This is a genomic window from Thiobacillus sp. SCUT-2 (genome assembly GCF_035621355.1).
GTDB classification, from domain to species: domain Bacteria; phylum Pseudomonadota; class Gammaproteobacteria; order Burkholderiales; family Thiobacillaceae; genus Thiobacillus; species Thiobacillus sedimenti.
Map to the genome: position 1 here is coordinate 2,417,512 of NZ_CP141769.1, position 55,184 is coordinate 2,472,695.

56 protein-coding genes (2 of these 56 only partly in view) are annotated in these 55,184 nt (G+C 68.6%); 31 read left to right on the forward strand and 25 right to left on the reverse strand.

Going from position 1 to position 55,184, the window contains the following annotated elements:
- The 5 genes in view from VA613_RS12080 to VA613_RS12100 are tightly spaced (at most 9 nt apart) and all read right to left on the reverse strand, a layout consistent with a single transcriptional unit that may run on beyond the window.
- A protein-coding gene (locus VA613_RS12080) for a GGDEF domain-containing protein (RefSeq protein WP_324779265.1) crosses the window boundary here: on the reverse strand, window positions 1-113 show its start. 1,393 nt of this gene lie to the left of the window's left edge; the window shows 113 of its 1,506 coding nt (coding positions 1-113); its start codon is at window positions 111-113; the stop codon falls past the left edge of the window.
- Between the two features lie 9 nt (window positions 114-122).
- On the reverse strand, window positions 123-698 hold the full coding sequence (gene ruvA / locus VA613_RS12085) for a Holliday junction branch migration protein RuvA (protein ID WP_324779266.1): 576 nt from the start codon (window positions 696-698) through the stop codon (window positions 123-125).
- Window positions 695-844, reverse strand: coding sequence for a hypothetical protein (locus VA613_RS12090; protein WP_324779267.1), 150 nt, complete (start codon window positions 842-844; stop codon window positions 695-697). The genes ruvA and VA613_RS12090 overlap by 4 nt, the downstream gene beginning before the upstream one ends.
- Window positions 841-1,356 carry a crossover junction endodeoxyribonuclease RuvC gene (gene ruvC, locus VA613_RS12095; protein WP_324779268.1) on the reverse strand — a complete coding sequence of 172 codons (516 nt, stop codon included), beginning with the start codon at window positions 1,354-1,356 and terminating at the stop codon, window positions 841-843. Before ruvC ends, VA613_RS12090 begins: the two co-directional genes overlap by 4 nt.
- 1 nt (window position 1,357) lies before the next feature.
- Window positions 1,358-2,089: a YebC/PmpR family DNA-binding transcriptional regulator gene (locus tag VA613_RS12100; protein WP_324779269.1), complete on the reverse strand. Its 732-nt coding sequence runs from the start codon at window positions 2,087-2,089 to the stop codon at window positions 1,358-1,360.
- Between the two features lie 25 nt (window positions 2,090-2,114).
- Here VA613_RS12100 and VA613_RS12105 point away from each other — a divergent pair, with 25 nt between their 5' ends.
- The gene (locus tag VA613_RS12105; RefSeq protein WP_324779270.1) at window positions 2,115-3,140 is read left to right on the forward strand and encodes an ROK family protein; all 1,026 of its coding nucleotides are present in this window, start codon (window positions 2,115-2,117) and stop codon (window positions 3,138-3,140) included.
- Window positions 3,141-3,158: 18 nt separating this feature from the next.
- Here VA613_RS12105 and VA613_RS12110 read toward each other — a convergent pair whose 3' ends face one another.
- Window positions 3,159-4,478, reverse strand: a complete 1,320-nt coding sequence (locus VA613_RS12110) for an NAD(P)/FAD-dependent oxidoreductase (protein ID WP_324779271.1) — start codon at window positions 4,476-4,478, stop codon at window positions 3,159-3,161.
- Between the two features lie 125 nt (window positions 4,479-4,603).
- Between VA613_RS12110 and VA613_RS12115 the strand changes: the two genes are divergently transcribed.
- Window positions 4,604-6,103 (forward strand): helicase HerA-like domain-containing protein, encoded by a 1,500-nt coding sequence (locus tag VA613_RS12115; protein WP_324779272.1) that lies wholly within the window; start codon window positions 4,604-4,606, stop codon window positions 6,101-6,103.
- A gap of 21 nt (window positions 6,104-6,124) precedes the next feature.
- Here VA613_RS12115 and trpC read toward each other — a convergent pair whose 3' ends face one another.
- The 3 genes from trpC to VA613_RS12130 are packed head-to-tail and all read right to left on the reverse strand — an operon-like array spanning window position 6,125 to window position 8,516.
- The gene (gene trpC / locus VA613_RS12120; RefSeq protein ID WP_324779273.1) at window positions 6,125-6,913 is read right to left on the reverse strand and encodes an indole-3-glycerol phosphate synthase TrpC; all 789 of its coding nucleotides are present in this window, start codon (window positions 6,911-6,913) and stop codon (window positions 6,125-6,127) included.
- 5 nt (window positions 6,914-6,918) lie between these two features.
- Window positions 6,919-7,950 (reverse strand): anthranilate phosphoribosyltransferase, encoded by a 1,032-nt coding sequence (gene trpD / locus VA613_RS12125; RefSeq protein WP_324779274.1) that lies wholly within the window; start codon window positions 7,948-7,950, stop codon window positions 6,919-6,921.
- On the reverse strand, window positions 7,947-8,516 hold the full coding sequence (locus VA613_RS12130; protein ID WP_324781248.1) for an anthranilate synthase component II: 570 nt from the start codon (window positions 8,514-8,516) through the stop codon (window positions 7,947-7,949). Before VA613_RS12130 ends, trpD begins: the two co-directional genes overlap by 4 nt.
- Before the next feature lie 259 nt (window positions 8,517-8,775).
- On the opposite strand from VA613_RS12130, the gene VA613_RS12135 reads away from it, so the two are divergent.
- Genes VA613_RS12135 through VA613_RS12150 form a run of 4 tightly spaced genes read left to right on the forward strand, consistent with a single transcriptional unit; the run spans window position 8,776 to window position 10,917 of the window.
- Window positions 8,776-9,096: a metal-sulfur cluster assembly factor gene (locus tag VA613_RS12135; RefSeq protein WP_324779275.1), complete on the forward strand. Its 321-nt coding sequence runs from the start codon at window positions 8,776-8,778 to the stop codon at window positions 9,094-9,096.
- 25 nt (window positions 9,097-9,121) lie between these two features.
- Window positions 9,122-9,373 carry a DUF2249 domain-containing protein gene (locus tag VA613_RS12140; protein WP_324779276.1) on the forward strand — a complete coding sequence of 84 codons (252 nt, stop codon included), beginning with the start codon at window positions 9,122-9,124 and terminating at the stop codon, window positions 9,371-9,373.
- A 12-nt stretch (window positions 9,374-9,385) separates the two neighbouring features.
- Window positions 9,386-10,519: a hypothetical protein gene (locus tag VA613_RS12145; protein WP_324779277.1), complete on the forward strand. Its 1,134-nt coding sequence runs from the start codon at window positions 9,386-9,388 to the stop codon at window positions 10,517-10,519.
- Window positions 10,520-10,530: 11 nt separating this feature from the next.
- On the forward strand, window positions 10,531-10,917 hold the full coding sequence (locus tag VA613_RS12150) for a hemerythrin domain-containing protein (RefSeq protein WP_324779278.1): 387 nt from the start codon (window positions 10,531-10,533) through the stop codon (window positions 10,915-10,917).
- 33 nt (window positions 10,918-10,950) lie between these two features.
- On the opposite strand, the gene VA613_RS12155 is transcribed toward VA613_RS12150, so the two are convergent.
- The 3 genes from VA613_RS12155 to VA613_RS12165 form a co-directional block, all read right to left on the reverse strand.
- Entirely contained in the window at window positions 10,951-11,595 is a 645-nt protein-coding gene (locus VA613_RS12155) for a c-type cytochrome (protein WP_324779279.1), read from the reverse strand.
- 51 nt (window positions 11,596-11,646) lie between these two features.
- On the reverse strand, window positions 11,647-13,041 hold the full coding sequence (locus VA613_RS12160; RefSeq protein WP_324779280.1) for a cytochrome C: 1,395 nt from the start codon (window positions 13,039-13,041) through the stop codon (window positions 11,647-11,649).
- 226 nt (window positions 13,042-13,267) lie between these two features.
- Window positions 13,268-14,536 (reverse strand): NAD(P)/FAD-dependent oxidoreductase, encoded by a 1,269-nt coding sequence (locus VA613_RS12165; protein WP_324779281.1) that lies wholly within the window; start codon window positions 14,534-14,536, stop codon window positions 13,268-13,270.
- 155 nt (window positions 14,537-14,691) lie between these two features.
- Between VA613_RS12165 and VA613_RS12170 the strand changes: the two genes are divergently transcribed.
- On the forward strand, window positions 14,692-15,987 hold the full coding sequence (locus VA613_RS12170; protein WP_324779282.1) for a sigma-54 interaction domain-containing protein: 1,296 nt from the start codon (window positions 14,692-14,694) through the stop codon (window positions 15,985-15,987).
- A 16-nt stretch (window positions 15,988-16,003) separates the two neighbouring features.
- On the opposite strand, the gene trpE is transcribed toward VA613_RS12170, so the two are convergent.
- The 3 genes from trpE to rpe all read right to left on the reverse strand — a co-directional run bounded on the left by trpE (window position 16,004) and on the right by rpe (window position 19,031).
- The gene (trpE, locus tag VA613_RS12175; RefSeq protein ID WP_324779283.1) at window positions 16,004-17,479 is read right to left on the reverse strand and encodes an anthranilate synthase component I; all 1,476 of its coding nucleotides are present in this window, start codon (window positions 17,477-17,479) and stop codon (window positions 16,004-16,006) included.
- A gap of 95 nt (window positions 17,480-17,574) precedes the next feature.
- Window positions 17,575-18,261: a phosphoglycolate phosphatase gene (locus VA613_RS12180; protein WP_324779284.1), complete on the reverse strand. Its 687-nt coding sequence runs from the start codon at window positions 18,259-18,261 to the stop codon at window positions 17,575-17,577.
- Window positions 18,262-18,347: 86 nt separating this feature from the next.
- The gene (gene rpe / locus VA613_RS12185) at window positions 18,348-19,031 is read right to left on the reverse strand and encodes a ribulose-phosphate 3-epimerase (protein WP_324779285.1); all 684 of its coding nucleotides are present in this window, start codon (window positions 19,029-19,031) and stop codon (window positions 18,348-18,350) included.
- 96 nt (window positions 19,032-19,127) lie between these two features.
- On the opposite strand from rpe, the gene apaG reads away from it, so the two are divergent.
- From apaG to cueR, 4 genes are all read left to right on the forward strand, one after another.
- The gene (gene apaG / locus VA613_RS12190) at window positions 19,128-19,511 is read left to right on the forward strand and encodes a Co2+/Mg2+ efflux protein ApaG (RefSeq protein ID WP_324779286.1); all 384 of its coding nucleotides are present in this window, start codon (window positions 19,128-19,130) and stop codon (window positions 19,509-19,511) included.
- A 219-nt stretch (window positions 19,512-19,730) separates the two neighbouring features.
- On the forward strand, window positions 19,731-20,957 hold the full coding sequence (mltA, locus tag VA613_RS12195; protein ID WP_324781249.1) for a murein transglycosylase A: 1,227 nt from the start codon (window positions 19,731-19,733) through the stop codon (window positions 20,955-20,957).
- 113 nt (window positions 20,958-21,070) lie between these two features.
- Window positions 21,071-23,437, forward strand: a complete 2,367-nt coding sequence (locus VA613_RS12200) for a heavy metal translocating P-type ATPase (RefSeq protein WP_324779287.1) — start codon at window positions 21,071-21,073, stop codon at window positions 23,435-23,437.
- Window positions 23,434-23,841 carry a Cu(I)-responsive transcriptional regulator gene (gene cueR, locus VA613_RS12205; RefSeq protein WP_324779288.1) on the forward strand — a complete coding sequence of 136 codons (408 nt, stop codon included), beginning with the start codon at window positions 23,434-23,436 and terminating at the stop codon, window positions 23,839-23,841. The genes VA613_RS12200 and cueR overlap by 4 nt, the downstream gene beginning before the upstream one ends.
- On the opposite strand, the gene VA613_RS12210 is transcribed toward cueR, so the two are convergent.
- Window positions 23,838-24,563 (reverse strand): energy transducer TonB, encoded by a 726-nt coding sequence (locus VA613_RS12210; RefSeq protein WP_324779289.1) that lies wholly within the window; start codon window positions 24,561-24,563, stop codon window positions 23,838-23,840. The genes cueR and VA613_RS12210 overlap by 4 nt on opposite strands.
- Before the next feature lie 93 nt (window positions 24,564-24,656).
- Between VA613_RS12210 and VA613_RS12215 the strand changes: the two genes are divergently transcribed.
- The 6 genes from VA613_RS12215 (at window position 24,657) to VA613_RS12240 (ending at window position 30,167) form a co-directional block, all read left to right on the forward strand.
- Window positions 24,657-25,466, forward strand: coding sequence for a dienelactone hydrolase family protein (locus tag VA613_RS12215; protein WP_324779290.1), 810 nt, complete (start codon window positions 24,657-24,659; stop codon window positions 25,464-25,466).
- Between the two features lie 26 nt (window positions 25,467-25,492).
- Window positions 25,493-25,900, forward strand: a complete 408-nt coding sequence (locus tag VA613_RS12220) for a DUF4124 domain-containing protein (protein WP_324779291.1) — start codon at window positions 25,493-25,495, stop codon at window positions 25,898-25,900.
- Between the two features lie 337 nt (window positions 25,901-26,237).
- Window positions 26,238-26,804, forward strand: coding sequence for an ANTAR domain-containing response regulator (locus tag VA613_RS12225; RefSeq protein WP_324779292.1), 567 nt, complete (start codon window positions 26,238-26,240; stop codon window positions 26,802-26,804).
- A gap of 328 nt (window positions 26,805-27,132) precedes the next feature.
- Window positions 27,133-28,350: a CmpA/NrtA family ABC transporter substrate-binding protein gene (locus VA613_RS12230; RefSeq protein WP_407702886.1), complete on the forward strand. Its 1,218-nt coding sequence runs from the start codon at window positions 27,133-27,135 to the stop codon at window positions 28,348-28,350.
- 44 nt (window positions 28,351-28,394) lie between these two features.
- Window positions 28,395-29,300 (forward strand): nitrate ABC transporter permease, encoded by a 906-nt coding sequence (ntrB, locus tag VA613_RS12235; protein ID WP_407702846.1) that lies wholly within the window; start codon window positions 28,395-28,397, stop codon window positions 29,298-29,300.
- 69 nt (window positions 29,301-29,369) lie between these two features.
- Window positions 29,370-30,167, forward strand: a complete 798-nt coding sequence (locus VA613_RS12240; protein WP_324779294.1) for an ABC transporter ATP-binding protein — start codon at window positions 29,370-29,372, stop codon at window positions 30,165-30,167.
- Window positions 30,168-30,191: 24 nt separating this feature from the next.
- Here VA613_RS12240 and VA613_RS12245 read toward each other — a convergent pair whose 3' ends face one another.
- Window positions 30,192-30,608 carry an AF1514 family protein gene (locus VA613_RS12245; RefSeq protein ID WP_324779295.1) on the reverse strand — a complete coding sequence of 139 codons (417 nt, stop codon included), beginning with the start codon at window positions 30,606-30,608 and terminating at the stop codon, window positions 30,192-30,194.
- A 225-nt stretch (window positions 30,609-30,833) separates the two neighbouring features.
- Here VA613_RS12245 and minC point away from each other — a divergent pair, with 225 nt between their 5' ends.
- The 4 genes from minC (at window position 30,834) to VA613_RS12265 (ending at window position 33,375) form a co-directional block, all read left to right on the forward strand.
- Window positions 30,834-31,610 (forward strand): septum site-determining protein MinC, encoded by a 777-nt coding sequence (minC, locus tag VA613_RS12250; RefSeq protein ID WP_324779296.1) that lies wholly within the window; start codon window positions 30,834-30,836, stop codon window positions 31,608-31,610.
- Between the two features lie 22 nt (window positions 31,611-31,632).
- Entirely contained in the window at window positions 31,633-32,448 is an 816-nt protein-coding gene (minD, locus tag VA613_RS12255; RefSeq protein WP_324779297.1) for a septum site-determining protein MinD, read from the forward strand.
- Between the two features lies 1 nt (window position 32,449).
- A complete protein-coding gene (minE, locus tag VA613_RS12260) occupies window positions 32,450-32,704 on the forward strand; it encodes a cell division topological specificity factor MinE (protein ID WP_324779298.1) in 255 nt (84 codons plus the stop codon).
- 101 nt (window positions 32,705-32,805) lie between these two features.
- Window positions 32,806-33,375, forward strand: coding sequence for an acyloxyacyl hydrolase (locus VA613_RS12265; RefSeq protein WP_324779299.1), 570 nt, complete (start codon window positions 32,806-32,808; stop codon window positions 33,373-33,375).
- Window positions 33,376-33,408: 33 nt separating this feature from the next.
- On the opposite strand, the gene nirD is transcribed toward VA613_RS12265, so the two are convergent.
- The 4 genes from nirD to VA613_RS12285 form a co-directional block, all read right to left on the reverse strand.
- Window positions 33,409-33,741 (reverse strand): nitrite reductase small subunit NirD, encoded by a 333-nt coding sequence (nirD, locus tag VA613_RS12270; RefSeq protein WP_324779300.1) that lies wholly within the window; start codon window positions 33,739-33,741, stop codon window positions 33,409-33,411.
- Window positions 33,742-33,752: 11 nt separating this feature from the next.
- Window positions 33,753-36,173 (reverse strand): nitrite reductase large subunit NirB, encoded by a 2,421-nt coding sequence (gene nirB, locus VA613_RS12275; protein WP_324779301.1) that lies wholly within the window; start codon window positions 36,171-36,173, stop codon window positions 33,753-33,755.
- Window positions 36,174-36,449: 276 nt separating this feature from the next.
- Window positions 36,450-39,131 carry a nitrate reductase gene (locus VA613_RS12280; protein WP_324779302.1) on the reverse strand — a complete coding sequence of 894 codons (2,682 nt, stop codon included), beginning with the start codon at window positions 39,129-39,131 and terminating at the stop codon, window positions 36,450-36,452.
- Window positions 39,132-39,267: 136 nt separating this feature from the next.
- Window positions 39,268-40,317: an AraC family transcriptional regulator gene (locus VA613_RS12285; RefSeq protein WP_324779303.1), complete on the reverse strand. Its 1,050-nt coding sequence runs from the start codon at window positions 40,315-40,317 to the stop codon at window positions 39,268-39,270.
- 115 nt (window positions 40,318-40,432) lie between these two features.
- Between VA613_RS12285 and VA613_RS12290 the strand changes: the two genes are divergently transcribed.
- From VA613_RS12290 to VA613_RS12300, 3 genes are all read left to right on the forward strand, one after another.
- Window positions 40,433-40,666: a hypothetical protein gene (locus VA613_RS12290; RefSeq protein WP_324779304.1), complete on the forward strand. Its 234-nt coding sequence runs from the start codon at window positions 40,433-40,435 to the stop codon at window positions 40,664-40,666.
- A 67-nt stretch (window positions 40,667-40,733) separates the two neighbouring features.
- Window positions 40,734-41,531: a methyltransferase domain-containing protein gene (locus VA613_RS12295; protein WP_324779305.1), complete on the forward strand. Its 798-nt coding sequence runs from the start codon at window positions 40,734-40,736 to the stop codon at window positions 41,529-41,531.
- 79 nt (window positions 41,532-41,610) lie between these two features.
- Window positions 41,611-42,825, forward strand: a complete 1,215-nt coding sequence (locus VA613_RS12300; RefSeq protein ID WP_324779306.1) for an HD-GYP domain-containing protein — start codon at window positions 41,611-41,613, stop codon at window positions 42,823-42,825.
- 24 nt (window positions 42,826-42,849) lie between these two features.
- On the opposite strand, the gene VA613_RS12305 is transcribed toward VA613_RS12300, so the two are convergent.
- Window positions 42,850-45,540: a cation-translocating P-type ATPase gene (locus VA613_RS12305; protein ID WP_324779307.1), complete on the reverse strand. Its 2,691-nt coding sequence runs from the start codon at window positions 45,538-45,540 to the stop codon at window positions 42,850-42,852.
- A gap of 127 nt (window positions 45,541-45,667) precedes the next feature.
- Between VA613_RS12305 and VA613_RS12310 the strand changes: the two genes are divergently transcribed.
- The 6 genes from VA613_RS12310 (at window position 45,668) to VA613_RS12335 (ending at window position 52,997) form a co-directional block, all read left to right on the forward strand.
- On the forward strand, window positions 45,668-46,111 hold the full coding sequence (locus tag VA613_RS12310) for an Hsp20/alpha crystallin family protein (protein WP_324779308.1): 444 nt from the start codon (window positions 45,668-45,670) through the stop codon (window positions 46,109-46,111).
- 84 nt (window positions 46,112-46,195) lie between these two features.
- A complete protein-coding gene (locus VA613_RS12315; protein WP_324779309.1) occupies window positions 46,196-47,521 on the forward strand; it encodes a hemolysin family protein in 1,326 nt (441 codons plus the stop codon).
- A gap of 209 nt (window positions 47,522-47,730) precedes the next feature.
- Window positions 47,731-48,432 (forward strand): Crp/Fnr family transcriptional regulator, encoded by a 702-nt coding sequence (locus tag VA613_RS12320; RefSeq protein ID WP_324779310.1) that lies wholly within the window; start codon window positions 47,731-47,733, stop codon window positions 48,430-48,432.
- 160 nt (window positions 48,433-48,592) lie between these two features.
- Window positions 48,593-51,295 (forward strand): outer membrane beta-barrel protein, encoded by a 2,703-nt coding sequence (locus VA613_RS12325; RefSeq protein ID WP_324779311.1) that lies wholly within the window; start codon window positions 48,593-48,595, stop codon window positions 51,293-51,295.
- Window positions 51,296-51,456: 161 nt separating this feature from the next.
- Window positions 51,457-52,599 carry a hypothetical protein gene (locus VA613_RS12330; RefSeq protein WP_324779312.1) on the forward strand — a complete coding sequence of 381 codons (1,143 nt, stop codon included), beginning with the start codon at window positions 51,457-51,459 and terminating at the stop codon, window positions 52,597-52,599.
- A gap of 56 nt (window positions 52,600-52,655) precedes the next feature.
- Complete coding sequence (locus VA613_RS12335) at window positions 52,656-52,997, forward strand: hypothetical protein (RefSeq protein WP_324779313.1); 342 nt, start codon at window positions 52,656-52,658, stop codon at window positions 52,995-52,997.
- Window positions 52,998-53,068: 71 nt separating this feature from the next.
- Here the strand turns inward: VA613_RS12335 and queD are convergent, their stop codons facing one another.
- Entirely contained in the window at window positions 53,069-53,422 is a 354-nt protein-coding gene (gene queD, locus VA613_RS12340; RefSeq protein WP_324779314.1) for a 6-carboxytetrahydropterin synthase QueD, read from the reverse strand.
- Window positions 53,423-53,525: 103 nt separating this feature from the next.
- Here queD and VA613_RS12345 point away from each other — a divergent pair, with 103 nt between their 5' ends.
- Window positions 53,526-53,972, forward strand: coding sequence for a rhodanese-like domain-containing protein (locus tag VA613_RS12345; RefSeq protein WP_324779315.1), 447 nt, complete (start codon window positions 53,526-53,528; stop codon window positions 53,970-53,972).
- A gap of 17 nt (window positions 53,973-53,989) precedes the next feature.
- On the opposite strand, the gene VA613_RS12350 is transcribed toward VA613_RS12345, so the two are convergent.
- Together VA613_RS12350 and VA613_RS12355 are read right to left on the reverse strand one after the other, a co-directional pair.
- On the reverse strand, window positions 53,990-54,235 hold the full coding sequence (locus VA613_RS12350) for a GDCCVxC domain-containing (seleno)protein (RefSeq protein WP_324779316.1): 246 nt from the start codon (window positions 54,233-54,235) through the stop codon (window positions 53,990-53,992).
- On the reverse strand, window positions 54,232-55,184 hold the 3' portion of the coding sequence (locus tag VA613_RS12355) for an FAD-dependent oxidoreductase (RefSeq protein ID WP_324779317.1). It continues 247 nt past the right edge of the window; the window shows 953 of its 1,200 coding nt (coding positions 248-1,200); its start codon lies off the right edge, out of view; it ends in the stop codon at window positions 54,232-54,234. The genes VA613_RS12350 and VA613_RS12355 overlap by 4 nt, the downstream gene beginning before the upstream one ends.

Below are 55,184 nucleotides of genomic sequence, written 5' to 3' on the forward strand. Positions count from 1 at the left end.
CACAGGCTCAGGCCGATCCCCGCGCCGAAGATGCCGACGACGCCCAGCAGCAACCCCATCAGGTGGCGCTGCAGGGAGGCCGATGGCCGGACGGTTTGCGCGGGAAGCGGCATGAAGCGGAATCAGGATTTCGACAAGAGCCGCAGCGCCTGCCGGATCGCCTCGCCGACCGGAAGATCGGCCGGCAGCTGGCGCAGCGCCTCGTTCGTCTCACGTTCGTTGTAGCCGAGCGCGAGCAGCGCCTGGCGGACGTCGTCGGACACGCCGGCCGGCCCCGCCGCAGCGATTGCGCCGGCGAACACCGGCTTGCCCTTCAGCTCCAGCAGCAGGCGCTCGGCGGTCTTCTTGCCGATGCCGGGCACCTTGACGAGGCGGCCGACTTCCTGCGCGGCGATCGCCGCCGACAGGTCGTTGACCGACAGCCCGGACAGCACCGACAACGCGGTCTTGGCGCCGATGCCCGAAACCTTCAGCAGTTCGCGGAACGCGGCACGCTCGGTCTCGCTGCCGAAGCCGTACAGCAGGTGCGCATCCTCGCGGACCGCGAGATGGGTAAGCAGGCAGACCTTCTCGCCCGTCGCCGGCAGGTTGTAGAAGGTGCTCATCGGCACGTCGATTTCGTAGCCGACGCCGTTCACGTCGACCAGCACCTGCGGCGGCTGTTTGGCGGCGAGGATGCCGCAGATTCTTCCGATCATCGGGCTTGGCCCATCTTCGAGTTCTCCGTGTACATCAGCATAGCCGCAAGCATCAGCGCCTGAACATGCGTCGCCGGAAGATCGCACACGACGGGACTGGCGAGCCGCGCGCGCGTCGGCTCGACCGGCCCCGCGGCGGCGCTCATACCAGCCGCCCGCCCTTGACGCGATAGCCCGCGGTCGACTGCGTGCCCAGGCGGCTGCCGTGTGCGTGGGCGATGGCGCACGCGAGCGCATCGGCCGCATCGGCCTTGGGGGCTGCCGGCAGCGCGAGCAGGCGCTTGACCATCTCCTGCACCTGCTCCTTGGCCGCCTTGCCGTGCCCGACGACGGCCTGCTTGATCTGCAAGGCGGTGTATTCGGCGACCATGAGTTCGTTCGTCACCGCGGCGCAGATCGCGGCGCCGCGCGCCTGCCCGAGCAGCAGCGTCGATTGCGGGTTGACGTTGACGAAGACGATCTCGACCGCGCAGGTGTCGGGGCGGTAGGTGGCGATCACCTCGTTGAGCCCGGCGAACAGGACGCCGAGCCGCGTTGGCAGCTCGCCCTCGCCGCTCTTGATGACGCCGCTCGCGACGTAGGCGAGCTTCTGCCCGGTCTGCTCGATGACCCCGAAGCCGGTGAGCCTCAAGCCGGGGTCGATGCCGAGAATGCGCAAGTTACTCCGGCAGCACGGCGTTGGTGTAGACCTCCTGCACGTCGTCGAGACTTTCGAGCGCGTCCAGGATCTTCTGCATCTTCACCGCGTCGTCGCCGGCGAGTTCGGTCTCGGCCTCGGGGCGCATGGTGATCTCGGCCACGGCCGGCTTGAAACCCGCCTTCTCGAGCGCCTCCTTCACCGCCTCGAAGGCCTTGGGGTCGGGTGAGGTCAGCACCTCGATCGAGCCGTCCTCGTTGGGGATGATGTCGTCGGCGCCGGCATCGAGCGCGACTTCCATCACCGCCTCTTCGCTCGCGCCCGGCTCCAGGATGATCTGGCCAACGTGCTTGAACTGGAACGCCACGCAGCCGTCGGTGCCCATGTTGCCGCCGTGCTTGACGAAGGCGTGGCGCACGTCGGCGACGGTCCGCACCTTGTTGTCGGTGAGGCAGTCGACCATCACCGCGACGCCGCCGATGCCGTAGCCCTCGTAGCGCGCTTCCTCGTAGTTCACCCCTTCGAGCTGGCCGGTGCCGCGCTTGATCGCGTTTTCAATGTTGTCCTTCGGCAACGAGTCGGCCTTGCCCTTCTCGATCGCCAGCCGCAGCCGCGGGTTCATCGCGGGGTCGCCGCCGCCCATCTTGGCGGCCACGGTGATTTCCTTGATAAGCTTGGTGAAGATCTTGCCGCGCTTGGCATCCTGGCGACCCTTGCGGTGCTGGATGTTGGCCCACTTCGAATGTCCTGCCATGTTGATTCCGACGCAAAAAAACGTAATGCGCGATTTTAGCACCGCAGCCCCCGCCCTCCGCCCCCCGACCGTTAGGCTTGGCGTCGATCTCGGCGGCACCAAGATCGAGCTCGTCGCGCTCGACGGCGGGGGCCGCGAAATCCTGCGCCGCCGCGTGCCGACGCCGCAGGGCGACTATCTCGCCACGGTGGCCGCGGTCGCCGCCCTGGTGCACGCGGCCGAAGTCGAACTCGGGCAGCCCGGCAGCGTCGGCATCGGCACCCCCGGCGCGATCTCGCCCGCCAGCGACCGGATGAAGAACTGCAACTCGACCTGCCTCAATGGCCAGCCGCTGCAGGAGGACCTCGAACGCGCGCTCAACCGTGAAGTGCGGCTCGCCAACGACGCCGACTGCTTCGCGCTGTCGGAGGCCGTCGACGGATCGGGTGCCGGCGCGGATACGGTATTCGGCGTCATCCTCGGCACCGGGGTCGGCGGCGGCGTGGTGGTGCGCGGGCAACTGCTCAAGGGCGCGAATGCGATCGCCGGTGAATGGGGCCATTCGCCGCTGCCCTACTTCCAGTTCGCCGCAGCGCCGTCCGATCGCGACGGCACCGGCCAGCATCCGGCGACCGGCGAGCCCATCCTGCATCCCTGGCCGAGCCCGCGCGAACTCGACGCCGCGCCGGCATGCTACTGCGGCAAGAAGGGCTGCATCGAGACCTGGCTGTCGGGGCCGGCGTTCGCCGCCGACCACGTGCGCTACGGCGGCGAGGACCTGCCGGCGCACGAGATCGCGCAGCTCGCGGCGGCCGGCTACGGCCCGTGCAGCGCGACGCTGGCGCGCTACGAGGAAAGGCTGGCGCGCGCGCTCGCCAGCGTGATCAACCTGATCGACCCGGATGTGATCGTACTGGGCGGCGGGCTTTCCAACATCGAGCGGCTGTACGACACCGTGCCGCGGCTGTGGCCACGCTACGTGTTTTCCGACCGCGTCGATACGAAGCTGGTGCCGCCGACGCATGGCGACTCCAGCGGCGGGCGGGGGGCGGCGTGGCTGTGGGAGGCGTAGCAACGCCCTAATGCAGGCTCAGTGCAGCTTGATCCGCGCCCGCGTCGGCGTGCTGATGAAGTGTGCGTAAGTGGTGAGCGAGGTCTTGAACCAGCCGTGCAGCGCGACTTCGTGCATCTTGTGCAGCGACCAGTACACCAGCCGCGCCATCACGCCCTCGATCATGATGCTGCCGCCGGTCAGCGTGCCCATCAGGTTACCGACGGTCGAGAAGCGTCCGAGCGCGACCAGCGAGCCGTAGTCGCGATAGCGGTATTCGGGCAGCGGCCTCCCGCGCAGCCGGCGGCAGATCGACTTCACCAGCATCGACGCCTGCTGGTGCGCCGCCTGGGCGCGCGGCGGCACGAAGCCGCCATTCGGCATGGGGCAGGCCGCGCAGTCGCCGAAGGCGAAGATGGCGTCGTCGCGCGTGGTCTGCAGGGTGGGCCGGACGACGAGCTGGTTGATGCGGTTGGTTTCGAGCCCGTCGATGTCCCTGAGGAAGTCGGGTGCCTTGATGCCAGCCGACCACACCATCATGCTGGCCGGGATGAACTTGCCGTCGGCGGTGAGCATGCCGTCGTGGCGCACCTCGACGATGCGCTCGCGCACGTGCATCTCGACGCCGAGCTCGGCGAGACGCTCGGCGGCCGCCACCGACAGGCGCGGCGGCAGCCCCGGCAGGATGCGGTCGGACGCTTCGACGATCAGGAGCTTCAGGCTCTTCTCCGGCTCGATGTTTTCCATGCCGTAGGACGACAGTTCGCGCGTCGTGTCGTGCAGTTCGGCCGCAAGCTCGACGCCGGTGGCACCTGCGCCGACGATGCCGACCGTGAGCTGGCCCGGTGCGACCGGCTCGGTCTGCGTGTTGGCGCGCAAACAGGCGTTGATGTGGCGGCGATGGAACTCGCGCGCCTGCTCGGGCGTGTCGAGCATGATGCAGTGCTCCTTCACGCCCGGCACGCCGAAGTCGTTGCCGACCGAGCCCACGGCGATGATCAGCGTGTCGTAGCGGAAGGTGCGGCGCGGAATGATCTCGCGGCCCTCCTCGTCGAAGGTCGGCGCGACGCTGACCTCCTGGCGCTGCCGGTCGAGACCCTCCATGCGGCCAAGGCGGAAGGTGAAGCCATGCCAGTGGCCCTGCGCGAGGTATTCGAGACGCTCGGCGTAGGAATCGAGGCTGCCGGCCGCGACTTCGTAGAGCAGCGGTTTCCAGATATGCGACGGCGAGGCGTCGATCAGCGTGATGTTGGCGCGCTTCTTCTTGCCCAGCTTGTCGCCCAGGCGGGTGGCGAGTTCCAGTCCCCCGGCGCCGCCCCCCACGATGACGATCTCATGCGGCTGCTGTTCAGGTCCCACAAACTTCTCCTTCTTATCGTTCGGGCGCAATGATACCCGGAATATTAGCGATCGCTTCTATACAAACCGCCGCTGCGCCGCCTGCAACTCGCTAAAATCGGGCGATCGACGAACCGGACACTGCCATGACCGCTCCCCTGCTGATCGCCAGGAACGCCACCGCCGACCTCTTCCTGCTCCCGCAGATGGCCAACCGCCACGGCCTCGTGACCGGCGCCACGGGCACCGGCAAGACCGTCACGCTGCAGACGCTGGCCGAGCATTTCTCCAGCATAGGCGTCCCCTGCTTCATGTCCGACGTGAAGGGCGACCTGTCGGGCGTGTCGCAGCCCGGCGGCGGCAATGCCAAGGTCGAGGAGCGCGTGGCCGCGCTCAAGCTCGAGGGCTTCCAGCACCAGGGCTACCCGGTCACCTTCTGGGACCCTTTCGGCGCAGCCGGGCATCCGGTGCGCGCCACCGTGTCCGACATGGGCCCCCTGCTGCTGGGCCGCATGCTCGACCTCAACGAGACCCAGGGCGGGGTGCTCAACCTGGTCTTCAAGGTGGCCGACGACAACGGCCTCCTGCTGCTGGATTTGAAGGACCTGCGCGCCATGCTCGCCTTCGTCGGCGAGCACGCGAAGGAATTCACCACCGAATACGGCAATGTGTCCTCGGCCTCGATCGGGGCGATCCAGCGCGGCCTGCTGGCGCTCGAATCGCAGGGCGGCGAGCAGATCTTCGGCGAGCCGATGCTCAACATCGACGACCTGATCCAGACCGATCGCGGACGCGGCGTCATCAACATCCTGGCCGCCGACCGCCTGATGCAGTCGCCCAAGATGTACGCCACGCTGCTGCTCTGGCTGCTGTCGGAACTGTTCGAGAAACTCCCCGAGGCGGGCGACCTCGACAAGCCCAAGCTGGTGTTCTTCTTCGACGAGGCGCACCTGCTCTTCACCGATGCCCCCGGCGCGCTGGTGGACAAGATCGAGCAGGTGGTGCGGCTGATCCGCTCCAAGGGCGTCGGCGTCTATTTCGTCACGCAGAATCCGGCCGACGTGCCGGACAAGGTGCTCTCGCAGCTGGGCAACCGCGTGCAGCACGCGCTGCGTGCCTTCTCCGCGCGCGACCAGAAGGCCGTGCGCGCCGCCGCCGAGACCATGCGCGACAACCCGGAGCTCGACGAAGCGACTGCCATCGCCGAACTGGGCGTCGGCGAGGCGCTGGTGTCCTTCCTCGATGCGAAGGGGCGACCCGGCGTGGTCGAGCGCGCCTTCATTCTGCCGCCAGAGGGGCAGATCGGGCCCATCACCGACGCGCAGCGCCGCCAGCTGATGCAGACCTCGCTCGTCGCCGGCGTCTACGACAAGGTCGTCGACCGCGAATCCGCCTACGAGACGCTGAAGGCGCGCGCCGAGCAGGCGGCCGCCCAGGCGCAGGCCGCGCAACCGGCTCAGGCCGAGGCCCAGCCGGGGGGCGGCGCGCTCGGCGGCGTGCTGGGAGACATCCTCGGCGGGCGCGGAGGCCGCCGCGAAAGCGCGGTCGAAGCGATGGCGAAGTCGGCCGCCCGCTCGATCGGCAGCCAGGTCGGTCGCGCAATCATCCGCGGCGTGCTGGGCAGCCTGTTCGGCGGCAAGCGCTGAGGCGCCGCGGCCCGCTTCGGCTCAGGCGAACAGCCGCGCGAGTTCGGCGCCCGGATCGGCGGCGCGCATGAAGGCCTCGCCAACCAGGAAGGCGTTGACGGCGTGGCGGCGCATGACGGCGACATCGCCCGGCGCGAGGATGCCGGATTCGGTGATGACGATGCGGTCGCTGCCGATTTTCGGCAGCAGCGACAGCGTGGTGTCGAGGCTCACCTCGAAGGTGCGCAGGTTGCGGTTGTTGATGCCCTGCAACGGCGTCTTCAGCGTGAGCGCCGCGTCGAGTTCCGCGGCATCGTGCGACTCCACCAGCACCGCCATGCCCAGGTCCAGGGCCAGCGCTTCCAGCGCCTGCATCGCCGGCAGTTCGAGCGCGGCGACGATCAGCAGGATGCAGTCGGCGCCCATGGCGCGCGCCTCGTAGACCTGGTAGGGGTCGACGATGAAATCCTTGCGCAGCACCGGAAGCCCGCATGCGGCGCGCGCGGCCTGCAGGTATTCCGGGCTGCCCTGGAAATAGTCGCGGTCGGTCAGCACCGACAGGCACGCGGCGCCGCCCGCTTCGTAGCTCGCGGCGATCTCGGCGGGGCGGAAATCCGGGCGGATCACGCCCTTGGACGGGCTCGCCTTCTTGATTTCGGCGATCACCGCGGCCTGTCCGGCAGCGAGCTTCGCGCGCAGGGCGCCGACGAAGTCGCGCGCCGGCGGAGCCGCCGCGGCGCGCGCCTTCATCTCCGCCAGCGGCACCGCCGCGAGGCCGGCGGCAATTTCATTGCGCTTGGCGGCGAGGATCTTATCGAGGATGTCGGCCATCGCGCTCAGGCCTCCTTGCCGCGGCGGGAAAACGCCACCAGCTGGTTGAGCTTCTCGCGTGCGGCGCCGCTGGCGATCGCGTCGCGCGCGCGCTCGATGCCTTCGCCCAGCGTGGCGGCACGGTCGGCCACGTAGATCGCGGCACCGGCGTTCAGCAGCACGATGTCGCGCGCCGGTCCCGGAAGGTTGTCGAGCACCGAGAGCAGCCTGTCCTTCGCCTGCGCGGCATCCCACACCTTGAGCGCCTCGCTGCCACAGGTCTCGAGGCCGAATTCGCGCGGATGGATCGTGTACTCGGTCACCTCGCCGTCCTTCAGTTCGCCGATCAGCGTCTCGCCCGCGAGCGTGATCTCGTCCATGCCGTCGGAGCCGTGCACGACCATCACGTGGCGGCTGCCGAGGCGTTGCAGGACGCGCACCAGGATGCCGACGAGGTCGGGGTGGAACACGCCCAGCAACTGGTGTGGCGCGCCCGCCGGGTTGGTCAGCGGCCCGAGGATGTTGAAGATCGTGCGCACCCCCAGCTCGCGGCGCACCGGCGCGGCGTGCTTCATCGCGCCGTGGAATTTCGGCGCGAACATGAAGCCGATGCCGATCGCGTCGATGCTTGCCGCCACATCCTCGGGGGTGAGCTCGAGGTTGACGCCCAGCGCCTCGAGCACGTCGGCGCTGCCGCTGGTGGAGGACACCGAACGCCCGCCATGCTTGGCGACGCGCGCGCCGGCCGCCGCCGCGACGAAGGCGGCGGTGGTGGAGATGTTGAAGGTGTGCGCGGCGTCGCCGCCGGTGCCGCAGGTGTCGACCAGATGGGCGCTGTTCTGCGCCGGCACCGTGGCGGCGAATTCGCGCATCACCTGCGCCGCCGCCGCGATCTCGCCGACGGTCTCCTTCTTGACCCGGAGGCCCATGATGATGCCGGCGATCTGCACCGGGGTGAGCTCGCCGCGCATGATCTGGCGCATCAGCGAGAGCATCTCGTCGTGGAAGATTTCGCGCTGTTCGACCAGCCGCGCGAGCGCCTGCTGCGGCGTGATCATCGCGTGCCCTTCAGGAAGTTCGCCAGCATCGCGTGGCCATGCTCGGTGAGGATGGACTCGGGATGAAACTGCACGCCTTCGACCGCCAGCGTCTTGTGGCGCACCCCCATGATCTCGCCGTCGTCGGTCCAAGCGGTGATCTCGAGGCAGTCGGGCAGCGACTCGCGCTCGATCACCAGCGAATGGTAGCGGGTCGCGCGGAAGGGATTGGGCAAGCCCTTGAACACGCCGACGTCGAGGTGATGGATCATCGAGGTCTTGCCGTGCATCAGCTCCTTGGCGCGCACGATTTTGCCGCCGAAGGCCTGGCCGATGCTCTGGTGGCCGAGGCAGACGCCGAGGATGGGAATCCTGCCGGCGAACTCCTTGATCAGCGGCACCGACACCCCGGCTTCGTTCGGCGTGCAGGGGCCGGGCGAGACCACGATGTGGTCCGGCTTCAACGCGGCGATGCCGGCGAGGTCGATCTCGTCGTTGCGGATCACCTTGACGTCCTCGCCCAGCTCGCCGAAATACTGCACGAGGTTGTAGGTGAAGCTGTCGTAGTTGTCGATCATCAGCAGCATGGTGCGGCTATCCTCGGGTTCGGTCGGGCACCCGCATCGGCTGGCGGCGGAGCGCGTCCGGATGCGGGTTTGCATGCGCGAAAAACCGTCATTGTCGCCCAGATTGGACACGCCACAAACCCTTGTCCGCCATGCCCCGCACCGTGCCCGCCCCCCATCGAACCGGACCGCCATTAAAGCAGTATTTTTTATATTGCTTTAATGGCGGTCCGGTGCTAGATTGAACAGGCATTCAACGCAAAGCTTGATGGAGGACCCGATGCCCACGCAGCCTGGAACGCTCACCCCGGACGACGTTCGCGCCGCGCTGCGCGGCGTCGACGACCCGGAAGTCGGGATGAACATCGTCGACCTCGGGCTGGTATACGGCGTCGACGTCACGCCGGGACAGCTGCACGTCGACCTCACCATGACCTCCCCCGCCTGCCCGATGGGGGAAATGATCCTCGAGGACGCCCAGCGCGCACTGGAGGCCCTGGCGCCGGCCGGCGTCGAAATCGACCTCACCCTGGTGTGGGACCCGCCCTGGAGCCCCGACCGGATGAGCGAGGACGCACGCGCCCATTTCGGCTGGACATGACTTTTGCAACCACAGGAGACCGAGCATGACGACCCCCCCGCAAACCACCGTCGACGTCCGCACCATCGCGCCGCGCGACCGCCACCCCCTGATCTTCGGCACCTTCTCCAAGCTGGCGCCCGGAGAGGCCCTGCTGCTGGTCAACGACCACGACCCCAAGCCGCTCTACTACCAGTTCCAGGCCGAGCACGGGGGGGAATTCCAGTGGGAATACGTCGAGAGCGGCCCGGACGTGTGGCGGGTGCGCATCGATCGCGTCGCGCCCTGCTGCACCTGACGCCCGAAAGCCATGCGCACCGGCGACCTCGGCGTCCCGTTCCGCCTGCCGCTCCTGATGCTGGGCGTCGCCGCCCTGGCGTCGGGGGTGCTGGCCGGCCTCGCCCGCCTCGGCTGGAACGTGCCGCGCCCCATGGCCGAACTGGCGCTGCTGCACGGCCCGCTGATGGTGTCCGGCTTCCTCGGCACCGTGATCGGGCTCGAGCGCGCCGTCGCCATCGGGCGCCGCTGGGCCTATGGCGGGCCGCTGCTGACCGGCCTCGGCGCCGCGGTCCTGCTGGCCGGTCTGCCTGTGGCCCTCGGTGCGGCGGCGATCGCGCTCGGCAGCGCCGTCCTCTTCGCCGGCACCACACGCCTCGCGCTGCGCCAGCGCGAGCTCTTCATGGCGACCATGGCACTCGGCGCGCTCAGCTGGCTGGCCGGCAACCTGCTGTGGCTGGCCGGAACCCCCTTGCCCGGCGTGGTGGCGCTGTGGATCAATTTCCTCGTCCTGACGATCGCCGGGGAACGCCTCGAACTGTCGCGCTTCCTGCCGCCCACGCCCGGGGCCAAGCGGGTTTTCGCGGCGATCCTGGCGGCACTCGTGGCCGGCAGTGTCCTCACCTGGCACGCGGCGGGCCTCGCGCTCTACGCCGCCGGCCTGCTCGCCCTGGCCGCGTGGCTCTTGCGCCAGGACATCGCGCGGCGCACGGTCAAGGCGCACGGGCTGACCCGCTTCATCGCCGTCTGCCTGCTCTCCGGCTACGCCTGGCTCGCCATCGGCGCGGTGACCCTGCTCGCGGCCGGACGCCTCGCCGGCCTGGCGTATGACGCCGTACTGCACGCCATCCTCGTGGGCTTCGTGTTCTCCATGGTGTTCGGCCATGCGCCGGTGATCTTCCCCGCGGTCGCGCGGGTGAAGATGCCGTACCACTGGTCCTTCTACGTGCCCCTCGTGGCGCTGCAGGCCTCGCTGCTGGCGCGCCTCGCCGGCGACGCCCTCGCCGACCCCGGGCTGCGCAGCGTCGGCGGTCTCCTCAATGCCGCCGCGCTGGTGCTGTTCATCCTCGGCACGCTCGCCAGCGTCGTGCGGGGTGCGCGCGCGGACCGTGCCGGCAAGACACCGCGGCACGCCGGCGCGCCGCCGTCGCTGTCCCCCGGACCCTGACGACGCGCGGCATGAAGCGCAGCGCGTTCCTGCAGCCCCTCTCGCGCGAGCACCACGGCGCCCTTTCCCTGGCCAGCGCCTGCGCGCGCGCGGCGCAGTCGGGCGACGCGGCGAAGATTGCCGAGACCTGCGAACGCGCCGTCCGGGCGTTCGCGGTCGAGCTCGAGCCGCACTTCCGCATCGAGGAACGTTCGTTGTTGCCGCGGCTCCTGGACGCCGAAGCGCAGCCCCTCGTGCAACGCACGCTCGACGAGCATCGCTTGCTGCGCGCGCTGCTCGACGGGCTCGGGCGCAACGACGCCGAAGCGCTGGCAGAGTTCGGCGCGCAGCTCGCGGCCCACGTGCGGTTCGAGGAGCGCACGCTGTTTCCGGCGATCGAGCGCGCGCTCGAGGTTTGAGATGGGCGCCGCCGCAGGCCGCCCTGCCGGCCCTTATTGCGGCGCGCTGCCCTGCAGGTAGGTCGTGACGGCCACCATGTCCTTCGGCGTCAGGCCGTGGACCAGCGGCTTCATCACCGCGCCGGCAGGGCGCTGGTCGGTCTGCGAAAGGATGTGGAGCTGCTTGATCATGTAGTCGGCATGCTGGCCCGCGAGGCGGGGAAAGGTGCCCTTGCCCATGCCTGCCTGGCCATGACATCCCGCGCAGGCGGCGACCTGTTCCTTGGGAATGCCGTTTTCGAAGATGGACCGGCCTTCGGCGACGAGGGCCGCATTGCCGACGACGTTGGGCGCATCCTTCTGCTGGGAGAAGTATGTCGCCAGCCCCTTGATCTGCTCGTCCGTCAGCTTGCGGGCGATCCCCCACATGTATTCGGAGCCTTCCGGATCGGAGCGGTCGTGGCCACGGAAGTACTTCAATTGCGCGACCAGGTAATCCTCCTGCTGGCCCGCGAGCTTGGGGAAATTGGGGTTGATCGAATTGCCGTCGATGCCGTGGCAGTTCGAGCAGACCTGCATGGCAAGCGTCCTGCCCGACACCCGCGAGTCGCCGGTGTCACGCGAGCGTTCCAGGCTCGAACAGCCCACAGCGAGGGTCGCGACGACCAGGGCGAGGGTCGTATGCAAAGCTGTCTTCATGTTGGATTCCTTCAAGTCAGTAAAAGCGCGCTGAGTAACCGACGGGCAGCGTCAGTAGGCACCCCAGACATAGAAGAACAGCGTGTCGTTGTCGCTGGCATTGCGGCCGACGCCGTTGTAGTTGTTGCTGCTGCCGCTGAACCGGGTGAAGTGCCAGTACTGGGCGCCGATGCGCACGTACTGCACTGGCGTCCAGAACACCTCCGGAATCCACACCGTGGTATTCGGGCTTCCGTTGGCGTTGAACGCGACTTCACTTGCAGTCGGGTCCGTGTAAAGGCCGGCATCCGTCGAGCCGGTCGTCTGCTGGTAGGCCAGGCTTGCACCGTACTTCGCGTCGTATACGTAGGCACCCTTGAGCTTGAACTCGTTCACCGTGTCGCTCGAGTTGTCGTAGCCGAGTGCAGCCTGGTCACCCCACTTCACGTTTTCATGGATGTAGCTGATGTGGGCCGTGACCGTATGCGGGTCGAGGATGTACTGGTATTGCGCGTCGACCCCGTAGTCGCGGAAGCGATCGGTGGGCAGGGTACTGTCGCTTGCCGCAGTGTCGGTCCCCTCGTGAATTCTGGCCACCAGGCCCGAGGTGCCCACCATGATGTTATGCGGGCCGAACGCCTTGGTGTACGCCAGCCTCCAGTACGGCGCCCCGTCCTTGATCCTCAGGATCTGGGAATTGTCGAAGGGATGGAGGAACCCGAAGGGGCCGTTTGCCGTTTTGTACAGCGAGAATTCGCCGTACAGGGTCTGGTTCCAGTATGCGTAGACGCCGGCGCCAACCGCGTTCTGAGCGAGCCCGCCATCCAGCAGCGGGGACGCCGGCGCGCCGAGCGCGAATGTCGGCCCGACGTAGGGGTAGCCCCAGGCCGACGAGCTGTTCCAGACGTCCTGCATGCTTGGGTTGTTGTTGGCGAAGGCGCCGACGATCAGATCGTTGCCGGGTGAGATGAAGCGGTCGGCGTAGCGCAGCTCGGTATTGTCCGGGCCGAAGTGACCCACCCAGTCGTTGTTTCCGTTCTGGTGATCGTAGTTCGCGTAGGTCGCCTGCGCGAACAGGCCGAGGTTGTCGGTGATCTTGCCGGCGAGGAACACGCTGGCGACGTCGAATATCGGCTGCCCGTTCTTGTAGAAGTCGGTGGTGTCCTTCACCCCGGTCGAGTCCTTGGGATTGCGGACGTCCGTGTAGTCAAGGACCGCCATCACCGAGAGGGGGATCGCGCGGCTGCCGAGCGTGTACCCGGTGAGCTTGAACAAACGGCCATAGGGCGTGAGTTCGGGAAACTGGCCCCCCGCATGGCAGGCGAGGCAGTTCTGCCCGGTCTGGCGGGCGAAGGCCGGGACCGCATGGCTGGGCGTCGACCACAGGCCCAGCAGCACCAGAGCCGCCCATGTCGACAGAATTTCCCGCAACCGCGGGATGGAACGCCGGAACAAGGTGGTAACCACGAGACTTCTCCCCAAGAAAGCGATCTTCGAACACCGCCTGCCGCGTCCGGCGCCTGCGCCGAAACTCTCGGCTGATGCAAAATACAACGCACGAGAGAAATGGTTCCGCAATATCGAACATCGTTGCAAAAACGAACAGTTCGACAATAGGACATGGATGTCCCGTATTCAAGGCACGCGCAAAAAAAAGCGCCCGCAGGCGCTTTCAGGGGAGGAGCCGGAGGCCCTACTTCAGCTTCTTGATGCCCATCAGGCCGAGCACGTATTTCTCGTACAGCGGCTCAGTCGAGCCCTTCTTCATCTTGCGCATGAAGTACTTCTCGAACGCGACCTTTGCGAGGTGCACCCACTTGCCCTCCTTGAACCAGTTCACGTTGCGCGGCGGAATCTGGGGCAGCGCGACGAAGGCGGCGCCGGTGTCGCCGAAGTCAGCCAGGCAGATGGCGTTCCAGGTCGCCTTCTCGACCGGCTCGCCGCCGTCGAGTACGGCGCGGATGTTGTGCGCGGTCGCCGTGACCATGGACTCGATCATGTAGCCGGTCTTCGGCGTGCCGGTCGGAACCGGCGTGGCCTCGACCGGGGGAATGGCGACGCACACGCCGACCGAGTAGATGTTCGGGAACTTGGGATTGCGCTGGTAGGGGTCGATGGCGATGAAGCCGCGCGGATTGGTCAGCCCCTCGATCCCGAACACGGCATCGATGCCCTTGAACGCCGGCAGCATCATGGAATAGGCGAACGGCAGCTCGTGCTCCTTGACCACCTCGCCCTTGTCGTTGTGCTCGGCGACGAACATCTTGCCGGCCTCGACCTTGGTCACCTTGGCGTTGCAGATCCACTTGATGTGGCGGTCGCGCATGGCCGATTCCATCAGCCCCTTGGAGTCGCCCACGCCGCCCAGGCCGAGATGGCCGATGTAGGGCTCGGCGGTGACGAAGGTCATCGGCACCTTGTCGCGGATTTTTCGCTTGCGCAGGTCGGTGTCCATGATCATCGCGAATTCGTAGGCCGGGCCGTAGCACGACGCGCCTTGCACCGCGCCGACCACGATCGGGCCGGGCGCCTTGACGAAGTCGTCCCACGCCTTGCCCGAACTCACCGCATGCTCGACCTGGCAGATCGAGTGGGTATGGCCGTCGGGTCCCAGTCCCGGCACCTCGTCGAACGCGAGCTTGGGGCCAGTCGCGATGATGAGGAAGTCGTAGTCGACGACCTTGCCGTCGGTCAGTTCGACCTGGTTCTTGTCCGGATGAACGCGCGCCGCGCCGACGCCGATGAAATCGATGTTCTTCTTGTTGAGATAGGGCGCGGCCGGCAGGGTGATGTCGTCGCGCTTGCGCCAGTTCACCGCGACCCAGGGGTTCGACGGCGTGAACTGGAAATACGGCAGGTTGGAAATGACGGTGATCTTGTCCTGGGCCCGCGCCGATTCGCGCATTTCGTAGGCCATGGTCATGCCGCCGATGCCGGCGCCGAGAATGACGATATGTGCCATGTGCGTTCTCCTCTTGTGTTGGTGATGCGAGGCAGGCAGCAAGGGGCGTGCCAGGCCACCGGCGCCACGAAAGCCGCTTGCCGCGCTGGCATGCTGCGTTGACATGACAGGAATGTCATGTCAGATTCAGTCCATGTCATGACCAACTGTCAGCCATGCCCCGGATCGAACTGCAGGAATTGATCGACGCGAACGACCAGCCCTTCGTGGTGATCGACCGCGACTACCGCATCGTCGCCGCGAACCGGCGCTATGCGGAAGCCTACGGCACCTCGCCCGAGGCCATCGTCGGCCAGCACTGCTACGCGATCTCGCACCATGCCGCGCGGCCCTGCCACGAAAACGGCGAGCAGTGCCCGCACCGCGCGCTGTTCGAACGCGGCGAAGCCGTCGAGGTTCTGCATACGCACTACCATGCCGACAACCAGCCCGAGCGCACCCGCATTCGCGGTCACGCGCTGCGCGGCACGAACGGCGAGCGCTATCTAGGCGAGCAGCTCTATCCGCTCGAGGCCGACCCCGGCTCCGACTGCGACGCCATGCAGATGGTCGGCCAGTCGCCCGCGTTCCTGACCTGCGTCGACCACCTCGCACGCGTCGCCGAAAGCGAGGCGTCTATCCTGCTCTACGGCGAAAGCGGCGTCGGCAAGGAACTCGCCGCACGTTTCATCCACGCACGCTCGGCGCGCGCCGGCGGCGCCTTCATCGTGATCAACTGCGCGGCGGTCCCGGAAACGCTGTTCGAAAGCGAACTGTTCGGGCACGAGCAGGGGGCGTTCTCGGGCAGCCGCGGGCTGAAGAAAGGGCTGTTCGAGCTGGCCGATGCCGGCACCCTGTTTCTCGACGAGGTCGCGGAGATTCCGCTCGGCCTGCAGGCCAAGTTGCTGCGCGTGCTGGAAACCGGCGAATTCCGCCGTGTCGGCGGCACGCAGACGCTGAGCGCCGACGTGCGCCTGGTGTCGGCCACCAACCGCCGGCTGCTGGACGAGGTGGACGAGAAGCGCTTCCGGCTCGATCTCTATTACCGCCTCGCCGGCATCGACGTGAGCCTGCCCGCGCTGCGCGAACGGCGCGAGGACATCCCGGCGCTGGCGGCCTTCCTGCTCAAGCGCCTCGCCGGCGCGCGCCCCGCCTGCCGGCTCGACGCCGCCGCGCTGGCCGCCTTGCAGGCCTACGATTTCCCGGGAAACGTGCGCGAGCTGCGCAACGTGCTGCAGCGCGCGGTGCTGACCTGCCGCGACGGCATCATCCGCAGCGGCGACCTGCGTTTGTCGGCCGCACCGGTCGCCGGTGCCCCGTTGGCGCCGCCGCCGGCCGAAGTCGAACGGGAGCGCATCCGCGCCCTGCTCGATCTGCACCGCGGCCATCGCAGCCGCGTCGCGAGCGCGCTCGGGATCACCGAGCGCACCCTCTACCGCAAGCTCAAGCGCTACGGCCTCGGCCAGGGCTAGATGCCCCGGCCCGCGCTCACTCGGTCACCGAGCCGAAACGCGCCTGCGCCAGTTCGGCCGCGCGCACCACGGCGCGCGCCTTGTTGAGCGTCTCCATCCATTCGCTCGCCGGCACGGAGTCGGCGACGATGCCGGCGCCCGCCTGTGCGTAGAGCATGCCGTCCTTGACCACGGCGGTGCGGATCGCGATCGCCAGATCCATGTCGCCGTTGAAGCCGAGGTAGCCGACCGCGCCGGCGTAGATGCCGCGCTTGGTCGGCTCGAGTTCGTCGATGATTTCCATCGCCCGCACCTTGGGCGCGCCGGATACCGTGCCGGCCGGAAAGCTGGCGCGCAGCACGTCGAGCGCGGTGAGGCCCGGCTTCAGCCTGCCCTCGACGTTGGAGACGATGTGCATGACGTGCGAGTAGCGCTCGATCTGCATGTTCTCGGTGACCTTGACGCTGCCGGTCACCGCGACGCGGCCGGTGTCGTTGCGGCCGAGATCGAGCAGCTGCAGGTGCTCGGCGCATTCCTTCGGATCGGCCAGCAGTTCCTCGGCCAGGCGCTGGTCGTCCTCGCGCGTGAGGCCGCGCGGGCGCGTGCCGGCGATCGGCCGCAGGGTGACCGTGTCGCCCTCCAGGCGCACCAGGATCTCCGGCGAGGAGCCGACGATGTGGAAGCCGCCGAGGTCGTAGAAGAACATGTAGGGCGAGGGATTCAGGCTGCGCAGCGCACGGTACAGCGACAGCGGCGACGCGGCGAACGGCCGCGCCATGCGCTGCGAGAGCACCACCTGCATGACGTCGCCGGCGGCGATGTAGTCCTTGGCCCTGGCAACCGCCGCCTTGAACTCGGCCTCGCCGAATTCCGAGCTCGGTTCGTCCTCCAACGCCGCCGGCTCGGCCGGCAGATGCACCGGCGCGTGCAGTTTGTCGGCGAGTTCGGCGAGACGCAGGTGGCCCTGCGCATACGCATCCGGCTGCATCGGGTCGGCGTGGGTAACGAGGTAGAGCTTGCCGGCCAGGTTGTCGAATACCGCCAGTTCCTCGGTCAGCATCAAGAGGATGTCGGGCGTGTGCAGCACGTCGTCCTTGCGGGTGTCCGCAAGCCGCTTCTCGATATAGCGGATGGTGTCGTAGCCGAAGTAGCCGGCCAGCCCGCCCATGAAGCGCGGCAAGCCGGCCACCGGCGCCGCCTTGAAGCGCGCCTGGAACTCGGCGATGAAGGCCAGCGGGTCGGGCAGCGTGTGCTCCTCGACGACCCGGCCGTCGGTCTCCACCGTCAGCAGGTGCGCGCGCACGCGCAGCACGGTGCGCGCCGGCAGGCCGATGAAGGAGTAGCGTCCGAAGCGCTCGCCGCCGACCACCGATTCGAGCAGGTAGGCGTAGGGCGCGTTGGCGAGCTTGAGGTAGACGGAAAGCGGCGTTTCCAGGTCGCCGGGCAGCTCGCGCACCAGCGGGATGCGGTTGAAGCCCTGGCGGGCGAGGTCGAAGAAGTCCTGTTCAGTCATGGTGAGTCCGTGAAAAAAAGTGAATGGCAAAAGGTGAAACGTGCGGGGGGCGTTCCACTTTCACCATCGCTTGTCGTTCACGGCTTTCTCCATGATCAGGCGGCCTTCGTCACCATCTTTGCCGCGTCGGCGAGGCTCGGCACGACCGCGTCGAGATCGAGCTCGGCGACCGGGCGTCCGCGGTTGTAGCCGTAGGGCACGCAGAACACCGGGCAGCCCGCGGCACGCGCCGCCTGCGTGTCGTTGAGCGAATCGCCGATCAGCAGCAGTTCGGCCGGCTGCACCTTGAACGCCTCGCAGGCGTGCAGCAGCGGCAGCGGGTCGGGCTTGCGCCTGGGCAGCGTGTCGCCCGAGAGGATCAGCTCGAAGTAGTCGAACAGGCCGGTGTCCTTCAGCAGCGGATGCGTGAACGCCGCGGCCTTGTTGGTGATGCAGGCGACGTGCAGGCCCATGGCCTTGAACGCCTGCAGGCCTTCGACGACGCCGGGGAAGGGCTGCGAATGGCGCGAGACGTTCGCGCTGTAATGCTTGTTGTACGAGGCGATGGCCTGCTCGAACAGCGCCGCATCGGGCTCGGCATCCATGTCGCCGGTAAGCACGCGCTTGACCAGGCGCGACACGCCGTTGCCGATGTAGGTCGAGATCGTCTCGAGCGACGGACAGGGGCGGCCAAGCTCGGCCATCATCAGCTCGGCGGAGTATGCGAGGTCGGGGGCCGTGTTGAGGAGGGTGCCGTCGAGGTCGATGACGACGGCCTTGATGGGGAGGGGAAAGCTTTTCATGTCAGTAAGCGGTGAGCAGCAAGCGGTGAGCCGTGCGGTCCGCGAATTTCTCCGCTTGCCGCTTACCGCTCCCCGCTTACCGGTTTTCAGACCTTCGCAAGCTCCGCGCGCATCGCGGCGATGATGCTGTTGTAGCGCTGCGGGTCGCTGTCCTTGGCGGCGCCGAACACGGCCGAGCCGGCGACGAAGGTGTCGACGCCGGCACGCGCCACTTCGGCGATGTTGGCCGGGCCGACGCCGCCGTCGATCTCGAGGCTGACCTTGAGGCCGCGGTCGTCGATCATCTTGCGCACCTTCTTCGCCTTGTCGAGCACGTAGGGAATGAATTTCTGGCCGCCGAAGCCGGGGTTGACGCTCATTAGCAGCACCATGTCGATCTTGTCGAGGGTGTATTCGAGGACGTCGAGCGGCGTGGCGGGGTTGAACACCAGGCCGGCCTTGCAGCCGTTCTCCTTGATCAGGCCGATGGTGCGGTCGATGTGCTCGGACGCTTCCGGATGGAAGGTGATGTAGGTGGCGCCGGCCTTGGCAAAGTCGGGGATGATGCGGTCGACCGGCTTGACCATCAGGTGGACGTCGATCGGCGCGGTGACGCCGTGCTTCCGGAGCGCCTCGCACACCAGCGGCCCGATGGTGAGGTTGGGCACGTAGTGGTTGTCCATCACGTCGAAGTGGACGATGTCGGCGCCGGAGGCGAGCACGTTGTCGACTTCCTCGCCGAGCTTGGCAAAGTTGGCGGACAGGATGGACGGGGCGATGCGGTACGTCATGGGAAGCTCCGGGATTTTTGGGGAAACCCACCCATTTTAACAGCCCGCCATGGCATTGCGTTACACTCCGCCCATTCCATCCCGTCGAGCAGAGCCGTGGCCGAAGGCAAGAAATACCAGATCAGCATCAACGTCGACACGACCTACCTGGCCGACCAGAGCGACCCCTCTGCCGATCGCTACGTGTTCGCCTACACGATCACCATCGCCAACACGGGCACCGTGGCGGCGCAGCTGATCTCGCGCCACTGGATCATCACCGACGCCGACAATGTCGTGCAGGAAGTGAAGGGCCTCGGCGTCGTCGGCGAGCAGCCGCTGCTGCGGCCCGGCGAGCACTTCGAATACACCAGCGGAACCGCGATGGGAACGCCGGTCGGCACCATGCGCGGCACCTACCAGATGGTCGCCGAAGACGGCAACAAATTCGACGCCGAGATTCCCCAGTTCACGCTCGCGATGCCGCGCGTGCTGCATTAGGGTGAACGGCAAGCGGGGAGCAGCCAGCGGCCCATCCCACTCACCGCTCACCACTCACCACTCACTTCTTCATCATCGTCCACCAGACGATGAACAGCAGCAGACCGACCGCAATCCCCGCCTCCAGCACAAGCCAGCCCAATCCCTGGGTCTCCATGCAAGCGTTCCTCCGTTGGTATACTCGACGCGTGTTATCGCTTTGAGCCATCTTCACCCGTGATGTTTTTCCGCGCAAGCCCGTGGCTGCTCGTCCTGCTTCTGTCGGCCTGTGCGGTGCACCCGCCGCTGGCGCCCCCCGTCGCGCCTCCCGTCCCCACGCCGGCACCCACCCCCGGCCCGGGAGCTGCGCCGCCGCCTGCGCTGATTCCCACGCCTGCCGTGGCCTATCCCACGCTCAAGCCGGTGAACTGGTCGGCGGTGAGCTTCTGGCGCGACGACGATGCCAGCGAGGCGTGGGGCGCCTTCCTGCAGAGCTGCTCCACGCTCGTCAAGCGCAGCGCCTGGCAACCGGTCTGCGCCGACGCGGCCGCGATGCAGGCGCCCGACGCGCAGGCCGTGCGCAGCTTCTTCGAGCAGCGCTTCCAGCCCTACCAGGCAACCCAGGAGGACGGCGGCGCCGAAGGCCTCGTCACCGGCTACTACGAGCCGGTGCTGAAGGGCGATCGCGTGCGCACCGCGCGCGCCCGCTATCCGCTCTATGGCCCGCCCGACGACCTCATCACGGTGGACCTCGCGAGCGTCTACCCGGAGCTGAAGAACCTGCGACTGCGCGGCCGGGTAGTCGGCAACAAGCTGGTGCCCTACCTGACGCGCAAGGAGATCGACGCCGCCGGCGACAGCGGCTTCAAGGGCAAGCCGATCGCCTGGGCCGATGACCCGGTCGAGCTGTTCTTCCTGCAGGTCCAGGGGTCGGGCCGCATCGACTTTCCCGACGGCAGCCGCATGCGGGTCGGCTACGCCGACCAGAACGGCTATCCCTACCAGTCGATCGGCCGGCTCCTGGTCGAACGCGGCGCGCTGAAGCTGGAGCAGGCGTCGATGCAGGGCATCAAGGACTGGGGCGCGAAGCACCCCGACAAGCTGCCCGAGCTCCTGGCCGCCAACCCCAGCTACGTCTTTTTCCGCGAACTCCCCGACGGCTTGCCCGGCCCGCTCGGTTCGCTCGGCGTCCCGCTGACCGGCGGCCGCTCGATCGCCGTCGATCCCCGCTACATTCCGCTCGGCGCGCCGGTTTTCCTCGCGACCACCCAGCCCAACTCGAACGCCCCGCTCAACCGGCTGGTCATGGCCCAGGACACTGGCGGCGCAATCCGCGGCGGCGTGCGCGCCGATTTCTTCTGGGGCTTCGGCGATGCGGCCGGCGAGCTTGCCGGCCGCATGAAGCAGCGCGGCCGCATGTGGGTGCTGCTGCCGAAGGACTATCCGCTGGTCACGGTCCGCCGCTGACGCGGCCCGTCCACGCGGCCGTGAACTCGCCGCGCGGCGCTTGTCTCACCTCTTGACCTTCCCATAATGGCAAGGTTTACGGTGCAAGCCATCGCATCGACAAGGAGCCCGCCATGACCGCCCCCCTTTCCATCGGCATCGAAGGCATGACCTGCGCGAGCTGCGCGGCGCGGGTCGAGAAAGTGCTCAGGCAGGTGCCCGGCGTCACCGAGGCCAGCGTGAACCTGGCGACCGAAACCGCCACGGTCGAGGGCGACGCCGATCCGAACGCCGTGCGCCAGGCCATCGAGAAGGCCGGCTTCAGCGTGCCCGCCGAATCGTGCAGCCTCGACATCAGCGGCATGACCTGCGCAAGCTGTTCCGCACGGGTCGAAAAGGCGCTCGCCAAGGTGCCGGGCGTGCTCGACGCCAGCGTCAATCTCGCGACCGAGCGCGCCACGGTGACGCTGGCCCGCGGCACCCCGGCGGCCGCGCTCATCGCCGCCGTCGAGCGCGCGGGCTACGGCGCGGCCTTCCCGCTGCCGACCGGTGAAGCCGCGCCGGCTCCCCGACCCACCCTGCCCGACTGGTGGCCGGTCGCGCTCGCGATGGCGCTGTCGCTGCCGCTGATCGCGCCGATGCTCGCCGGCCTCGCCGGCGCCCACTGGATGCTGCCAGGCTGGCTGCAGCTCGCGCTCGCGACGCCGGTGCAGTTCTGGCTCGGCGCACGCTTCTACCGCGCCGGCTGGAAGGCGCTGATCGCCGGCAGCGGCAACATGGACCTCCTGGTCGCGGTCGGCACCAGCGCGGCGTACGGGCTGTCCGTCTATCTCCTGCTGACGCGCGCCGATCCTGCGCACCTCTATTTCGAGGCGTCGGCGGTCGTGATCAGCCTGGTCCTGCTCGGCAAGTGGCTGGAGGCGCGCGCCAAGCGCCAGACCACCGAGGCCATCCGGGCGCTGCAGGCGCTGCGCCCGCTCACCGCGCGGGTGCGCCACGACGGCGTCGACCGCGATCTGCCGATCGACGCGATCCGCGTCGGCGACGTCGTGGTGATCCGCCCCGGCGAACGCGTGCCGGTCGACGCCGAAGTGCTCGAGGGCGCGAGCCAGGTCGACGAGTCGCTGCTCACCGGCGAGTCGCTGCCGGTCGAGAAGCAGCCAGGCGATGCCCTGACCGGCGGCGCGATCAACGCGCACGGCGTGCTGGTGGCGCGCACCACCGCGGTGGGCACCGAGACGACGCTCGCCCGCATCATCCGCCTGGTCGAGAACGCCCAGGCGGCCAAGGCGCCGATCCAGCGCCTGGTCGACCGCGTGAGCGCGGTCTTCGTGCCCGTGGTGATGGCGATCGCGCTCCTCACCTTCCTCGGCTGGTGGGCCGCGAGCGGCGACACCGAGCGCGCCATCCTCAACGCCGTCGCCGTGCTCGTGATCGCCTGCCCCTGCGCGCTCGGGCTCGCCACGCCCACCGCGATCATGGCGGGCACCGGCGTTGCCGCGCGCCACGGCATCCTGATCAAGGACGCGGAAGCGCTGGAGCTGGCGCACCGGATCGGCACCGTCGTGTTCGACAAGACCGGCACGCTCACCGACGGCACGCCGCATGTCGCCGCCTGCGTCGCGGCACCGGGCCACGACCGCGCCGAGGTGCTCGCGCTCGCGGCGGGGCTGCAGGCGGGCAGCGAGCATCCGCTGGCGCGCGCCGTGCTGGCCGAGGCCACCGCCGCCGGCATCGCGCCGGTGGCCGCACGCGCACAAGAGGCATTGCCGGGACGCGGCATCGCGGGTGACGTGGCGGGCGGGACCGTGTGGCTCGGCAACCGCCGGCTGATGGACGAGAACGCCGTCGACACCGCAGAACTCGAAACGCAGGCCGCCGACCTGGAGGCCGCCGGCCGCACCGTGTCGTGGCTCGCCCGCGCGCGCGATCGCCGCGCCCTCGGCCTGCTCGCCTTCGGCGACGCGGTGAAGCCGACCGCCGGCCAGGCCGTCGCCAAGCTCACGGCGCACGGTGTCGCGACGGTCATGCTGACCGGCGACAACCGCGGCGCCGCGCAGACCGCTGCGGCGGCGCTCGGCATCGACCGCGTGCTGGCCGAGGTACTGCCGGGCGACAAGGCGGCGCACGTCGGGGCCCTGAAGGCCGAGGGCGCGACGGTGGCGATGGTCGGCGACGGCATCAACGACGCGCCGGCGCTGGCCGCGGCCGACGTCGGCATTGCCATGTCCTCCGGCAGCGACGTCGCGATGCACACCGCCGGCATCACGCTGATGCGCGGCGATCCCGCGCTGGTGGCCGATGCGATCGACATCTCGAAGCGCACCTACGCGAAGATCCGCCAGAACCTGTTCTGGGCCTTCGTCTACAACGTCGTCGGCATCCCGCTGGCGGCGCTGGGCTTCCTGAACCCGGTGATCGCCGGCGGCGCGATGGCCTTCTCCAGCGTCAGCGTCGTCACCAACGCGCTGACGCTCAAGCGCTGGCGGCCGGCCGCATGAACATCGGCGAAGCCGCCCGCGCCAGCGGCGTGTCGGCCAAGATGATCCGGCACTACGAAAGCATCGGCCTGATCCGCGCGAGCCGGCGCACGCTCGCCGGCTACCGGCAGTATGGCGAGCGCGACGTCCACCTGCTGCGCTTCATCCGCCGGGCGCGCGACCTCGGCTTCGCGCTCGAGTCGATCCGCCAGCTCGTCTCACTGTGGGACGACCCGGCGCGCGCCAGCGCCGACGTCAAGCGCCTCGCCGACGCGCACATCGCCGACCTCGACGCCCGCATCGCGGCGCTGAGCGAAATGCGCACCACGCTGGTCGCGCTTGCACAAGCCTGCCGCGGCGACCACCGTCCCGACTGCCCCATCCTGCAGGGCCTCGCCGCACCGCCCGCGTCCACGGGACGCTAGCGCCCTTCCCAGTCGTACTTGACCTCGATCAACACGAGGGCGCGGACCGGGCGGCCATTCTTCTGCGCCGGGCTGAAGCGCGCGTCGCGGAACGCCTTGACCGCGGAATCGTCGAACACGCCGGGCGGATTGGCGCTGACGACGTCGACGTCGCTGACGCGGCCATCCGCCTCCAGCTTCAGCTGCAGCCTGAGCGTCCCGGACAGCCGCTGGCGATCGGCCGCGTCCGGGTAGTCCGGCCGGATCTCGCGCAGCGCGCGCGGCTGCACGTCGAGATCGCGCGCACGGTAATAGGTGAGGTCGACCGAACTGGTGAGCGTCGCAGACGGCGCCGCCGCCGGTGCGGCGGCGACCGGGGCGGGCGCGACAGCCGGTGCAGACGGTGCCGCGGGTGCCGCCGCGACCGGCGGCGCCGGCGCGACCGGCACGGCGGAAGGAACCGGACTCGGCGCGAGTCGAACCTCCGGCTTGAGTGCCGGCGGCTGCGGCGCGGGCAGGACGCTGGGCTCCCGTTCGTGCGGCAGGGGGGACCGCGCGCGTGCCGCGGCCACGTGCGGCACCAGCCGCACCTCGATGACCGGCTCGTCCGGGGCGCCGCCGGCCGGCGGCGCGACCTGCACCAGCGCGATCAGGGCGACATGCAGGCCGAGTGAAATCCAGAGGGCCGCCAGCGGACGCCGCAACTGCGCCGGAATGGTCGGTTCATCGAAGCGTGCAGTCACGGTCGAGCGTGCCGCGGAGAAACGGTTCCACCGTCATGGCAAACCGCCTGCGCAAGCCTAGAATAGGCAGCGAACAACCCCAAGGAGAAGGCCATGAAAAGACTCGTCATCGCGGGCGCCATCTTAGCATCGACGCTGGCGGCGCCGGCGCTCGCAGCGGACGTCGCACTGACCAAGACGACCGTGCGCGCGGCCGACGGCACCGAGGTGCCGGTCGAGGTCGCCACACCCGAGGGAAAGGGCCCCTTCCCGCCGGTGCTCTTCATCCACGCCAAGCGCGGCTACGAGGGCGACGAGCGCGCCCACGTGCGCGAGCTCGCGGCGCAGGGCTTTCTGGTCGTCGCACCGGACTGGCAGAGTGGCCGCTTCATCGAGCGCTGGCCCTCCGCACACAACCCCGATACCGAGATGGACGTCGAAGCCGGCCTCGACTACCTGAAGTCGCTCCCCAACGCCTGCAAGCAGCCGGTCGGCATCGTCGGCCTGTCGCGCGGCCCGTATTACGCGATCCGGCTGGCGGCCAAGCGCGGTGCCGAGATTGCCGCCATCGTGAGCTACTACGGCCACATGCAGAATCCCAACGCGCCGGAGCCGGATCAGCTGTTCCGCGTCGCGCCGGAGGTGATGCAGATCACGACGCCGATTCTTTATCTTATCGGCGACGCCGACTACGAGCTGCGCCGGATGAACGGCGGCCGCGCCTTCTACGCGCTGTGGGAGCGCGGCGTGCCGGTCGAGTGGCAGGAATACCCGATGGCGCGGCGCGCCTTCGATTTCCGCCCCGACCAGACGCCGGAAGAGAAGATCGCCACCCGCCACGCGCGCGAGCGGGCGAAGGCCTGGCTGGTGAAATGGATGAAGCTGGCACCCGACATGCGCTGTCCGGACGGCCGCCGCGCGTGACCAGGCGCGCGCGCCGCGGCGGCGCGATGAGCCGCGCCCGCGCCCTGCTGCTCGTCGCATTCGCATGGCAGGCCGGCCATGCCGCCCCCCTGTACAAGTGGCTCGACGGGTCGGGGCACGTGACCTATTCCTCGCTGCCGCCGCCCCCCGGCACGGTGGCCAAGGAAATGCGCGTGCCGCCGCCGCCCCGCGCGGAAGACGCGCGGCAGGCGGCGGAACAGGCGAAGAAGGCCGACGCGCTGGTCCGCGAACTCGAGGCGCGGCGCCGCGAGCAGGAAGCCGAGGAAGCGCGGCTGCGGGCACTGCGCCTGCCGCCCGCGCCCGTCGTGATCGAGAAGCCCGTGTACGTGCCGCAGCCGGTCTACTACCCGCCGGTGCGCGTTCGGCCGCATCCCCGCCATCCGGACAAGCCGCCCGTTCGCAGGCCGCGCTGAGCCGGGCGGGGAGGCCGGCTTCGACGACCATACGCCACACGGGGCGCCCCTTTTTGAGACGTTTTGCGCCGGCATGCACCACAAGATTTCAGCGCAGCGGCCGACGTCATTCGGGCGACGCCGTGCAAGTGCCTGATTATCCATCGTTATGAAAGCTGGCACGCCGCGTGCTCCATGCGAAGTGAGTCCCCAGACCGAAAGGCCGGGTTGCTCCACCCGTAAAGGGTAGGCCGTGGGTGTCAAGCCGACTTGTCGGCAACAACCCGCTCAGGCAGTCTCCTCCGAACTTGCGGCCTCTCCGGAGGCCGCTTTTTTTGCCGGCATCGAATCGAGCGCTATGCGTGTACTGATCGTCGAAAACCATCCCGAACGGCTTGCCATGCTGGTGCCTGCCCTGGAAACGGCGGGCTGCATCGTCGCGGCCACGCTGAACTCCGCACGCAGCCTGGAGGCGCAGGTCCAGTCGCTGCGCCCGGACGTCGTGATCATCGCGCAGGATTCGCCCGACCGCGACACGCTCGAGCACATCTGCGTGGCCAACCAGGACTGCCCGCGCCCGATCGTCATGTTCACTGGCGACGGCAGCCCGGAGTCGATCCGCGCCGCCACCCAGGCCGGCGTGACCTCGTATGTGGTCGACGGGCTCGACCCGGCGCGCATCCGGCCGATCCTCGACGTCGCCGTATCACGCTTCGAGGCGTTCCAGGCGCTGCACGACCAGCTGGAACAGACGCGGCTCGAACTGTCGGAGCGCAAGCTGATCGACCAGGCCAAGGCGCTGCTGATCAGGCAGACCGGCGCATCGGAGCCGGAGGTCTATCGCGAGATGCGGCGTGCCGCGATGGATCGCGGTCTCAAGCTGGCGGACATTGCACGGCAGCTCCTGCAAAAACCCCTGGCGTGAGTCCCCCTGATTGGTGCACGCCACCGGAAGCATGCACCGAGCCGGGGCACGAATCCGCGTCATGCAAGGCCCCACGATCCGTCCGGTTTCCTGGAAACCCAAGCGACACAAGGTGCTGAGGAAGCTGGCACAGCGGTTGCTAAACCTCAGCTGAACAGTCGCAACGATGTGGCTTTCAGCGTGACCGTCAGATCATTCAACACCGGACAAAGGCGTCCGCCCTGAAGGCGACGCCTTTTTCATTCATGCCCTCTGGGCATTGGGAGAACATACCGTGAGCGACATCCCGAACAAGCCCCTCGTACAGGACCCGGGCAAGCGTGACTTCATGAAAAAGACCACCGGGCTTTCCGTCGCGGCCGCCCTCATGGCCATGGTGCCGCCCGGCGTGCGCAGCGGCGCCTGGGCCGCCGGCTCCGATGCCCCGGAGAAACCCAACCTCACCGTCGGCTTCATCCCGCTGACGGACTGCGCCAGCGTGGTGATGGCCTCGATCAAGGGCTTCGACAGGAAATACGGCCTCACCCTCACGCCCAGCAAGGAAGCCTCGTGGGCGGCCGTGCGCGACAAGCTGGTGAACGGCGAGCTCGACGCCGCGCACGCGCTGTACGGCCTGATCTACGGCGTGCAGATGGGCATCGGCGGGCCGAAGAAGGACATGGCGGTGCTCGCCACGATCAACAACAACGGCCAGGCGATCTCGCTGTCGAACCAGCTGAAGGCCAAGGGCGTGACCGACGGCGCCTCGCTTGCCAAGCTGGTCGCCGCCGAACCCAAGGAATACACCTTCGCCCAGACCTTCCCCACCGGCACCCACGCGATGTGGCTCTATTACTGGCTCGCGGCCTACGGCATCAATCCCTTCACCCAGGCCAAGGTGATCACCGTGCCGCCGCCGCAGATGGTCGCGAACATGCGCGTCGACAACATGGACGGCTTCTGCGTCGGCGAGCCGTGGAACGCGCGCGCGATCCGCGACCACGTCGGCTTCACCGCCGTGACCTCGCAGGACATCTGGAAGGACCACCCGGAAAAGGTGCTCGGCACCACCGCCGAATTCGTGCAGCGCTATCCCAACACCGCGCGTGCAATGGTCGCGGCGATCCTCGATGCGTCGAAGTACATCGACACGATGAGCAACCGCTCCGAGGTCGCGAAGATCATCTCGGCGAAATCCTACGTCAACACCGACTTCGACTCGATCGAGGACCGCATGCTCGGCCAGTATGACAACGGCATCGGCAGGAAGTGGGCGGACGCCAACTACATGAAGTTCTACAACGGCGGGGCCGTCGGCTTCCCCTACCTGTCCGACGGCATGTGGTTCCTGACCCAGCACAAGCGCTGGGGACTCTTGAAGGAGCACCCGGACTACCTGGCGGTGGCGAAGAAGGTCAACCGCATCGACATCTACAAGCAGGCCGCCGCGATGACGAAGACGCCACTGCCGAAGTCCGACATGCGTGCAAGCAAGCTGATCGACGGCGTGGTGTGGGACGGCAGGAACCCCAAGGCCTACGCGGACAGCTTCCGGATCAAGGCCTAAACCCTACGCGCGCCTCGGCACCGCCGGGGCAGAAGGAGCCTCGCATGAATGCAGTGACACTGAACGAGCGGCGATTGCCCGAGGTGATGGACGCGCCGGAAACCGCGATCATCCCCCCGGAAGCCGCGCCTCTCCACAAAGCGCCTTACGTCGAAGCCGAATCCGGCAAGCGCCTCACGGAAGCCGTGACCAGCCGAGCCAGGAACGCCATCCCCCCGCTGCTCGGCATGCTGCTGTTCATCGGCCTGTGGGGGCTGATCTCCCATAGCGTCAAGAACATTCCGGGGCCTGTCGAAACCTGGCATGCGGCCGTGGCGCTGTTCTCCGATCCGTTCTACGACAACGGCCCCAACGACCAGGGCATCGGCTGGAACATCCTCAACTCGCTGACTCGCGTCGGCATGGGCTTCGGCGCCGCCGCCGTGGTGGGCATTCCGCTCGGCTTCCTGGTCGGTCGCTTCGACTTCCTCAACCGCATGCTGTCGCCGATCATCAGCATCCTGCGGCCGGTGTCGCCGCTGGCCTGGCTGCCGATCGGCCTGCTGGTGCTGCAGAAGGCCGAGCCGGCATCGATCTGGGTGATCTTCATCTCCAGCATCTGGCCGATGGTGCTGAACACCGCCGCCGGCGTGCAGCGCATCCCGCAGGACTACCTGAACGTCGCGCGCGTGTTGAACCTGTCCGAGCTCAGGGTGTTCACCAAGATCCTGTTCCCTGCGGTGCTGCCGCACGTGCTGACCGGCGTGCGGCTCGCCATCGGCGTCGCCTGGCTGGTGATCGTCGCCGCCGAGATGCTCACCGGCGGGGTCGGCATCGGCTTCTGGGTGTGGGACGAGTGGAACAACCTCAACGTCGCCCACATCATCATCGCCATCTTCATCGTCGGCATCGTCGGGCTCTTGCTCGAACAGGGGCTGATGCTGCTGGCGAAGCGGTTTTCTTATGGGTGAGCGGTGAGCGGAGGAACCAGTCCACTCACCACTCACCACTCACCACTCACCGCTCACCAAGGAACAGACATGCACTCCTACGTCCAGATCGAAAACGCCGGCATGGTGTTCAGCACCAAGAAAGGCAAGTTCACCGCGCTCACGGACATCAATCTCACGGTCGCGGAAGGCGAGTTCATCTCGCTGATCGGGCATTCCGGCTGCGGCAAGTCCACGCTGCTCAACCTCATCGCCGGGCTGACCGACGCGACCGAAGGCGTGCTGCTGCTTGCCAACAAGGAAATCAAAGGGCCGGGGCCGGAGCGCGCGGTGGTTTTCCAGAACCATTCCCTGCTGCCCTGGCTCAACGCGTTCGAGAACGTCCACCTCGCGGTGGAGAGGGTCTTCGGCGCCCGCGAAGGCAGGTCGCAGTTGAAAGCGCGCACCCAGGCCGCGCTCGACCTGGTCGGCCTGTCGCACGCGGCCGCCAGGCTGCCGGGCGAGATTTCGGGCGGCATGAAGCAGCGCGTCGGCATCGCGCGCGCACTGGCGATGGAGCCGAAGGTGCTGCTGATGGACGAGCCGTTCGGCGCGCTGGACGCGCTGACGCGCGCCCATCTGCAGGACGAGCTGATGAAGATTGTCGCGGCGACGAGAAGCACGGTCGTCATGGTGACCCACGACGTCGACGAAGCCGTGCTGCTGTCCGACCGCATCGTGATGATGACCAACGGGCCCGCGGCCACGATCGGCGACATCCTGTCGATCGACCTGCCCCGCCCGCGCGACCGCCTCGCGCTCGCGCACGATCCGGCGTATCACGCGCTGCGCAGCCGGGTGCTGGAATTCCTTTACAGCCGACAGATGCGGCCGCGAGAAGCCGCCTGAACCCGGGCCGAGGCGGATTACGGTTCAGAGCTGGTCCGCCAGCCAGCCGTCGAGAACCGTGCACGCCTCGGGACTGGGCGTGTTGGTAACGGGGCCCAGGATGGGCGCATAGCAGAGATACTGGTTGCCGGAATCGTCCGACAGGTTCCGCAGCGGCATCCGCCCCAGAATGTCATAGCCCTGCGCATCCATCAGCACGAAATCGTATTCGCCACCGACGCTGACTTCCAGGTTGCCGCCGTTGCCTTCGCCATATTTCTCCCACCAGGAATCCGGATTGGCGCCGTCGTAATAGGGAGACATGGTCTGGTTGCTGTGCCGATGCCAGGACACGATGGTCGGATACTGCATTTCGCTCTCGCGGGCGGCGTCCTTGGCCAGGAGGCTGGCGCGCCGGAAATCGAGATCCTTGCCCCGATAGGCTACATGAACGTTTTTCATGATGGGTTCCTCCAGCAAACTATCTGCCGATCGGCAGACGAAATCACTCTCCCCTTTTCTAGGCGAATACCGGACAAAAACAATCAAGTAATTTTGATGGCCGGTCCGGCACCCCGCAACGCAACGAATGCGGCCGCCCCGCTGCGCGCGGTTGCCCCGCCTTGCAGGTACAGCTAGACTCTCGGGGTTTCTATCGATGTGTCCCATTCGTGAATTCTCCCGATCATGCCGCGCCGACGTGAGCCCCGCCCCGCGCCTGCGCTGGAACTGAAAACCACGCGGCTCACCGGCATCCAGATCATCCTCAACAGCGCCGAGCACGCGGCGCTGGAAACCCATCTCACCACGCTGTTCGCCGCGACGCCGGACTTCTTCGACGGCGAGGCGGCGGTATTCGACTGTGGGCGCCTGCCGGCCGACGCGCCCGCGCCCGACTGGGCGTGGCTCGCGCACGAACTCAAGCGCCGCGGCCTGAACCCGTTCGCGGTGCAGAACGCCTCGCCCGAACTGGCCGCGGCGGCCGTCGCGGCCGGGCTGCTGGTGCTGAACGACAGCACGCCGGCGGCGTCAGCCGCTGCCGCCGAACCGGAGCCGGAACCGGCCCCCGAGCCCGAACCGGCGGCGCCCCCCGCGCCGGAAGCGGAACCCGCGCCCGCCCTCCCGGCCGCCGTGCCGACCCGCATCATCGACAAGCCGCTGCGCTCGGGCCAGCGCGTCTACGCAGCCGGCGGCGACATCGTCGTGCTGGCCGCGGTGAACCCCGGCGCCGAGGTCATCGCCGACGGCAGCATCCACGTGTATGCACCGCTCAAGGGCCGGGCGCTGGCCGGCGCGCGCGGCGACACGGCGGCGCGCATCTTCACCACGCAGCTCGAAGCCGAACTGGTTTCGATCGCCGGCGTCTACCGCACCTTCGAGTCCGCGCCGGACGCCGCGGTGGCGAAGAAGCCCGCGCAGATCCGCCTGGCCGACGCCAGCCAGCTCGTCATCGAACCCCTCTAACCCCAAGCAAAAAGGAAGCTACGTGACCACCATCATCACTGTCACCTCCGGCAAGGGCGGCGTCGGCAAGACGACGACCAGCGCCTCGATCGCCAGCGGCCTCGCGCTGCGCGGCTTCAAGACGGCCGTGATCGACTTCGACGTGGGCCTCAGGAACCTCGACCTGATCATGGGCTGCGAGCGCCGCGTGGTGTACGACTTCGTCAACGTCATCCAGGGCGACGCCAACCTGCACCAGGCGCTGATCAAGGACAAGCACTGCGACAACCTGTTCGTGCTGCCCGCCTCGCAGACGCGCGACAAGGACGCGCTCACCGAGGAAGGCGTGGAGAAGGTGCTGAAGGAACTCGAGCACCAGGGCTTCGACTACATCGTCTGCGATTCGCCGGCCGGCATCGAGCACGGCGCGGTGATGGCGCTGACCTTCGCCGACCAGGCGATCGTCGTCACCAACCCCGAGGTCTCGTCGGTGCGCGACTCCGACCGCATCCTCGGCATCATCCAGTCGAAGAGCCGCCGCGCGATCGAGGGCCGCGAGCCGGTCAAGGAGCATCTGCTGGTCACCCGCTATTCGCCCAAGCGCGCGGCCGAGGGCGAGATGCTGACCTACACCGACATCCAGGAACTGCTGCGGATCCCGCTGCTCGGCGTGATCCCCGAATCCGAAGCCGTGCTGCAGGCGTCCAACCAGGGCATTCCGGCGATCCACCAGAAGGGCACGCCGGTCGCCGACGCCTACCAGGACGCGATCGGCCGCTTCCTCGGCGAAGACCACCCGCTGCGCTTCGTCGAATACGAGAAGCCCGGCCTGATCAAGCGCCTGTTCGGAGGCAAGTGACATGTCCTGGCTCTCCCTCATTTTCGGCGAAAAGAAATCCACCGCCTCGGTCGCCAAGGAACGCCTGCAGCTCATCATCGCGCACGAACGCGCCGGCCTGTCCGGGCCGGAGTTCCTGCCCGACCTGCAGAAAGACCTGGTCGCGGTGATTTCCAAGTACTTCCCGGTGAACCCCGACGACATCAAGGTCGGACTCGAGAAGCAGGGCAACTACGAAGTGCTCGAAGTCAACATCGTGCTGCCCGAAGGCCGCTGAGCCAGACCGGCGGCCGTACCGCTTCCTATATTGAACGACAGGGCGTGCCGGTCCGCGACGGGACTGCGCATGTCCGATCGTTTCAAACCCGGGAGACCGCCATGGACCGCCTTCGCCTGCCCGCCCCCTCCGCCCGCGCCGGACTCGCCGCCGCGAGCCTCGTCCTCGGATGCGGCCTCGCCGCGCCCGCCCTTGCCGACGCGTCCGCCCGCGACAAGGAATTCACCGTGATCGCGGGCGCCGACGGCGATTACGAGCGCGCCGGCCTGAGCCTGCGGTTCGCGCCGGTCTGGACGGACACCTGGGGCCGCTGGAGGGCCGACGTCCGCCCCGAGCTGGAGCTGAGCCACCTGCGCTACACCGGCTCCCAGGCCGGGCCCGACACCCTGAACCTGGGCGGCGCGATCGCCCGCCTGCACCTCGCCCACGGCGAGGGCCGCATCCGCCCCTACGTCGAAGGCGGACTGGGCGTCGCGCTGTTCAGCCGCGACCGCCTCGGCGGCAAGGGCTTTTCCACCGACTTCCAGTTCTCCGAGCATGTCGGCTTCGGCGCCGAGCTGACGGGGCGAGGCTTTCTCGGCCTGCAGTACTCGCATTACTCCAACGCCGACATCGAGAAGCCGAACGACGGCCTCGATCTCGTGCAGGTCGTGCTCGGCGCGCGCTTTTAGCGCGCCGGACCCCGCACCACCCGGCGGACAGGCTCAGGCGGCGGCCGCTTCGATGGCGCCGACGTCGAGCCACACGCGCCCGGCCTCGACCCGGACCGGCAACGCCCGCGCGCAGCCTTCGTCGGGCGCGAGCGCGCAGCCGGTATCGAGTGCGACGTTCCAGTTGTGCATCGGGCAGGCCACCCTGCGGCCGTGCACGATGCCCTGCGACAGTGGCCCGCCCTTGTGCGGGCAGCGGTCCTCCAGCGCGAACACCGCGTCGTCGGCGGTACGGAAGACGGCGACGTCGACCATGCCGTGACGCACGACCCGGGCCCCCTGGCGTGGAATGTCGCTGACATCCAGGATGTCGATCCAGTTGTTCATCGTGATTTCCTTCATGCGCTGACGGTTTCGAATTCGTGCCTGAGCTTGCCCTCCGCGGCGCGCTCGACCCAGGGGTCGCGCTCGACGGAAAGCGCGAACAGCAGCCGCTCGTACAAGGCACGGCGGCCGTCGGCGTCGTCGACGACCTTCTGCTTCACGTAGTCGAGGCCGACGCGCTCGAGGTAATGCACCGTGCGGTCGAGGTAGCGCGCCTCCTCGCGGTAGAGCTGCAGGAAGGCGCCGGCATGCTCGATCACCTCGTCAGGCGTCTTCACCTTGACCAGGAATTGCGCGACCTCGGTCTTGATGCCGCCGTTGCCGCCGACGTAGATCTCCCAGCCGGAGTCGACGCCGATGATGCCGACGTCCTTGATCGCGACTTCGGCACAGTTGCGCGGGCAGCCGGACACGGCGAGCTTGACCTTGTGCGGCGCCCACATCTTGAAGAACACCTTCTCCAGGTCGATCCCCATGCGCGTCGAGTCCTGCGTACCGAAGCGGCACCACTCGGATCCGACGCAGGTCTTCACCGTGCGCAATGCCTTGCCGTAGGCATGACCCGACGGCATGTCGAGGTCCGCCCATACCTTGGGCAGGTCCGCCTTCTTCACCCCAAGCAGGTCGATGCGCTGGCCGCCGGTGATCTTGACGGTCGGGATCGCGTACTTCTCGGCGACCTCGGCGATGCGGCGCAGCTCGGCCGGCGTGGTCTGCCCGCCCCACATCCGCGGTACCACCGAGTAGCTGCCGTCGCGCTGGATGTTGGCGTGGGCGCGCTCGTTGATGAAGCGCGCCTGCGGATCGTCTTCCGCCTCGCCGGGCCAGCTCGAGATCAGGTAGTAGTTGAGCGCCGGCCGGCACGACGCGCAGCCGTCCGGGGTGCGCCATTCCATGAACTGCATGACCTGCGGGATCGTCAGCAGCCTGTTGTCGACGATCGCCGCGCGCACCGCCTCGTGGGTATGCTCGGTGCAGCCGCACATCGCTTTCGTCTTCGGTGCCGGCGAATAGTCGCCCCCCGCCGTGGCCGCGAGGATCTGCTCGACCAGCCCGGTGCAGGAGCCGCACGACGACGACGCCTTGGTGTGCTTCCTCACGTCCTCCAGCGTGAACAGCCCCTTCTCGCGGATCGCCTTGACGATGTCGCCCTTGCAGACGCCGTTGCAGCCGCATACCTCCATGTCGTCGGTCATCGCCGCGGCCTTGTTGATCCCCTGGTGGCCGAGGTTGCCGCAGTGGTCCTGGCCGAACATCAGGTGGTCGCGCAGTTCGGACACGTCCCTGCCGTCGCGCAGCAGGGAGAAATACCAGGCGCCGTCGACGGTATCGCCGACCATCACGCCGCCGACCAGCTTGTTGTCCTTGAGGACGAGCTTCTTGTAGACGCCGCCGATCGGGTCGGAATAGAGGATGGCCTCGGTGCCCTCGCCGCCGGCGAAGTCGCCGGCCGAAAACAGGTCGATCCCCGTCACCTTCAGCTTGGTCGAGGTGACCGAGCCCTGGTAGCGGCCGATGCCATGCAGCGCCAGGTGGTTGGCGCACACCTTGGCCTGCTCGAACAGCGGCGCGACCAGCCCGTAGGCGACGCCGCGGTGCGCGGCGCATTCGCCGATGGCATAGATGCGCGGATCGAAGGTCTGCATCGTGTCGTTCACCACGATGCCGCGGCTGCAGTGCAGGCCGGCCGATTCGGCGAGCGCCGTGCTGGGGCGGATGCCGACCGCCATTACCACGAGGTCCGCCGGGATGGCCTCGCCCTCCTTGAAGCGGACCGCCGCGACGCGCCCTCCTGGTCCAGCGACCAGCTCGGTGGTCTGCTTCTGCAGCAGGAACCGCAACCCCTTCTCCTCGAGGCTCTGCTGCAGCAGGCGCGCGGCCGGCTCGTCGAGCTGGCGCTCCATCAGCCACGGCCCGAGGTGCACCACGGTCACGTCCATGCCGCGCTTCATCAGGCCGTTGGCGGCTTCCAGCCCCAGCAAGCCGCCGCCGATGACGACGGCGTGGCGGTGCTGGGTCGACGCGCGGATCATCGCCTCGACATCGGCGATGTCGCGGAAACCGATCACGCCTTCGAGGTCGGCGCCGGGCACCGGCAGGATGAAGGGGTCGGACCCGGTCGCGAGCAGCAGGCGATCGTACGCCGCGCGCGTGCCGTCGTCGGCTTCGACCCGGCGCGCGGCGCGGTCGATCTGCACGACCTTCTTGCCGAGGTGCAGCGTGATGCCGTGCTCGCGGTACCAGTCGAGCGGATTCAGCACGATGTCGTCGACGGTCTGCTCTCCCGCCAGCACCGGCGACAGCAGGATGCGGTTGTAGTTGGGATGCGGCTCGGCGCCGAACACCGTGATGTCGTAAAGATCGGGGGCGAGCTTCAGCAGCTCTTCCAGCGTGCGAACGCCGGCCATGCCGTTGCCGACCATGACGAGCTTCATCCTGGGACCGCGCCCCATTGGCATACTCATGTCCATTTCACCACTCCAGGCAGAGGATTCGAAAGTGATGACCGAGATACGCCGTTGCATTCGGCCTGCTTGCCCCATCCCGAGCAAGCGTCATGCCACCGGGACGAGTCGGGGGGACCGCCCTGGATCTGACGGGGCATCAGGGCGCCCGCCCGCCGGTCCTCCGCCACCGTGCCGCACCACCACGGTGCAGCGGGCGGCGGCATGCACCGGTTTGCGCCGCCCCCCGTGCGGGTCGCGGGCCGGTCACGCCGCCGCCCGCCTGGCGGCGACGAGGCGCTTCAGCTCCGGCACGCACGAGCCGCATTCGGTTCCGCACTTGAGCGCGGATTGCAGCGCGGCAAGGTCGGCTCCGGCCGCGATCGCCGCAACGATGTCGGCCTCGCCGACGTCGAGGCAATTGCACACGATGCGTCCCCGCCCGCCGCCGCCCGCCGGCGGGCGGGCCACCGGCGCCAGCATCCACGCGCGCAGGGAGGCGGCCTCGACGCCTTCGACGACGGCGTCGCGCAGCCACGCGAAGGCCGCGGTCTCCCCCGTGAGGCGGGCGGCGACCACCTTGCCCTGTTCGACGCGCACCCGCTTGGCGACGCCGCGCTTGCGGTCCTGGTAGCGCATCACGGCAAGCGGGTCGTCGAGCCCGAGGGCGGCATCGAACGCCGCCAGCAGCGCTTCGGGCAAGGGTTCCGAATGCGCCAGCCGCAGCGTCAGCACGTCGCGCTCGCGCCCGGCCAATCCTGCCGCCGCGTAATCGCACGCCCGCAGCAGCGGCTGCACGGCGTCGAGCAGCGTGGTCCCGTCTCCGGCTGCAAGCGCCGCCATGCGCCAGGGCAGGTCCGCCCTGGCCACCTGGACCGCCGCGTGCTTGAGTTCGGGCTGCTTCGAAGCGGGATCGAAGAGCGGCAGCGTCAGTGCGTTGACGCCGTGACCGCCCATGAAGCGTGCGCCCCAGTGCATCGGCAGGAAGCACTGCCCCGGCCGGATGGCCTCGCTCGCTTCCGCCGCCACCACGACCTCGCCGCGGCGGCTCTTCACGCGGACCAGGTCGCCGTCCTTCAGGCGCCGCCGTTCCAGGTCGCTCGGATTCATGGCCAGCCGCGGCGCGTCGACGTGGGCGAACAATCGCGCTACGCGTCCGGTGCGGCTCATCGCGTGCCACTGGTCGCGCATCCGGCCGGTGTTGAGGTGCAGGGGATAGCGCGCGTCGATCGGCTCGGCCACCTGGCGATACGGCGCGGCGTGGAAGCGCGCACGGCCGCTGCCGGTCGGATAGACGCCGTCGCCATACAGACGCACCTGCCCCGCCGCAGCGCCGGCGGGGAACGGCCATTGCTGCGGCCCGGAATCGAGCATTTCCCAGGACAGCCCCGTGATGTCGAGATCGCGCCCGCGCGTCGTCTCGCGGTGCTCGTTGAACACGGCTTCGGCCGTCGCATAGGGAAACAGCCGCGGCCCGCGCGCCGGGTCGAGACGCCGCGCGAAGGCCGTGGCGATCGCCCAGTCGGCGCGCGCCTCGCCCGGCGGCGGCACGGCGGCGCGCACGCGCGCGATGCGCCGCTCGGAATTGGTCATGGTGCCGTCGGTCTCGCCCCAGGTCGAAGCCGGCAGCAGCACGTCGGCGTAGGCGGCGGTCTCGGTGTCCGCGTAGGCATCCTGCAGCACCACGCACTCTGCGGCCTGCAGCGCCTCGTGCACGCGGTTCTGGTCGGGCAGCGACTGCGCGGGATTGGTGCAGGCGATCCAGACCGCCTTGATCTCGCCGCGCCGGACCGCCTCGAACAGCTCGACGGCGGTCCGGCCGGGCCGCTCCGGAACCGCTTCCACGCCCCACAGGCGCGCCACCTCGGCGCGGTGTGCAGGGTTATCCAGGTCGCGATGGGCCGACAGCAGGTTGGCCATGCCGCCCACTTCCCGCCCGCCCATGGCGTTCGGCTGACCGGTGAGCGACAGCGGCGCGGCGCCGGGCCTGCCGATCTGTCCGGTGGCCAGATGGAGGTTGATCAGCGCGGCATTCTTGTCGACCCCGCAGCTCGACTGGTTGAGTCCCTGGCAGTACAGCGAAAGCGTCGGCCCCTGCGCGAACCAGCGCGCGGCCTGCACGATGTCGGCCACCGGCACGCCACAGATCGGCGCCACCTTCTCCGGCGTGTAGTCGCGCACCCGATCGCGCAGCGCCGCCCAGCCGTCGGTGTGCGCGGCGATGAACGCGCGATCGATCCACTCCTCCCACAGCATCACGTTGAGCATGGCGTGATAGAGCGCGACGTCGGTGCCGGGCAGGATCGCCAGATGCAGGTCGGCCTCCGCCGCGGTGTCGGTACGTCGCGGATCGACCACGATCAGCCTGAGGTCAGGATTGGCGCGGCGCGCGTCCTCGATGCGACGGAACAGGATGGGATGGGCATACGCCGGGTTGGAGCCGGCGACGAAGAGGGTGCCGGCGGATTCGATATCGTCGTAGCAGCCGGGCGGCGCATCGGCCCCCAGCGTGGCCTTGTAGCCGGCCACGGCAGACGACATGCACAGGCGCGAATTGGTGTCGACGTTGTTGGTGCCGATCAGGCCCTTGGCGAGCTTGTTGAAGACGTAATACGCCTCGGTGGTCAGCTGGCCGGAAATGTAGAACGCGACGGCGTCCGGGCCGTGTTCGCGGATGATGCGACGGAACCGGTCGGCCGCATGGTCGAGGGCCGTCTCCCAGTCGACCCGCTCGCGCGGCGCGCCCTTGTCGCGGCGCAGTTCCGGGACCCGCGCTCGCCCCGAGGCGGCGGCGGCCAGATGCAGCGTCGCGCCCTTGGTGCACAGGCGGCCGCGGTTGGCCGGATGCGCCGGGTCGCCGCGCACGCCGGTGATCTTCCCGGACTCGGCCTCGATCAGCACCCCGCAACCGGTGCCGCAGTAACAGCAGACAGACGTAACGACAGACATGAGGACTCCTTGCCCGGTCTGCCAGCAGGGCACGTGCCAGCGCCACACTCTTCTTTTGTTTCAGTCACTTGCGCGAATTTCCGGCGGCGCCGCGCGCGCGGCGCGCCCGCTTGCGGTGCGCGTCCGGCCCGGCCCGCTACAAAGTGGTGCCGGCGCCTCCGCCGGGGAGCGCCGTGTCGGCTTGCCCCTGTCGCCGCCGCCACTCCGCCGGCGCGACGCCGAAATGGCGCTTGAAGGCCCGGCTGAAGGCGGCTTCGGATTCGTAGCCCGTCTCGTCGGCAATGCCCTTCAGCGGCGCATCCGTCGTCTTCAGGCGCTGCGCGGCGAGGTGTAGCCGCCACGAGGTCAGGTAGCGCATCGGCGGCATCGCGAGGAAATGCCTGAAGCGCCCGCCCAGCGCCGTGCGTGACACACCGACCTGGCGTGCCAGGCGCGCCACGCTCCAGTCGTCCAGCGGCGCCCGGTGGAGGCACTTCAAGGCGCTGCCCACGATCGGATCGTTCGCCGCGGCGAACCAGCCGACTTCGTCGGCGGCGAGCGCCTGCATGTGGCGGCGCAGGATTTCGACGAACATCAGTTCCGTCAGCCGCGGCAGCATCGAGCGCGCCCCGGGGTCCGCGCCGCAGGCCTCCTGTGCGGTGTGGCGGATCGTGCTGGCGAGCCACTCGGCATCCGGGTTGCGCCGCGGCCCGGCGTGCATCAGAGCGGGCAGGTGGCGCAGCAGCGGGTGGAACAGCAGTTCGTCGCACTGCACGAAGCCGCAGACGATGCGCGTCCGCGCGCCGTCGCCGCCGTGCCGCACCCGCAGGATGTCTGGCCAGGGCGGCGGCGGCAGCAGCTCGGTCGCCGGCGCCGGCGAGGCCGCCTCGCGTCCGCGCAGGACGTGCACGTCGCCATACGGCAGCAGCACCGCATCGCCCGCCTCCAGCCATGCCGGCGGGTGTCCTTTCAATTCCAGCCAGCAACCGCCCTCGGCGACGATGTGGAAGGGGATGATGTGCTCGGTGCGAAACGGCAGCATGCGCGACAGGTCGCAGGCGGGCGGCGACACCAGCCCCCACGGCTCGTGGAACTCGGTGCTGAACAGCACGACGCCCGACAGGTGCATGCTGGCGAGCAGGTCGGACAGCAGGTCCGCCGGCACCGCTCCCGGCGTTTCGGGCAAAACTCTTGGCGTTTCGGTCATGGTCGCACGCGCGTGAATCGCTAAGGTTGATAGTAGGCAATGCGGCCGACAAACGGGCGTCCGGCCCGACGGCCGCCGCCCGTTTGTCGCAACCCCGATCCGCAGGAGGCCCATCATGGACACCACACTGAACGAAATAGTCGTGCATGTCGACGAACCCGTCGACGAGACCCTGTTCGCCGAGCTCGAGCGCGGCATCCGGCAGGACCGCGGGGTCGTCTCGGTGGGGCGGCATCCGGGCCGCGAGCACCTGATGGTGGTCGTCTACGACGCGGACGTCGCGCGCGCCTCCACCCTGCTGCACACGTTCCAGGAACGCGGCCTGCATGCGCAACTGATCGGCATGTAGGCGCACGCGCCTTCTTTTGACCCGAGGAGAGAGACCAATGACAACGACCCCCCCCCTGTCACCCGAAATGAGCGCCCTCAAGGCACGCCTCAAGGCGACGTGGATGGCCGGCGACTACGGCCATTTCGCCCGTTACCTCGAAGCCGGCGCCATGGACTTCTTTCCCGCCCTCGGTATCGGGCCGGGCACGCGCGTCCTCGACGTGGCATGCGGCGCCGGCCAGCTGGCCCTTCCGGCCGCGCGCGTGGGTGCCGCCGTCACCGGCGTCGATATCGCCAGCAACCTGATCGACCAGGCGCGCGCGCGCGCCCGGGCCGAAGGGCTGGCCATCCGCTTCGACGAAGGCGACGCCGAGGAACTGCCGTATGACGATGCGGCCTTCGACGTCGTCTTCAGCCTCATCGGCGCCATGTTCGCGCCCCGGCCCGAACGGGTGGCGGCCGAGCTGATCCGGGTGTGCCGGCCCGGCGGCCGCATCGTGATGGGGAACTGGACGCCGGGCGGTTTCGTCGGCCAGATGTTCAAGGCCACCGCCAAGCACGTCCCGCCCCCGCCCGGCATGCCGTCTCCGGTGCTCTGGGGCGACGAGGCGACCGTGCGCGAGCGCCTCGGCGGCGGCGCGACCGACTTCCGCGTGGCGCGCCGGATGTACCCGCTCGAGTATCCGTTCCCGCCGGCCGACGTGGTCGATTTCTTCTTCACCTATTACGGCCCCACCAACCGGGCCTTCGCCGCGCTCGACGCCGGCGGCCAGGCGGCCCTGCGCAGCGACCTCGAGCAGCTGTGGTCCGAGCACAACCGTGCCGACGGCGGCGGCACGGCGGTCGCGGCCGAATATCTGGAGGTCGCGGCGACGCGCGCCTGATCGTCCCCGCCGACGCGGGGCTTGAGTTGTCCTGCAAGTACGGCACAATGCGTGCATTCCGCCCGTTGCACGCGTCACTGTGCTGAAGAAAATCCACGTCAACAACCTGCGTCCGGGGATGCACCTCCATGAGCTGGTCGGCCCGTGGATGTCGCACCCGTTCTGGCGCAGCAAGTTCGTCCTGACGGACCCCGCGGACATCCGGCGCATCGTCGAAAGCGGCATCACGGAAGTCTGGATCGATGCCTCGAAGGGACTGGACGTCGCGGATGCACCCACGGGCGTGCCGGAGCCTTCGGTGAGCGACATGCTGATGGAGGCGGAGGTGCGCCAGCCGGTCGCGGCGCCCAGGCAGACCTCGATGAGCGAAGAGCTCAAGCGCGCCGCCATGATCTGCGCCAAGGCGCGCCACGCGGTGGTCGCGATGTTCCAGGAAGTGCGCATGGGCAAGGCGATCAGCGCCGAGGCGGCCGGCGAGCTGGTCGAGGAGATTTCCTCGTCGGTGCTGCGCAATCCGGGCGCGCTGATCAGCCTGGCGCGCCTGAAGACCGCCGACGACTACACCTACATGCACTCGGTCGCGGTCTGCGCGTTGATGGTCGCGCTCGCGCGCCAGCTCGGCCTGGACGACGGCGCGGTGCGCGAGGCGGGCATGGCCGGCCTGCTGCACGACCTCGGCAAGGCCTTGATGCCGATGGACGTGCTCAACAAGCCGGGCAAGCTGTCCGACGACGAATTTCGCATCATCAAGAGCCATCCGGTCGCCGGGCACCGCCTGCTGGTCGACGGCGGGACCGCCAGCGACGTCGTGCTGGACGTCTGCCTGCACCACCATGAAAAGGTCGACGGCAGCGGGTATCCGGACCGCCTCACCGGCGACCAGACGACCCTGTTCGCCAAGATGGGGGCGGTCTGCGACGTCTACGACGCGATCACCTCCAACCGGCCCTACAAGGCGGGCTGGGACCCCGCCGAGTCGCTGCGCAGGATGACCGAATGGAGCAAGGGTCATTTCGACGAGCGGGTGTTCCAGGCCTTCGTCAAGAGCATCGGCATCTATCCGGTCGGCTCGCTGGTCAGGCTCGACTCCGGCCGCCTCGCGGTGGTCATCGAGCAATCCGAGAAGTCGCTGCTGGCGCCACGCGTGAAGGCGTTCTTCTCCACCCGGTCGCGAACCTACATCGTGCCGGAGGTGCTCGACCTGTCGCGCCCCGGCGTGGTCGACAAGATCGTCGGCCGCGAGGATGCCGCCCAGTGGGGCATCCAGAACCTCGACGCGCTCTGGACCAGCTGAGCGGACCCGCATCCGGCCGCACGGTCAGGGCGGCGTTCGCCGCAGCCATGCCTTGCGCACTTCCTCGGCCATCGCCAGCGCCAGCCCCAGCGCGCCCTCCCATACCGCCGCGCTGACCGGTGCGGTACCGAACAGCCAGTTGCCCGCCGCCGTATAGGCGATGAACAGCAGGAGCGCCAGCTCCGCCGCGACCCCGAGCAGGATGAGGGGATTGGATAACAGGCCGAATGCGAACAGCGACCGGCGCGGATGGCGGCACAGGAAGACGTTCACCGCCTGCATGACCACGATGGTCGCCAGGCAGGCCGTGGTCGCCTCGAGATAGAGCGGCGCGGTATGCGCGAGCCGCTCGCCGTAGCGCCAGCCCGCATCGGCCAGCACGCAGAGGAACACCGCCATCGCGCCCGCCGCCTCCAGCAGGCCGAGAAAAAGGTAGGCGCGCCCGATGAGCCCCCACGAAAGCAGGCGCTCCCGCCGCGCGCGCGGCGGGCGCCGCATGACACCGGGATCGGGCCGCTCCGCACCCAGCGCGAGCGCGGGCAGCATGTCGGTGCCGAGGTCGACCGCCAGGATCTGGATGATCGTCAGCGGCAGCGGGATGCCGAACAGCACGAACGCCAGGTAGGGCACGAGCTCGGGGATGTTCGAGGTCAGGATGTAGGTGAGGAACTTGCGCAGGTTGTCGAACACCGCCCGCCCCTCCTCGATCGCCGCGACGATGCTGGCGAAATTGTCGTCGAGCAGGATCATGTCGGCCGCCTCGCGTGCGACGTCGGTTCCGGCCACCCCCATCGCGATGCCGATGTCCGCAGCCCTCAGCGCCGGGGCGTCGTTGACGCCGTCGCCGGTCACCGCGACGATCTCGCGCTTCTTCTGCAGCGCCTCGACGATGCGCATCTTCTGCTCGGCGGCAACGCGGGCGAACAGGATTTCGGGCGCGTCGAGCGCCAGCTGGAGCTGCGCCGGCGACAGGTGGTCCAGCGCGTCGCCGCCGACGACGAGCGGCTGCGCCCCCTTCACCAGGCCGATCTCGCGCGCGATCGCGAGCGCCGTGTGGGGATGGTCGCCGGTGACCATGACGACGCGGATGCCCGCCGCCGCGCAGCGCGCGATGGCGTCGGCCACCTCCGGGCGCGGCGGATCCTCGAGCCCGACGAGGCCGGACAGCGTCAGGCCGCGCTCCTCGTCGGGCAGCCCGTCGGGCGCCGGCGCGTGGGCGAAGGCCAGCACCCGCAGGCCGGCCTTCGCCATCTCGTCCTGCGCGGCAAGCACGCGGTCACGCGCGGTCGCATCCAGCGGCGTCACGCGCCCCGCCAGCTGCACGCCGTCGCATGCGGCAAGCACCGTCTCGAGCGCACCCTTGCAATAGAGCATCGGGCCCTGCGGCGTGTCGCAGCGCACCGACATGCGCTTGCGCTCGGTGTCGAACGGAATCTCGTCGCGCCGCACGAAACCCTCGAGCGCACCCGCCACCTCGCGCCCCATCGTGGCCAGCGCGACCTCCATCGGATCGCCGAGCCAGTCGCGCGCGCCGCCCCGTTCGACCGCCTTGAGGGTATGGCACACCGCCGCATCGACGAACAGCGCGAGATGATCGGCGCCGATGTCCGGCCGCGCGGCGACCCCCTGCGCCGTGAAGGCTTCGCCGCCCAGCCACAGGCGGCGCACCGCCATGCGGTTCTGCGTCAGCGTGCCGGTCTTGTCGGACAGGATCACGGTGGTCGAGCCGAGCGCCTCGACCGCCGGCAGGTGGCGCATCAGCGCGTTGCGCCGCGCCATGCGCTGCGTCGCCATGGCGAGCGACAGCGTCACCGTCGGCAGCAGGCCCTCGGGCACGTTGGCGACGATGATGCCGATGGCAAACAGCAGGTTTTCCCAGAACGGCAATCCGAGCGCCTGGCCGATGAAGAAGAACACCCCGCCGAGGGTCGTCGCGAGCACGGCGACGATGCGCGACAGGCGCGCAATCTCGCGCTGCAGCGGCGACGTCGTCGCTCCGGCCGTCTGCGTGAGGTGGGCGATGCGGCCGAACTCGGTGCGCATGCCGGTCGCCGCCACCACCGCGCGGGCCTCGCCTGAGACCACGGAGGTGCCGGCGAGCACGAGGTTCTTCGCCTGCAGCGTCGGGACGGGCGGACGGGGTCCGGCATCGCGCGCCTGCGGCAGCGATTCGCCGGTCAGCGTGGAGAGATTGACGCGCAGGGCGAAGGCTTCGATGAGACGGCAGTCGGCCGGCACGCAATCGCCTTCCGCCAAAAGCACGATGTCGCCCGGCACCAGCTCGCTCGCGCGCAGCTGCACGACCGCGCCGCCGCGCAGCGCCCGCACCTGCTGCGGCAGCAGGCGGCGCAGCGCGGCGACGGCGCGCTCGGCGCGGTATTCCTGCCAGAACGAGAATGCGCCGTTGATGAGGATGACGCCGACGATGGCAACGCCGAGCCGCCCCATGCCCTGGCCGGGGTCGAAGGCTTCGGCGGCAAACGCCAGGCCCGCCCCGACCCACAGGATGAGGGCGAAGAAATGCGTGAACTCGCGGGCGAAGCGCAACAGCAGGTGCTCGCGGCCGATCTCTTCGACGAGGTTCGGGCCGAATTCGGCCAGCCGGCGCCGGGCCTCGGCCCCGGTCAGCCCGTCCGCCGACGTGTGCAGGCCGGCCAGTGCCTGCTCGGCGGCCTGGCTCTGAATGTGCGCGGGGAGCGGGGCGGTGGCATCCACGCCTCCAGCATAGACAGCATAAGGAGACGCGGGCGTCTTGATTTATCGGCACCCGGACCTAGATTGAGATCAGCACCGCCGGCCCGGTGAAACCCGCATTCCGATCCGTTCCCGAGAGGAGAAAGACATGGCCAACCTCACCCGCTACGATCCCTTTCATCTCACCCGCTTCGACCCCTTCGGCGATTTCGACGACCTGTTCCGGGGCTTCTTCGTCCGCCCCGTGGCGTTCGAGGGCCAGCCGCAGATGCAGATCAGGATGGACCTGAAAGAGGACGACACTGCGTACACCGTGCATGCCGACATCCCCGGCGTGAAGAAGGAAGACATCCACGTCAGCATCGAAGGCAACCAGGTCTCGATCAGCGCCGAAACCAAGATCGAGAAGGAAGAAAAGAAGGGCGAGAAAGTGCTGCGCTCCGAACGCTACGTCGGCAAGGTCGCCCGCAGCTTCACGCTGGCCCACGACGTCGACGATTCGAAGGCGCAGGCGAAATACAGCGACGGCGTGCTGGAACTGACCCTGCCGAAGAAGGCGGCGAGCTCTGCCAGGAAACTGGCGATCGAGTAAGCGCACGGCGTCCCGCGCAGGCGGCGCCTCTCACGGGCGCCGTTTCCTTGTCACGGCCGCCAACACGCCATTTCCGCTCTCCGCATGGAAATCCTGCTGCTGACCGGCCTGATCCTGCTGAACGGGGCGTTCGCCATGTCCGAGATCGCCCTCGTGACGGCGCGGCGGGCGCGCCTTGCGCGTCTCGCCGAGGAGGGCGACGCCGGCGCGGCGGCGGCCGTGACGCTGCACGACGATCCGACGCGCTTTCTGTCGACGGTACAGGTCGGCATCACCTCGATCGGCATCCTCAACGGCATCATCGGCGAGGCCGTCCTCGCCGAGCCCCTGTCGGCATGGCTGCGGTCGCTCGGCGTGGACAGCGAAGCCAGCCGCATCGGGGCGACCGCGCTGGTGGTCGTCGTCATCACCTACCTCTCGATCGTCGTCGGCGAACTGGTGCCCAAGCGCCTCGGCCAGTTCAATCCGGAGGGGGTCGCACGCCGCGTGGCGCGCCCGATGCGCCTGCTGGCGGCCGCCGCCCAGCCGTTCGTACGCCTGCTCTCGGCGTCGACCGACACGATCCTCCGCCTGCTCGGCCGGCAGGAATCGAGCGAGGCCGGCGTGATCGAGGAGGAGATCCACGCGCTGCTCGAAGAAGGCTCGGAAACCGGCGCGATCGAACAGCAGGAACGCGAGATGGTGCGCAACGTGTTCAGGCTCGACGCCCGTCCGATCAACTCGCTGATGACGCCGCGTGCCGACATCGTTTATCTCGACACCACGCGTCCGCTCGACGACAACCTGCGGCGCGTCGCCGAGTCCGAGCATTCGCGCTTCCCGGTATGCAAGGGCAGCCTCGACGACGTGCTCGGCATCGTCACGGCGAAGCAGCTGCTCGACCAGACGCTGCGCGGCGGCCGCCCCGATCTCGCGGCGCAGCGGATGCCGGCGGTCTTCGTGCCGGAGAGCCTGACGGGCATGGACCTGCTCGAACAGTTCCGGGCCTCGGACGCGCACCTGGTGCTGGTGATCGACGAATATGGCGAGATCAACGGCCTCGTGACCCTGCAGGACGTGCTCGAGGCGGTGACCGGCGAGTTCACGCCGCGCAACCTGGAGGATGCCTGGGCGGTCCCGCGCGAGGACGGATCCTGGCTGCTCGACGGCCTGATCCCGCTCCCCGAACTCAAGGACCGGCTCGGCCTCCGGCACGTTCCCGACGAGGACCGCGGCCGCTATCACACCTTGAGCGGCCTGGTGATGTGGCTGTCGGGCCGGCTGCCGCAGACCGGCGACGTGCTGACCTGGGAGCACTGGCGGCTGGAGGTCGTCGACCTCGACGGCAAGCGCATCGACAAGGTGCTGGCCACGCCGCTCCCGCCCGAGGCGGCGCCTTCGGCCGCGCCGGACTCGGTCGACGCGAACTGAATGCGGCCCCCCCGAACGGCGGGGGGCTTCCATCGCCGGCGGGATATGTGGTTAGAATGAAAAGACCATCGCCCGGCGGCGATATCTCCCCTTCCCTTGGACACCGATCGCGACTCGATGCCCCTGCCCAGCCCCCTGCCCAGCCCCCTGCCCAGCCCCCTGCCCAGCCCCCTGCCCGCCCCCAGCCCGTCCGTCCGGGGGCACCGCCGATGAAGCCGAACTGCACGAACGTGGAGTGGCAGGGCCGCTCCCGATGCGCGGTCTGCGAAATCCGCAATTCGGTCCTGTTCTCGGGGCTGACCCCGCAGGAGCTCGACGCCATCCTGCAGCCCATCGACAACCTGCATGTCCCGCAATCCGCCGTGCTCTACGAGCAGGGCGCGGCGGCACCGAGCGTCTACACGCTGCGCAGCGGCATCCTCAAGCTCAGGATCGACCTGCCCAACGGCGGCCAGCGCATCGTCCGCCTGCTGCGGCCCGGCGACGTGGCGGGCATGGAGACGCTGGTCGGCGAACGCTACCACCACACGGCGATCGCGCTGCGCGACGCCGACGTCTGCCGCATTCCGCGCGAGGTCGTCGTACAGCTCGACCGCACCAGCCCGGCCGTGCACCAGGCGCTGATGCAACGCTGGCAGCGCTCGGTCGACCAGGCCGAACACTGCATCGTGTCGCTCTCCACCGGCACCGCGGAGGCCCGCATGGCGCGGCTGCTGGTCATGCTGGGCTGCAGCGGCAACCAGCCGGAAACGATGCCCAGCCGCGAGGACATGGGCGCGCTGCTCGGCGTCACCACCGAAACCGCCAGTCGCATCATGGCCGAGTTCAAGCGCCGCGGGCTGGTCCACGCGGACCGCGGCAACGAAGTCGTCTGCGATCACGCCGGGCTGGTCCGGCTGGCGCAGGGCTGAACGCCTGTTGTCGAATAGCCACAATGTGGCATTGACAATTGTCAATTCGCCGCTTGGCCATGCCGAGCCGCCGGTAGAATCGGCCCATGCCTTTTTGTCCTGACCAACAAGAGCGGGGCCCGCAAGGGATGCCCGCCTGCACACCCCTGACGGAGAATCCATGAAGTCTTCCCTGAAGCCGCTCGCGGCCTGCATGGCCACGCTGTTCAGCGCCACGTCGTTCAACGCCTGGGGCGCACCGCCGTCGCCGCCGCCGGTGCAGAACCAGAACCAGAACGCGGCCGGGACCCCGGGCACGGCGCCGGTCACGACCCCGGTGGCGCCGGTGCTGGCGACCCGCCCGACTCCGCCCGTCTTCCCGCCGATGCCGAGCGAGTTCGTCGGCCTGCCCTGGGGCTCCTTCCTGGTCTTCCCCGAGGTGTCGCTTGCCGCGACCTACGACGACAACATCTACGCCGAACGCCCGGACGGCTCCCTGCACAGCTACCTGAGCGAAGACGTCGTCTATACGCTGTCGCCGTCCGTCGCCGTCAAATCGAAGTGGACGCGGCATGCGCTGAACTTCGATGCCGGCGGCGACTTCGACCGCTACCGGAAGCACGACGCGGAAAACGTCGACGACTACTGGCTCGGCTTCGACGGCCGCTACGACATCAGCCCGAACACCAACGTCTTCGGCGGCGCCCGCCACTCGCGCGACCACGAGGACCGGTCGACGCCCGGCAGCAACCTGTCGCAGGTCGAGCCGACGCGCTACGACCACGAGGAAGCCCACCTCGGGATTTCGCATGCGTTCGGCGCCTTCCGCCTGCGCGCCGGCGGCACCTGGGACCAGTACGACTACCTGAACGGCGCGCTGCCGAGCGGCGCGACGGTCAACAACGACTACCGCGACTACAACCTCGGCTCGCTGGGCGTGCGCCTGGGCTACGTGCTGTCGCCGCAATACGAGGTCTTCGGCCAGGTGTCGACCGACACGCGCCGCTACGACAACCTGATTCCCGGCCAGACCTTCAACCGCGACTCCGACGGCTACCGTGCCGCGGCCGGCCTGAAGTTCACCCTGCAGCCGCAGCGCATCGCGGGCGAGGCCTTCGCCGGCGTGATGCAGCAGAACTTCGATTACAGCGGCTTCTCCGACATCAACAAGCCCTACTTCGGCGCGCTGGTCGCGTGGAAGCCGACGTCGCAGACGACCGCGACGGCTTTCATCGACCGTTCGCTGGAAGAGACCGTCGTGTTCGGCAACGGGGTCTATGCGTCCAGCTCGACCGACACCACCTACGGCTTCGAGGTCGAGCGCCACCTCACCAGCAAGTTGTCGGCCAACGGCCGCGCCGCCTACACCCGCAGCCAGTTCAACGACTTCGACCGCCTCGACAAGATCATCGACGCCGGCGCCGGCCTGCGCTACTACGTGATGCCGACCGTCTACCTCGGCGCCGACCTGCGCATCGTCGACCGCGCCTCCAGCTTCCAGAACGCCCAATACAGCCGCAACCAGGTCATGTTCAGCGTCGGCTACACGCCGGCGCGCAGCCGCGACTATTCGATCATTCCCGAGCAGGAAGCCGGCGCGCCCGAGGCGCCGCGCGCGCAGGGCCTCTACTCGGGCTTCTACCTCGGTGCCCAGCTGGGCCACGGCGGGCTGACCACGTCGACGCGGGGCTCGCGCGACAACGGCACCGGCTACGACTGGGGCGAAATGGGCGCCTTCGGCGCCAGCTACGGCGTCTTCGGCGGCTGGGGCACCGAGCTTGCCGACAACTGGTACCTCGGCGTCGAGGTCGACGCCGGCGACAGCACGGCCGGCTGGTATCACAGCAAGGCGAAGGGCGACGCGCGCACCCAGTCCGTCGACAAGGACGCCAACTATGGCGCCAGCCTGCGCGCCGGCTACCTGTTCGACGGCGGCATGCTGTACGGCAAGCTCGGCGCGGTGCGCACGCGCTTCCATACCTATTACACCGAGAACCAGTATGCGGCGACCGGCGCCTCCGACCAGGACCGCACCGACACCGGCACCCGCCTCGGGCTCGGCCTGGAAATCCCGGCTTCGCGCAACCTGTTCGTGCGCACCGACTACAGCGTCACCCGCTACGGCAGCTACGGCGTGACCTACCAGTCCGACAACGCGCCGGTCACCTACACCACCGACTCGTTCCGGAACAACGACGCCGTCTTCAGCCTCGGCCTCGGCTGGCGCTTCGGCGGCCAGCGTCCGGCCGTCGCGACGCGCCCGGCTTCCGAGCACGACGGCGTCTACATGGGCGCGAGTCTTGGCCACGGCGTGCTCGGCACGAACCTCACGGGCACGCAGTGGGACGGAAGCCCGCCTTCGGGCCCCTACAGCTTCACCGGCGACTTCGCCCGCCAGGGCTTCACCGGCGGCATCTTCGCCGGCTACGGCCATACCTTCAGGCAGGTCTACGTCGGCCTCGAGCTCGAGGGCGAGGCGGCGAACTTCGGCTGGGAGCATCAGCGCGCCGCCGGTGGCGGCGGCGGCGGCCGCGACTTCGCCGCCGACAAGCGCGGCGGCTACGGCGCCGGCGTGCGGCTCGGCTATGTGCTGCCCAACGGCAGCCTGCTCTACGGTCGCATCGGCGAGGTGCGGACGCGCTTCAACACCTACTACCACCGCGGCAACGGTCCGGAGGTCAACCAGAGCGACACCCTGGACGGCCTGCGCGTCGGGCTCGGCGCCGAGATTCCGGCCACGCAGAACACCTTCATCCGCATGGACTACAGCTATACGCGCTACAACGATGCGGTCAACGTCAGCCCGACGCAACCCGCGGCGGACGTGATGAGCTTCGACAACACGGAAAGCCTGGCCCGCCTCGGGTTCGGCTATCGCTTCTGACCGGGGGAAGCGCGACGATCCGATCGCAGCGAAATTGCGAAATGTCAGTGCAAATCTTAAAAAGATTACTTAATTTTCAATTGAAGTAAAAAAGAAATTTGCGCGCCGGCCGCCGGTCGGACGCAAATGTTGACGCGTAAATTTTCACAATGGAGAGATACATGACGCAGCACGCATTCAATTTCAAGAAACTGATCCTGGCCGGCAGCACCACGTTCGCCATGCTGGCCGTGCCGATGGCCGCCAGCGTAGTCACAGGACTGGACCTCGGCGTCATTTCGTCCGCGCATGCGGCCGAGGACGGCGGTGCCAAGAAAGGTAGCGCCAACAAGGGCGGAGCACAGAAAGGCTCGGCCAACAAGGGCGGCCAAGGCAAGGGGGGATCGACCAACAAGATTTTCCGCATTCCGGCCGCTGAAGAAGACAGCGACCGTCCGGTCTGGGCCGGCGTCAAGGGCGGCAAGGCCGGCGCCGGTGGCAAGCCTGGAACGGCGGGCACCAAGAAGGGCGACCTCTTCGGCGACATGGTCGTGATCCTGCGCGACGCCAACGGCGTTCCCATCACGAACGCGGATGGCCTGGTGCAGCCCATCGCCTACGTCTACGATGCCTCCGGCAACTTGGTCCCGTATCTCGTGGACGGCAAGCTGGTGACGATTCCCTATGATGCCGAAGGCAACCTGGTGACCACGATCAACGGCGTGAACGTGTATACGGCCGAAGTCGACCTGGGCCGCCTGAGCGTCGCGCGCGCGCCGACCAAGGTGCTGCAGCACTCGCTCGACGAAGCGCTGACCAAGCTCACCGCCACGGGCGCCGTGATCGGGCTCGATGCCGCCGGCCGCCTGACGGTGAACGGCACCGCGATCGATTCGCCGCTGGAGAACCTGGCGCTGTACAAGGCCTACATGACGACCGGCACGATTGCGGGCGTCACGCTGCCCACCGGCTTCAACCCCGCTGCGCTGCTGGCCGCGGCGGCGGACAAGACCGGCAACATCAGCGTCGATACCGTCGTGTACATGGACTCGATCCTCGGCATCAACAGCGGCACGACGTACTACGACTTCTCGTCGGTCAACTACGATCGCGAGTCGACCTGGAAGAATGCGACGGCACAGGTCCTGGTCCTGCAGCCGGATGGCGTGACGTACAAGGCGGAGACCGTCAACCTGTATGACGCCGTGTTCGGCGACACCAACTGGGTCGACCCGACGCCCACCGGCGGTGCGGATGACTTCGCAGCCGCCGCGGACGACTACCTGCAGGTGATCCAGTTCGTGCACGACAACGGCGTTCGCTAAGAACCCAGCCGGGCGGTTCGCCGCCCGGCGCATTGTTCGCAACAGGAGTTATCAGCATGAATGCTTACGGAAAATGGGTGACGATTGGGTTGCTCGCTGCGGGTCTTGCGGCTGGAAGCGCGGCCGCTTATGCCGCCGACAGCCATTCGTCCGGTGGTCACGAGTCGGGCGGCCACGAATCGGGTGGCCACGAATCCGGCGGCAAGGGCAAGGGCCCGAAGTACATGGGCGGCGGCAACAAGGGCGGCAGCCACAGCAGTTCCTCCCATAAGGGCGGCAGCGCCCACCACGACAGCTCGGAAGGCGGCAGCAAGTCGGTGGAAGGCAAGATCTTCCACGGCAAGTCCGGCGGCCACGAGGAAGGTGAGGGCGAGAGCGGCACCGAGCACACCCACTGACCGGCATTCACCGACTGGCAAAGGGCGCACTTCGGTGCGCCCTTTGTTTTTTCGTGCGCGGCGCGGGCCAGCTAGCCGCGGTAGATACAGCCCGAGTCGTGGGTTTCCATGACCTTGACCCAGGACAGGCCCGAAAGCACGGGCCTCAGCTGCCCCCACAGCCAGATCGCCAGGTTTTCGCTGGTGGGATTCTCCAGCCCGGGAATGTCGTTGAGATAGCGGTGGTCGAGCGTGCGGTGGATGGGCTGCCACGCGGCCTCGATCTCGGCGAAGTCGACCACCCAGCCGTGCACCGGATCGAGATCGCCGCTGACGCCGAGCTCGACGCGGAACGAATGGCCATGGAGGCGCGAGCAGGGATGGGATTCCGACAGCGCCGGCAGCCGCCGCGCGCACTGCAGATGGAAGATGCGGAAGATGTCCATGCGCCATTTTCGCCCATGCAGGCGGCGCTGGCTACGCGCCCCTACCGGAGCGTTCCGTCGGCACGCTACACTAGCGCCACCCCCGTCCTCCTCCGGAGCGCCCATGTCGGTACCCCGTCTGTCGCTTGCGGCATTCGCCGCATTCACGCTGCTGTCGCTCCTCGCCTGTTCGCGGGAACAGGCGGCCACGCTCGCCGCGCCGGAGGCCTATGCCCGCGCGCAGGCCGGCACCCTCACGCTGATCGATGTGCGCCCCGCCGAGGAACGGCGGCAGACCGGCGTCGTCAAGGGCGCGCTGATGATCGACATGGCGCAGAGCAACGGCGAAGCCGCGTTCGTGCGGCAGGTCAGGACCGCGCTCGGCAACGACCTCCACCGGCCGATCGCCCTGCTCAGCCGCGCCGGCAACCGCGGTGCGAATGCCCAGCGCGTTCTGCGGGAGGCGGGCTTTACCCACGTCTACAACGTGCGCGAAGGCATGCTCGGCAGCAGTGCCGGGCCCGGCTGGGTGTCGCGCGGGCTGCCGGTCGAACCCTGCCCGAACTGCTGAATCCGTATCGGCCCGGTTTACCCGCCGCAGCACGCCCCGTTCCTGCCGCCGGCCTGCACCGGCGGGCACGGCACGCTGCCGTAGGAGCAGAACACGCAGCAGTCACCCGGCCGCGGCCGCAGCAGCGCGCCGCAGCCCTTGCATGCGTAGTACCACTGGCAGGCGTCGGTCGGCATCGTCTCGGTTTCGGCGTGACCGCAGTGCGGGCAGGTCAGCGTCGATTCGACGACCGGGATGCCGCCGCCCGCCTTCGTGCCGCTCATGCCGCGAGCGCCTTGAGCAGCGCGTCGCGGCGGCCGGTCTCGGCCCCGGTGAGCGCGAAGCCCTGCAGCTGCCCGGCCGCGTCGAGATGCAGCGCACACACGCCGGCATCGCCGCATTCCACCTTCCACCCCCCCGCCGCGCCGATCGTCGGCGGCAACACGGCGACCGGATGCGCGGGCGTCTTCACCACGACCGGCATGGCCGGATAGACAGCCGCCGTCGGCGCGCCGGTGAGCGTGGCGCCCAGCGCGCGCGCCTGCACCATCAGCGGCTGCACGTAGGGCAGCACGACGCCGTCGACCTCGGCGCAGTCGCCGATCGCGTAGACGTTCGGGACGCTGGCCTCGAGCAGGCGATTGACCTGGATGCCGCGCCCCGTCGCGAGGCCGGCCGCCCGGGCGAGCCGGGTGCGCGAGCGGAGGCCGATCGCCGACAGCACGACATCCGTCGTGATCGTCGCGCCGTCGTCGAGTGTCACCCCATAGCCCTCTCCCGCGTGCTCGACGCGCTGGGCCGTGCGGCCGAAATGCCAGGTCACGCCGAGCGAGGCAAGGCCGTCGGCCAGGCGCACGCCGGCTTCCTGGGGCAGCAGGCGCTCCAGCGGCCATGCGCCAAGGTGCACCACGTCGACCGCGAAGCCTGCTTGCGCAAGATCGTTGGCGAATTCGCAGCCGATGAGCCCCCCGCCGAGGACGGTGACGCGCCGCTTGCCGTCGATGGCGGCGCGGAATGCGGCATAGTCGGCGAGGTCGTTGACCGCCAGCACGTCGGCCGCGCCGTCGCCCTGAAGGCCGTGCGGAATCGGGTCGGCGCCGAGTGCGAGGACCAGCCCGGCGTAGTCCAGTTCGCCCCGGTCGGTGCGAATGCGCTGCGCCTGCGTGTCGATCGCGCAGACACGGGTGTGCGCCAGCACGGTCGCATTCTGCTCGGCCGCCATCTTCTCCGCGC

Bases quoted from the DNA above. Each gene is read 5' to 3' on its own strand.
- VA613_RS12150 (WP_324779278.1), top strand. From the start codon at position 10,531: ATGAAGCGCAGCGCGTTCCTGCAGCCCCTCTCGCGCGAGCACCACGGC.
- VA613_RS12200 (WP_324779287.1), top strand. From the start codon at position 21,071: ATGACCGCCCCCCTTTCCATCGGCATCGAAGGCATGACCTGCGCGAGC.
- VA613_RS12145 (WP_324779277.1), top strand. From the start codon at position 9,386: ATGCGCACCGGCGACCTCGGCGTCCCGTTCCGCCTGCCGCTCCTGATG.
- VA613_RS12310 (WP_324779308.1), top strand. From the start codon at position 45,668: ATGGCCAACCTCACCCGCTACGATCCCTTTCATCTCACCCGCTTCGAC.
- VA613_RS12350 (WP_324779316.1), bottom strand. From the start codon at position 54,235: ATGAGCGGCACGAAGGCGGGCGGCGGCATCCCGGTCGTCGAATCGACG.
- VA613_RS12315 (WP_324779309.1), top strand. From the start codon at position 46,196: ATGGAAATCCTGCTGCTGACCGGCCTGATCCTGCTGAACGGGGCGTTC.
- trpC (WP_324779273.1), bottom strand. From the start codon at position 6,913: ATGGCCGACATCCTCGATAAGATCCTCGCCGCCAAGCGCAATGAAATT.
- VA613_RS12225 (WP_324779292.1), top strand. From the start codon at position 26,238: ATGCGTGTACTGATCGTCGAAAACCATCCCGAACGGCTTGCCATGCTG.
- VA613_RS12135 (WP_324779275.1), top strand. From the start codon at position 8,776: ATGCCCACGCAGCCTGGAACGCTCACCCCGGACGACGTTCGCGCCGCG.
- VA613_RS12295 (WP_324779305.1), top strand. From the start codon at position 40,734: ATGAGCGCCCTCAAGGCACGCCTCAAGGCGACGTGGATGGCCGGCGAC.
- VA613_RS12230 (WP_407702886.1), top strand. From the start codon at position 27,133: ATGAAAAAGACCACCGGGCTTTCCGTCGCGGCCGCCCTCATGGCCATG.
- VA613_RS12335 (WP_324779313.1), top strand. From the start codon at position 52,656: ATGAATGCTTACGGAAAATGGGTGACGATTGGGTTGCTCGCTGCGGGT.
- trpE (WP_324779283.1), bottom strand. From the start codon at position 17,479: ATGACTGAACAGGACTTCTTCGACCTCGCCCGCCAGGGCTTCAACCGC.
- VA613_RS12220 (WP_324779291.1), top strand. From the start codon at position 25,493: ATGAGCCGCGCCCGCGCCCTGCTGCTCGTCGCATTCGCATGGCAGGCC.
- mltA (WP_324781249.1), top strand. From the start codon at position 19,731: ATGTTTTTCCGCGCAAGCCCGTGGCTGCTCGTCCTGCTTCTGTCGGCC.
- VA613_RS12280 (WP_324779302.1), bottom strand. From the start codon at position 39,131: ATGTCTGTCGTTACGTCTGTCTGCTGTTACTGCGGCACCGGTTGCGGG.
- rpe (WP_324779285.1), bottom strand. From the start codon at position 19,031: ATGACGTACCGCATCGCCCCGTCCATCCTGTCCGCCAACTTTGCCAAG.
- VA613_RS12285 (WP_324779303.1), bottom strand. From the start codon at position 40,317: ATGACCGAAACGCCAAGAGTTTTGCCCGAAACGCCGGGAGCGGTGCCG.
- VA613_RS12345 (WP_324779315.1), top strand. From the start codon at position 53,526: ATGTCGGTACCCCGTCTGTCGCTTGCGGCATTCGCCGCATTCACGCTG.
- VA613_RS12170 (WP_324779282.1), top strand. From the start codon at position 14,692: ATGCCCCGGATCGAACTGCAGGAATTGATCGACGCGAACGACCAGCCC.
- VA613_RS12105 (WP_324779270.1), top strand. From the start codon at position 2,115: ATGCGCGATTTTAGCACCGCAGCCCCCGCCCTCCGCCCCCCGACCGTT.
- VA613_RS12165 (WP_324779281.1), bottom strand. From the start codon at position 14,536: ATGGCACATATCGTCATTCTCGGCGCCGGCATCGGCGGCATGACCATG.
- ruvA (WP_324779266.1), bottom strand. From the start codon at position 698: ATGATCGGAAGAATCTGCGGCATCCTCGCCGCCAAACAGCCGCCGCAG.
- nirD (WP_324779300.1), bottom strand. From the start codon at position 33,741: ATGAACAACTGGATCGACATCCTGGATGTCAGCGACATTCCACGCCAG.
- VA613_RS12100 (WP_324779269.1), bottom strand. From the start codon at position 2,089: ATGGCAGGACATTCGAAGTGGGCCAACATCCAGCACCGCAAGGGTCGC.
- minC (WP_324779296.1), top strand. From the start codon at position 30,834: ATGCCGCGCCGACGTGAGCCCCGCCCCGCGCCTGCGCTGGAACTGAAA.
- VA613_RS12180 (WP_324779284.1), bottom strand. From the start codon at position 18,261: ATGAAAAGCTTTCCCCTCCCCATCAAGGCCGTCGTCATCGACCTCGAC.
- VA613_RS12140 (WP_324779276.1), top strand. From the start codon at position 9,122: ATGACGACCCCCCCGCAAACCACCGTCGACGTCCGCACCATCGCGCCG.
- trpD (WP_324779274.1), bottom strand. From the start codon at position 7,950: ATGATCACGCCGCAGCAGGCGCTCGCGCGGCTGGTCGAACAGCGCGAA.
- VA613_RS12090 (WP_324779267.1), bottom strand. From the start codon at position 844: ATGAGCGCCGCCGCGGGGCCGGTCGAGCCGACGCGCGCGCGGCTCGCC.
- queD (WP_324779314.1), bottom strand. From the start codon at position 53,422: ATGGACATCTTCCGCATCTTCCATCTGCAGTGCGCGCGGCGGCTGCCG.
- minE (WP_324779298.1), top strand. From the start codon at position 32,450: ATGTCCTGGCTCTCCCTCATTTTCGGCGAAAAGAAATCCACCGCCTCG.
- cueR (WP_324779288.1), top strand. From the start codon at position 23,434: ATGAACATCGGCGAAGCCGCCCGCGCCAGCGGCGTGTCGGCCAAGATG.
- VA613_RS12330 (WP_324779312.1), top strand. From the start codon at position 51,457: ATGACGCAGCACGCATTCAATTTCAAGAAACTGATCCTGGCCGGCAGC.
- VA613_RS12320 (WP_324779310.1), top strand. From the start codon at position 47,731: ATGAAGCCGAACTGCACGAACGTGGAGTGGCAGGGCCGCTCCCGATGC.
- VA613_RS12325 (WP_324779311.1), top strand. From the start codon at position 48,593: ATGAAGTCTTCCCTGAAGCCGCTCGCGGCCTGCATGGCCACGCTGTTC.
- ntrB (WP_407702846.1), top strand. From the start codon at position 28,395: ATGAATGCAGTGACACTGAACGAGCGGCGATTGCCCGAGGTGATGGAC.
- VA613_RS12245 (WP_324779295.1), bottom strand. From the start codon at position 30,608: ATGAAAAACGTTCATGTAGCCTATCGGGGCAAGGATCTCGATTTCCGG.
- VA613_RS12115 (WP_324779272.1), top strand. From the start codon at position 4,604: ATGACCGCTCCCCTGCTGATCGCCAGGAACGCCACCGCCGACCTCTTC.
- VA613_RS12215 (WP_324779290.1), top strand. From the start codon at position 24,657: ATGAAAAGACTCGTCATCGCGGGCGCCATCTTAGCATCGACGCTGGCG.
- VA613_RS12290 (WP_324779304.1), top strand. From the start codon at position 40,433: ATGGACACCACACTGAACGAAATAGTCGTGCATGTCGACGAACCCGTC.
- VA613_RS12265 (WP_324779299.1), top strand. From the start codon at position 32,806: ATGGACCGCCTTCGCCTGCCCGCCCCCTCCGCCCGCGCCGGACTCGCC.
- VA613_RS12130 (WP_324781248.1), bottom strand. From the start codon at position 8,516: ATGCTGCTGATGATCGACAACTACGACAGCTTCACCTACAACCTCGTG.
- nirB (WP_324779301.1), bottom strand. From the start codon at position 36,173: ATGAAGCTCGTCATGGTCGGCAACGGCATGGCCGGCGTTCGCACGCTG.
- VA613_RS12240 (WP_324779294.1), top strand. From the start codon at position 29,370: ATGCACTCCTACGTCCAGATCGAAAACGCCGGCATGGTGTTCAGCACC.
- VA613_RS12155 (WP_324779279.1), bottom strand. From the start codon at position 11,595: ATGAAGACAGCTTTGCATACGACCCTCGCCCTGGTCGTCGCGACCCTC.